Consider the following 57,671-nt stretch of genomic DNA (forward strand, 5'->3'; position numbering starts at 1 on the left):
TTTTGACGCAAGCGAATACCGAAATTAAAGTAACCAGAAATAAGATAATTTTATTGCTTAAAAGTTCACATAAAACAGTTTTTATATCCGTCAGGCCAAAGAATGATTTTTTATTAATAGTAGCCAGCCAGATAACCGCGGCTATCGCCAGGTTAAGCAAAATGAGGTTACCTATAGAAAGGGCGCCGGTTATCCCTAGCAGTAGCTCGGTAAATACAATCTGCGTAAAATAAAGAATGAATAATGATAAAAGTGAATCAACGAAATTAACGAATTTCAGAATTCTATAATTGAGCAGGAATGCCGATATGCCAACAAGAAGATTCATTAAAAATATAATTATCATTTATTTATGGCAGACTGCTATGAAATCTAATGCCTCCTCCGGTTTATTTTTAGTAATGATAAGATTATCACAATCTATAGAATCATAAAATATTTTTATGGGATTTATTGAAGGTGGGAGAAAATTGAATAGCCCTATCTTCTTGAGCCGACGGTAAAAATTAAGTTTCCTGCCTCTCTTTAAGCCAAACACCGTTACCTTGCTAAAATGCGCTTCTAATAATTGCTTAAACTCAGGATATAAATATTCTTTGAGGTGGAACCTGTTCAAGGGGGCATCGCTATGCGGAGAGGCATCTAATCTGTTCGGGGTAGAACATATAAATACAGCTTTATCCTTTAACAGATTCTTTATATTTTCTAAAAACAGGCCTGGGTTTTGGATATGTTCAATGACCTGAAAGGTACATACCGTGTCAAACTTCTGGCCGAAATTAGCCAATTCTTTTACATCTATAGCATAAAATATTAAATTATCTCTGCGGTATTTATTTTTTGCGTATTCTATTATTGCCTTATCATAATCTATGCCTACCGCCTTTAGGGCAAAGCCAGAGAGAAAAAAAATACCATAGCCTTCGCCGCATCCGATATCTAACAAATCCCTGTTAGTGGCGTAATCCCTGGCGAATCTATAGGCGCAAAAATGGCGCGCAATCATCAACGGGCTTTCTTTTTCCGGGAGGATCCTCTCGCCGCTATTAATTATTTCTGTCATTTATATCTATGAGCCTGGCATTTATTAATACGCCCCCGGCGAAAACATTAATCAGGATAGGGACGTTAGCTACCTCCTCCAATAAAACCATGGAAATATTAGACTTATGGTAGGGGTTTTTATCGCGCCTGCTGATATGTGCATCCAAAAACGCTGTCTTATAGATATCCTTCCCGACCGTAACGCTCTGGTTTCTAACCGTACCTTTTAAAATATAATTTTTCTGGTTGGTGTTTAGGCCTATTTCTATTTTATCCGTCTTTTTAAAATCTATAAGCCTGACATTAAACATCGCAGAAAGCGGGTCCTGCGTATTGGGGTATATCTGGCGCCTTACGCCCTCTAAAGACATAGTGCCATTTGCCTGGTCATAAAAAACTTCCCTGTAGAATTGGCGCTTACCTTTAATAACCAACTTCTGCCGGAATAGCATGGGGCTGAGTTCCTGAATATCGACGTAAGAATCCAGGTATGCCCGGGCCTGAAAAAAATTAGTAAACAAACTGGAGCTGTGGGCGCTCCCTGTTAAATGATAAACTTTCGCTCCCTTATAGTCCTCTACCTTGGCAACGCCTAAGCTTGCTTCACCTACGGGTATAACCTTCATTAAATAAATTTTATACCTCAACTGGCCTGCCCGGATATCTTTATTTTTTACGACACGGGAAATAATTACTTCGGGCCTGGAGTTATACCAGTTGATAAATATTAAAAATAAAATAAAAATAAAAAATATAGACAATACTTTCTTCATTTCGCTTCTCCTTTTTTTAAAATAAAGTGTAGATAAAAGGCGCGACTGCCGAAGACTGGGTAAAAAAGATCAAAAGCCCAAGCACCAGAAGCACGATAATAATCGGCGCCAGCCACCATTTCTTACGCATCCGTAAAAAATCCCAAAATTCCCTGATTATAGAAAACTTACCCATATTCCCTCCTGCCTAAAATTGCCTTTCGTAATTTAACGGGCTAAATAATTTTTTTTCTCTTTCTCTCCAGTAAGATTGCCTCTTTTTATCGGTTTTTAGATACAGTAAATCGACCTTGAATAATTTCATAATCAAACCGATAGGCGTAAGAATTAAATAAAACATAATCAATAGGATCAAGCGAGTGTTTATCCAGCTTAAAACATAAGCTAACTTCATCCAGAAAATATATACGGATTTTAACAGAACCTGCAATGTAAAAGCAAAGATAAAAAATATAGCGGATATTAAGAATACAGGCAATGAATTATGTTTATGCCGGATAACTAAAAGCAAAGCTATGATAAAAAAGGCTATGCCCATCGTAATACCGAATTTCTTAAGATTATTTTTGTCTAACTTGAGTTTTTCCATTTTAATCCAGCTCAAAAACTCCCTGCCACTTTATATCTTGCGTAAACGGCTTTTGTTGGCTTTTATCTAATAAGAAATAACCCATAATTAAATAGTCCATCTCTGTCCGCATAAAACACCTGAACGCATCTTCGGGGCTGCATACCAGCGGCTCTCCCCTGACGTTAAAAGAGGTATTTATGATTGCCGGGCAACCTGTTTTCTTATAGAATTCGTTTATTGTATCATAATATAAAGGGTTATCTTCTCTTTTTATAGTCTGAACCCGGGCTGAATAGTCAACATGCGTAACCGCGGGGATCTCTGAACGCCTGAATTTCAACTTATCAAAGCCCCTTGACGTATCCTCTGATTTTATTCTTTTGCTTTCTTTTAAAGGGGCCACTAAAAGCATATAGGGGCTTTCTTTATTCAAATCAAACCATTCCGAAACTTTTTCTTTTAAAACCGTTGGGGCAAAAGGCCGGAAGGACTCCCGGTATTTGATTTTTAAGTTCATCTTTGACTGCATTTGAGGATTCCTGGCATCGCCGATTATGCTTCTGGCACCCAATGCCCTTGGCCCAAACTCTAGCCTTCCTTGAAACCAACCGATGACTTTGCCCTGAATAATTAAATCCGAAACTACCTGCGGCACTTCCAAATAAGACAATTTTTTATAAGGGATGCCTTCTTTTATAAGAAAATCCTCAATATGCCCATCGCTATAATAAGGGCCTAATAGCGAGGCCTTTTGCCTGTCATTACGGCCGTCAACTTGCCGCTTATTGCCTAAATATTTATGCCAGATTAATAAAGCGGCTCCTAATGCTCCGCCCGCATCTCCGCTGGCCGGCTGAATCCATATCTCTTTAAAAGGCCCTTCACGCAGGATACGGCCATTACCTACGCAGTTTAAGGCAACCCCTCCGGCAAGGCAAAGTTTATCTTCACCCGTAACTTTATGCACATGCCTGGCTATACGCAACATAATCTCCTCGGTTACCTGCTGGATGGAAGATGCGATATCCATATCCTTCTGAGTTATCTTACTCTCCGGTTTTCTTGCAGGGCCACCGAATAATTTTTCAAAACGCCGGTTAGCCATCTTCAGGCTATTACAATATCCAAAATAACGCATATTTAACTTAAAGGAACCGTCTTCTTTTAAATCTATCAGCTTATCTAAAATTAAATCCGCGTACTTGGGTTCTCCGTAAGGGGCAAGGCCCATCAATTTATACTCTCCGGAATTGACCTTAAATCCGGCGTAATAGGTAAATGCCGAATACAATAAACCTAATGAATGCGGAAATTTTAAAGCAGATAAAATATCAATATCATTGCCTTGCCCTACCCCAAAACTGGCCGTATCCCATTCCCCTACGCCATCCATAGTCAAAAATGCCGCTTTATCGAACGGCGAAGGATAGAAGGCGCTGGCAGCATGAGACTCGTGATGCTCGGTAAATAAAATCTTTCCCTTATAACCTAATTCTTTCCTGATTAGCTCCGGAATCCATAGTTTCTGCTTTAACCATAAAGGCATAGCTTGAATAAATTGCCGCGCACCCGAAGGAGCATAAGTAAGCGCGGTTTCCAAGATCCTTTCAAATTTAATAAAAGGTTTGTCATAAAATACTACATAATCCAAATCCTTTACAACAATATTACCTTCCTTAAGGCACCAGTTTATAGAATTTACGGGGAAACCAGAATCGTGCTTCTTACGGGTAAAGCGTTCTTCTTGAACCGCGACGACAATCTCTCCATCGCGCACTAAACACGCAGCGCTATCATGATAAAAACAGGATATGCCTAAGATATGCATAATTTACTCCTCAACTTCCGGCTTAATCGGTTGAGCAATTACTTCGTATACGTCAATAGGGCCCGCTTCTTGAATGCATCTTATGCCCTTCTGAGGGCACTCTTCTGCCGTGAAACTCTTAATGAATTTAAGCCCGGGAATTTTAGCAACTTTATCTAGCTCTTCTGTCCATTCGATTAATTCTGTATTTTGATAACCATCCCTGTGCACCAAAACATATTTTACCTTCATCCATCTTAAAGCTCCGGGCGTATTCGGATCGGATAATTTAATTATACTCTTGGCGACCTTATTGGGATAAGTTCCGGGGATAGTGGCATTAATAATTTTCTTCTCATGCCTGGTTTGGTAAAATTTATATATCTCGTTTGCCCCTTCTACATCCAGAGGATACTCCGCTATGATAAAATCTCCGGGTTGGGCCTTAAGCCAATAGTAAACCGCAGGGATCCCGGAAACATTGATAACCTTAAAAGGCGGCCAATTCCAGGATTCAAATAAGAATAAACCGCAGGATAAGGCAGTTATAACAACCTTAGTCTTTTGTGAATTGAATTTCTCTAAAATAAATTTTAATCCCACCCCTGCGAGGACAGCTACTGCCAACATAACTACAACGCCAAACCGGCAATATGCGCGGAACATGGGAAAAATCTTATACATAAAAAATGACGGCATGTAAATTTTAAATGCCCCGATTTCCCACCACGGAGGTTGAGAAAAAAACCAGGCTACAATTGCCAGCCATATAAAAAACCCGATATAAAAATCTTCATTATTCGTGACTCGTAATTCGTGACTCGTAATTCGTAATTTTTTATTTCTTCTCCATTTTCTAAAAGCGATAAATGCAAAGATAAGCGATGTCCATCCCAAATACAGGGCATGTTCGGTAAAACTCATCCCATATATAGATAAACCGATAAATTGTTCGCTGAATTTACCAAATATAGGGTGTACCGCATCCGGCAAAAAGTAACTTAAGGGCCTTGCTGATTGTTCAAACAAATCATTAAATGTCCGGAAATATCCTCCAGCTATTAAATCCTGCGTTCTCTGCGTAAAATATGCCGCTTTAAAGATAGGCAGGATTATCGGAAGAAGAATTAAAAACGCCAGGGACATGCTAATGAGGGTATCTCTAGCTATTCTTAAATAGCCTTTTTTATCATATACAAAAATAAATATAATAAATGCAAGCGTAATTATTAAAGAGAAGTAGGCATAATAATAATTAAAGAAAGCTATGAAGCAAAAACTTATAGCAGTAAAAATCATATTTTTCAGTGTGCTTTTCTCCCTTAAATTAAAGAGCGCCCATAGATACAAGGGCAACCATTGAATTTGAGCTAAGCTGGGATGCTGCCATGACCTTACGGTATGATAAGAAGAAAAACTGTAAATAATTCCGGAAAATATGGATGTTAACCTATCATGGGTAATACCATAAACTAAATAATACATAAAAATAGCAGACAAAATAAAACTGATTACTACCTGGAGATTATAAGCGATTATCTCTCCAAAAATTAAGGTTAAAAATTTATTAATAAAATCTCCTATGGGGTATGCCGGAGATTGAGCCAGATTTAAGCCAAAGGGGCTGGCAATAAAAGGAGAAAAATTATCCTTAAGATGTTGTAGATGGCTGTATTTAAGCCACCAAAAATTCCATAGCACTCCGTAAGGCTCATCGGTGCTATGAAAGCCGGGTATAGCTGTATTAAAATTAAGAATAAGCGGAAAGGTAAAAATAGCGGTCAAAAAAATAAACAATAGTAAGATTATGCTTGTAAGTCTCATCTAATTTTTATTAAAGTAGACTACTAACCTATAACCGCGCACGCCTACGTCAACCCAGGAATTCCCGTCCCAATCAATCAGCTCCCTTTTCCCTAATTCTGCATACACAGGCGAGAAAAAAACTTCCTTATTCTTAAAGTGCTCCTCTGCCAATAGGCTAAATATATCTGTTCCGTAACCGACATCCTCTCCATAACCGACATAGTAAACCTCGTCATTATTATATAATAATAAATTTCTAAAATTCTGTAATATATTATCATGCGAGATAACCTGCATTTTCTTTTGCATGGTTTCTTTTTCCAGGTAATATTTTATTAAAGTATCGTGCACTCCATTTGTAATAACCATTGCACCATCTTTCGCGTTATCGTAAATATACCTTGCCGCCCCCCTCCAATCCGTCAACCGTGCCGGCATCTGATAGTATAGTTTTAAGGGTAGATAAGACAGGCTGGCAAAAATAATGAGGATTACCGCGGTTAAGGCGTTCTTGCGAGGAAGGATATACTTAGAGTTCAGGAAATTAGTGATGCCTTTAGAAACAATGATTATATATGCCGGATAGGTAAAAATTACATAACGGATATGGAAGAAATGTTTGAGTTCCATAAAGGAAAGGAGAAAAAAGGGAAAAACCAGCCAAAAGATTAACAGGCCTGTTTCTTTTCGTTTATCCCCTCTAAATAAAGAAATAAGTCCGCTGATAAAGAAAAAATTATAAATAAATAGCTGCAGACCGTTTCCCGCCCCATATCGGCAGAGTAAATTCTTATAATAAATCGGGTTTAGGACCACCCTGCCTGGGGTAAGCTCGGATTCTGCGGCAGAAATAAATTGTATTGAAACAGGCAGGCTTAAAACAATAATCCCTATTATGCCAAGGCCGAATTTAAGCATGCTATTAATAACCGACTTATAATTTCCTTTCTTTCTAATGGCCCTTTGAAAAATAAACACTAACCAAATAATTATTTCACTCGTTAAAACAAAAATAGCAAAAAGTTGCGTGTATAAATTAAAAACATTGAAAATGATAAAACCTGCCCAATATTTATTTCGGTTGGTATTGAGTATCTGGCATAGACAGTATAAAGAAATTAAAGAGAAAAAAATAAATGCCGTATAAGGCCTGGCCGCTTCCTGGGAATATATGATATGGTAAAGGGAAATTGAGATGATAAAGGCGGTAAGGAACGCCTCTTTTTTTCCTAATAAGGCTTTGGCCAACTTATATGCGGCATATACGGATAGTACACCAAAGATTGCGGCAGGAAATCGCACCATAGAGTCACTTGTGCCTAATTTCTGCCAGAGGTGATTAACTAAATAAATAAATGGCGGGGTAGTATCACCGGCAAAAATAATTTTAAATATACTTTTACCAGCCATAAGAACGGCGTTTATCTCATCAATCCAGAGGCTCTGGTATCCTAACCTAAACAGGCGCAAAAAAACAGCTAATAGCAGGACTGATAGTAAGGCAAGGGATTCTGTCTTTTGTACCAGGCCAGTTGTTTTTATATCTTTGCTTCGCGCTTGGCTATTTGCCATAAGCATACCTCAATAAGCCTTTGCCCCCCAGAAATAACTTTGAAATATTCCTAAAATCACGCGAAATATATAAAAGATACTGGAAAATTATCCGAGGCCGGAAATAAAATTTCCTGAATGCTAATTTATGAAAGTATATTAATTGTTCTTTAGTCAAATCCCTGGGAATAAAAACGGGATGCCAACCCCCGAAACGCCTCCAGTCATTATCCACGGTGCCATATTCGCTGATAGACCGGGATATCTCTGTCCCCGGGTGCGGCGTGAACATACTCATATGGAAATCATCCAGCTTTAGTTCCAGCAAAAAATCTATAGTCTTACGGATAGTCCGGACGGTTTCCGTAGGGACTCCGATCATAAAATAACCGCGGTTCATAATGCCGGCTTCTTTAGTCCAACGCAAGGCATCTTTTATCTGCTTAAGCGTAATCCCTTTCTTTAAAAAATCCAATATCTCCTGATCCCCGCTCTCAATACCATAGGCAATCTGCCAACAGCCGGAGCGTTTCATCATCTTTAAAAGTTCCGGGGTAACCATATCTACGCGCGCGGTACAAGACCAGGTCAACTTAAGATTTTCTTTTATTAACATTTCACATAATTCGTATAATCTTTTTCTAAAGGCGATAAAATTATCGTCGTGGAAAATGATATCCCTGACTCCATAGTTAGAATAAAGGTGTTTTACCGTCTTTAGAAGATACAATGCGCTGTACATTCTCAACCTGTCTCCGGAGACAGTGCGGTCACAAAAGATACACTTACCGGGACAGCCTCGCGAAGTAACCACACCAGTTGAAGGAAGCTGGTAGAAAGAGTTAGCCGCAGGCCGATAGTATCGCGTTAAATCGGGTAATAAATCCCACGCCGGTAAGGGTAGTTTATCAAGATCGACAATTAACTCGCGCCCTGGGGTCCGCTCTATGCTGCCGTTAGCCCTTATAATTAACCCCTGCACCCGTTTTAAATCTTTATTTTCTTGCAGGGCATTCAACATCTCTATAACTGTGACATCACCTTCTCCGATGACCCCGGCATCAAATTGCGGGAATCTACTCATGGTATCCTCAGGAATGCTGGAAACGTGGGGCCCGCCGATAATGATAAAGATATCTTGGCGTTTTTTCTTTAACTCCCGGGCTAACTTTGCGGCATTATATATGGCAATGGTAGTGGCAGTTATACCCACATATTTAGGCGCGCGTTGTATAATCTGATCTACCGTATCCTCATACGATAACCCAAGTGCTGCTGAATCGATTATTTCAGCCTTAAACCCTTTATCCCGGGTAATAGCGGCTAAGGTTGCCAGTCCCAACGGCGCCAAAAGGCTCCCCCCGCTAGAGAGCTTGCCATAACGCTCTTCTAAGGTTAAGGGCGGATTAATGAAAACAATATCTGTCATATTTAAGAAGTCGTTTTCCTGGTGGCGTTAATCTGGCGTTTTGTCTTTAAGCCAAATAAAAATGCCGTCAGCCAGCTAACATTATGCCGGCGTTTATAAGTAGTGAAATAACTAACTGTAAAAATAAAATCAAAGAACCTGTTAGGAGTAAACTTAATCAAATACTTTATCAACGGCAGAAAAAAAGGGAATTTTACTGCCACAATAAAGAACTTCTGCAGGTTCCAGAGCTGGCGGATATTCTCCTGTTTAATCGGATTTTTTATAAAGAACGACGGATAGAAGCTTTTATCATAATCGCTGTTTAATAGGCCTTTGGCGATAGCGAAATCAGCTATCTCAGTCTTGGGGAATGGCTGTAAAATTGAGCACCAGGGAACATCTGTGCCTATACGGCTGTTTAATCTTATGGTTTCACATGCCTGTTCGATAGTTTCAGTGGGTATCCCCATCATATTGTTCGTAAGAAAAGGTATCTTATAGCGTTTTAACAGCCTTGCGGCTTCAGTAATCTGTTTATCGGTAACCCTCTTCTTAAGCACTAATTGCCTGAGTTCTTCGTTACCTGTCTCCAATCCAAAAGATACCTGAAAACATCCGCCTTCTTTCAATAGTTTAACAATTTCTTCCGTAACCACGTCCACGCGTATGGAACAGGCAAAGGGGACTCCTACCCGTTTAAGATAAGCAGGGATAAACTCTGATAGCCATTGCGGGTTTATCGCAAATATATCATCGTCAAATATGGCCACCTTAAGGCCGTATTTCATCTTTATCTCTTCAATCTCAGAAACAAAATATCCGGGGCTCTTACGCCTGACATATTTACCCTTACCCCGATAGATCTTTGATAACTGGTGATTATAACAATAGCTGCAGTCAAAAGGACAGCCCCGCGCGCTCATAAAATGTTTAGCCGGATAGCTTTTTAAAAACTTATATCGCTCATAATAAATAGAGCGGTCCGGGAAGGGCAGGTTGTCTAAATCTTCCATCAGCGGGCGGACTTCGTTTCTATATAACACACCGTTATATTTAAGGGTTAGATTATTAATCCGGGTGATATCGCCTTGCCGAGCTAATGTATCCATTAATTCTAACAACGGATACTCGCCCTCCCCGCAGCAAATCATATCTATCGTTGGCTCAGAGATGATCTCGGGGTTAAAAGTAGAATGGCAACCCCCGAAGATAATTGGTAAGGAATAATTTTTTTTAATAATTTTTGCCTGCTCTAAAGCCCAGGGATAAGAAGGGGTCATACAGGAAAAAGCGACTATATCCGCACAAGACTGGCGTAATTCTCCTAAAATTATCCTGCTCTCAAGGGCAATGGATACTCTAGCATCATGCCCATGCCTCTTGATTAAAGATGACATAGACATAATCCCCGCGTATTCGCTGCTATCTGGCTGGATAAAAAAGATTCTGCTCATCTTACTTGCATCAAAAAACCTACTCGTGCCTGATCCTCGAAAATAAGAATTTTAAGACAAGAACCATTAAAAACCCCTCTAAGATAATCCGGAAATTAAGCTTAGAGTGTTCATATTTTCTCTCCACGAAAATAATCGGTATTTCTTTTATCCTGAAACCGTAAAGTATGCTTTTATATAAAAACTCATGTACTACCGCAGGCCCTAAAGAAATAGTATTATCTAAATTGATGGTCTCTAAGACCTTACGGCGAAAACAACGGTAGCCAGAGCTGCAATCGTGTATTTTTATACCCAGGATTCTACGTACATAAACATTGCCTAGCCAAGAAATTATCCGTCTAATAAAAGTCCTACCCATGTCCCTGCCTCCCCTGATAAAACGGGAACCCAGCACCACATCGTTATCTTTAATTGCCTCCAAAAAATCAGGGATATATTTAGGGTCATGCGAAAAATCAGCATCCATTTCAATAATGTAATCTGCCCCCCAATCCAAGGCATACCTAAAACCATCCTTACCCGCCGCTCCGCGCCCCTTAAGTTTCTTTCTTAATAAAAGATGCACGCCGGGGTTTATTTTATTAATATCTTCAACGATCTTTGCCGTTCTATCCGGAGAATCATCGTCTACTACCAGGATATCCATATCTTTTATTTCCAGCGCGAGTATGGACTTTAACAACTCTGCGATATTTTCTTTCTCGTTATAGGTAGGAATCACGACCATTATCTTCATCTGCGGCATCCTAAGATTTTAAAGTACCTTTTATTAAAGAAAGTCCTTCTAAAATATTTATTTTAAATTCTTGCCAGGATTTAACCGAGAACAGACGCTTGAATAGATATACGGGCCTTAGATAAAATTCCTTCACTGCCTGCCTGCGCCAGAAGAAAACTTCTTCCTTAGACATATGGCCGGTCCCCATTACGGCATAAGTTCCGGATTGATCCATATCGTCATGCTCAGAAAGCCATAGATTATCTCTTATCGCTTCCCGCCGCAATTCTGTATTTGCCCGGGGTATGGCAATATTGAAAGAGATGTAGTCAAAATCACACTCCTTAAAAAAAGTAATCGTATCCCTAATGCTCTCTTCTGTTTCTCCCGGTAAACCGATAATAAAAGTCCCCACTACCCTTATCTTATATTTTTTGCATAGACGAATAGCCTGCCTCATCCGTTCTTTTCCGATACCCTTAAATCGCTTCAATATATCTTTGTTTCCGCTTTCAATGCCGTAAATAATGGTGTGACAGCCGGCCTCTTTCATTGCCTTAAGCATTTCTTCATCGGTTATGTCCACGCGCGAGAAACACACCCAGCCTAATTTAGGGTATTGCCTGGCCATCGCGTTTAATAAACCCAGGGTACGTATTCTATTCGCCCCGAAGGTCTGATCCGCGAAGTATATTTCTTTTACGCCTAAACGGTCCAAATAAGAAATCTCGCTTAAGACATTATCTACTGGCCTATATTTATACCCGATGCTTGCCATAACGCAAAAAGGGCACTTAAAAGGGCAACCGTAGTCGGTAAGAACCGTAGCGAAGGGGTATTTACGGATAAAAGGATAGGTATATCTCTTATTGAGAAACAGCTCGTGGCGCGGGATAGGGATAGAGAATTCGCCATTCTGCCTGACTCTGTCCGAATCCATAATATTCCCGTCAGCTCTCTGGATTATAGTAGATAATTGCTGCAACGGATTATTAAGGTAGCTTACGATATCGCTACTGGTAAAATCAAGAAGGATGGCATCTAAGGCTTTTTCTTTTCTTAAAAGAACACTCCCCTTTTCAAGCAGGTAATCGCCGCTAGCAACCGCTAAAACACTACTATGTTGCTTTATCTTCTTTATAAACTCCAGGTCCTCTCCTTTTGATACCGCCCCGGTCAGAAAGATAATTGCATCCGGAGAAAAATCTTTAATTTCCTCTAGGCATTTTTTAACCGGCGTCTTCCGGACTATTGCGTCGATAACCCGGACATCAAATTGTTCGTATAAAATACCGCTGAGTATCAATAAATCTACCGGAGGATAGATATACCATGCCTTGGAAACTTTACTGCAATAGTAGTCCCGGATGTATCTTTTTTCCCCGGGAGGATTTAATAAGAGGACTTTCTTCCTCATGTTTTTATTTCTTTAACGAGCGTTTGATTGCCGCAAATACCTCTTCAGGCTCAATCGATGGCATACACTTGATATTATCGCAATCCTGCCTATAGCAAGGCGCGCAATTTACTTTGCTTACGATTTTCTCTCCGCGTCCATATAGGTCTATCTCCTGATGACAGGTAGGGCCGAATAAAGCCACCACCCTCTTCTTTAAGGCAATGGCAATCTGCATAGCCAACGTATCCGCAGAAACAACCAGAGAACAACAGTTTATGATACCTATAAAATCTTTTAAGGGATTACGGCAACCGGTATCAATAACAACGTTTTTTAACCTAGATTTTATTTCCTGATTACGCTGGATTTCGCTGGGCCCTCCCAGCAATAAAACCCTAGCTTTTAATTTACTCTTCAATATCCCGGCCAGTTTAATAAAACCTTGCATCGTCCATTTCTTAGTAGCAAAGACTTCTCCGCTACCCGTATTTAACCCAATAACCAAGTCTCCTTTATTTAATTTATTTTTTTTAGCGAAGCCTTCGCCGTATTTACGGCTCTCTGAAGAAAGGGTTAAAATATACTCATCGTTTTTATAATCGAGGCCGGACATTTCATAAATCAGCTCCTGGTAAGTTTTTTTGTTTTGTTTGAATTTAAGTTTATCGTCTATCCCCAGGCGAAAGGCATATTCTGATCCCGGATTCAATGGATAAAGGTAGCCGTCCTTATGGGTTCCAAAACCTTTTTTTTCTTCTGCCTTTACTAACATCGCAAGGCTCGCGCCGCCGAATGCCTTATCAAGGCTTAAGACTAAGTCAAAATGTTCAGCGCATAGGCATAATATTGAATCTAATCCATAAGTTAACAGGCGGTCAATCTTAGGATTATCCTCTAAGAGAACATGGGACTCTTTATTCACCAGCCAGGTAATATGATTCTGCGGGTATTTTCTTTCCAAGCCGGCTAAAATCGAGGTGGTGCGTAATACATCCCCCATAGCGGCTAACTTAATAATCAGGATTTTCTTCCCCTGTCTTTTATAGTCGGGGCAAGCAATACACAGCCTGTGGAAGCGGCACGGTTTATCGCCTTTAAAATATCTACAGCTAAATTTTATATTCATACTGTTTATTGGTTGAAAATCGGGCTTAAGCTACGCGAATAAATCTTCTGCCAATCTAAATCCTGCATAAAATTAATGGCGTTATTTCGATATTGTAAATAAACATCCTCTTCTTCCAATAATTTTAACATTGCTTCATAAAGAGAATTTTTATCATCGCCTACGGCAATTATGGCGTTACTCGTCTGGGCCTCTCTTATCGCGCCTAAGGCGCCAGAGATTATTACCGGACAGCCGCAACCCAAATACTCTTTAGTCTTAAAAGAATCCGAAAAATTGGTCCAACTACACAAAGAGGTGTATATAGCTAATCCTATGCCGCAACGGGAAATAAAGGGTATCAGCTTATCGTGCGGCATCCACCCCAACATCAACACGTGGCCGTCTATGCGATTAAGCCTTATATAATCGGATATTTCTTTCTCTAATTCTCCGGTGCCTATAATTATCAGCTTTGCCTGCGGCACCTTTACGGCCACGTCTTTGAATGCATCGATGATAAGCCTGTAGTTAAAGGCCCGGGATAAGTTAGCCGCAACCACAAAACTATACCTATCTACTTTCTCCAGGGGCTGATGGGTTATATGTCTTTTATCTATTCCGTGGGGGACATAGATATTCTTATTGCCGGGCAAACCCTGATTCTTACGTATCTCCATTTGCGCCTGAGATATATTCCAGACAAAATCCGCTTGTTTTATGCAAAATCTATCGAACCAATGATAGATGCTATTCATGCGCTTATCCGCAAAGCGCTGTGGGACATAATCCGCCGTATAAAAGATCACCCGCTTAACTTTACCTAATCGTTTAAGTAATAAACCGCTAAAAGCATTAAGGCTGTTTACGCCGATAAATATGTCCCATTTACCTCTTTGTGTAAAAACAACCGCAACCGTAGAAAGAATATCTATTGCGTAACGTAAGGCGCCTTGCGTTCTGGTTGCGATGATTTTTAGCTTACGGGTCCCGGCATGCGTAAAAAGTTCAGCGCGGGAATAATTCCTACCCTCTAAGGGGTGCCTGATAAAGATAAGTTCACGGGCGTTTTCTTTTAAAAAATCCGCTATGGCATGGCACTGACCATAGACTTCGGAGCCAGACGGCATAGATATAGTGGCATGGGTAACCACAATGGCTTTTACTTCTGAAAGGTTACTCATAGAAAATCCGCATGCGGTTTATTCCGGCTTAACATATATTCAAGGATTTCATTATAGCGGTTATAACGGCAGGGCGGGCATCTTCTAATATTTAGAGACTGCATAACCGCTCTCCTTCTTTTTCCCCTCCAGATCTGCGCAAACGACTGCCTGTATAGATTGCCGAAACTGAATTTGTTATCCCCCCTGAACAGGCTGCACATATAGACATTGCCGTCTGCCCCCACAACTGCAAGCAGCTTATGCGTATTGCAACTCTGATAGTTTCTTCCTTTATTAATCATTTCATGGTAACGGTAGTCTATAGGAAAAACATGGAATTTCTTATCGCTTGAACTTAAGGCTTTCTGAATATATTTAAATGCCCTCGTCCAAATCTGTGTCAGGGAATTATCCTGCGGCATAACTATCGGCCTTATCTGTAGATAATCTACGCCGATCTTTTTCAGCCTCTCGGCAAGAATGGGAAGTTTTTTATAATTTCCTTTATTTATCAGGAACCCCACCCCTATGGTGATATCTTTTTTCGACTTCCGGCGTAAAATTACCAATCTGTGTAAATTCAGCAATATATCTTCAAAGTTATCTATTTTGGGATTAGCGGGACGGTGTAAGCGGGCGTGTGAGTATGCGTCCGGCGCATCCAGGCTGATACGCACAAAATCGCAGCAGGAAACGATAACCTCATTCTTCTTTCTATCCAAAAGGCCGCCGTTAGTGACCAGGCCTACGCGAATACCCTTTTTACGGGCGCGCACGATTGCCTCTATTGTAGCGGGATTAACTAGCGGTTCTCCGCCTCCGGTAAAGGTAATAGATCTTGTCTTACCCGCCGCAAGCTCATCGATTAGCTTAAAAAGCACGCCTTTATCTAAATTGGCCTTCTTAACCTTACGGCTATCGCCAAAATAGCACCAATGGCAAGCATGATTGCATAGATTACTGGGATCAATTTCACAGGAAACGGGAAAAGGATTCTTATTCTCTAGCAACGCCCTGATTATTTTAGAATGATTCAGGATCTTATAGGTATTAAACTGCCTTAGGTCCATAGTTTGTTTTTTGTTTATACCATTGGATATATCTTCCTATCCCCTCTTCTAAGCTGATCCGTGGCTCATAATGAATCTTCGCCTTTAAAGATGATACGTCGGGACACAAATCCACGTCGCTTTTTAAGGGCCCTTTAAAACTAACCTTAAATTTATGGGATTCTAATTTTTTAGCTAATATTTTTATCAACTCATTTAAGTTTACTACCCTTCCGGAGGCGATATTAAAGGTATTCTGCCAGAGGTCTTTATCCAGCAGATTCAGGCAGGTACGCACAAAATCATCGACATAGAGAAAATCCCTTTTTAACTTTCCATCCCCATAGATAACCACGTCTTCGCCGTTACATATATTTTTTACAAAGATACTGATTACCCCTACCAGCGAACCCGGCTTGGGAATTTGGCGCGGCCCATAAATACCAAATAAACGCAAGATAAGATAATCGAAACGGAAAATTTTGTGATAAAGCGCGATGTATTTCTCGCAAACATATTTACCCAGGCTATATGGGTCCGGCGGGTCAATGGGGTGTTTTTCATCAACAGGAGAATACTGCGGGGTTCCGTAGACCTTGCCCGTAGAAGCAAAAACAATCTTATTTACGTTATTTTCTCTCATCGCATCTAATAGTAAAAGTGTGCCCCTGACATTAACCTGGAAGTCTTTTAAGGGGTCAGAAAAAGTCTCTCCTGTTTTGGTAAAAGAAGCAAAGTGCATAACTAAATCCGCGCCTTTTGCTGCTTTTTTCAAAGAAGCGGCGTCAGTCATATCGCCTGCGATCAAATCCAAACGCGGGTTTGCCTGTAAGTGCTCGACGTTCCTTAATGCCTTACCGGTAGAGAAAACTATTACCCTGGCATCCTCCTCCAGGCACCGCTGGACTATATGGCTGCCTAAAAATCCCGTACCGCCCGTAACTAATATCTTTGAACCTTTAAGTTTCATTCTTATAAGAAATTTTTATGCGGCCTCTCTTTATTGGCTAGATAATCAAGGAGTTCATTATATTTATTATAACGGCAAGGCGGGCAATAATTTAAATTGATTTTTCTGATAACTGCCTTGCGCTTCTTGCCTTTCCAAATCTGTGAAAATGATTGTTTACGTAAATCTCCGATACAGAATCCATCTATACCGCGCAGCTGGCAACAGATATACATTTTAGCGTTGGCAGCTACAACTCCGACTAAGGCATGCCCAAGGCAACGGTCATACGCACGGTCCAGATTGATAACCTCGTCAAAACGGTGCAGGATGGGAAAAACATGAAAACTATGGTTAGATAATTTAATTGCTTCCTGAATCAACTTCTCAGTTTCAGCGCGTACTTCCTTAGGCAGTTGTTTTCCCGGCATAAAGGCCGGGCGGATCTGGATATAATCAACCCCCAGGTTGTTTACCAAACGCGCTGCTTTGGCTATCTCCTTGTAATTATATAAACTCACCAGATACCCTATACCGATAGTCACATCCTTCTTCATCCTATCGCGTATCTTAACCAATGCCTCAATATTCCTCACTATCCTTCTAAATACATCCTCTCTCTGGTTAGATGGGGCGTGAATAACGCGGTGCGTTGGAGTCGTCGCCGCATCCAGACTGATACGTACATAACTACAATTATTTATAATAATTTGGCATTTCTCCGGATCAAGCAACTCGCCGTTAGTGACTAAACCTGCGTCCATCTTATGCTTATGGGTTAATTGAATAGCGCCTAGGGTAGCGGGATTCATAAATGGCTCTCCGCCTCCGGTAAAGGCAACGGACTTTACCTTGCACCTGGCCATCTCCCTGATAATCCTGAACATTAAAGCCGGAGGAATAAAAACTCTATTGAATTTTCTGAACTTGTCGTTTATGCACCAAACGCAATTATGATTGCAGAGATTGCTTGGGTCGATTTCGCAAGATATGGGATACGGGTTTTCCCCGGAGATAATATCGTTTAATGTCTGCCAATGATTAAGGACTTTAAGCGGATTAAACTGTTTTAGATCCATGGCCCACCTTTAATATTTTAAATACCGAACTCTAAACCTTAAGTTATAGAGCGCGTAATCTTATCGTATTGCTTCAATTGCTGAGAAAGAAACCCAATCTGGCCCTCTATTTTAATCGCTTTTTGAGGACAAACTAAAAAACAATATAAACAGCCAATACAGCGATTATCGGCGCTATTTAACTGTTGAGGTAACGCTAACCCCATAGGACAGTAATCTGCGCATTTTTTGCAATTGTCGCATCGGGTATAATCTATATCTATCTTATGAAAATTTGACTCGGCTCTTGCGAAAACATCCTGACGTAATCCGCTGATATTTAATAGTTTACCGACTAATTTCGTAGAGAATAGGCGGTTTAGGCCCGGCGCAAGCCTGACTTTAATAAAATAGTGCTGCCGTTTGGGATTATTAATGAATCTTACTATCGCGTTAACCTTAGGCTTACGCAGCCTTCTTAGCATAGATTCCGAAACAAAGGCATCTATAAAATCAGTATAAGATTTATTAATAATGCCTCTCTCCTTTGCTACCCTTAGATAAGGGATCTCCCGGTAATCAAAACCCGCTATCCGCGCGCAGAATAAATCTAACAAATAAGGATCGGTACCCAACACGATGATTCCTAAATTCAGGGGCGTGCCGGAAGATGGGCCATTGCCCTCCATGGCAATCAGGCCGTCAATAATATGCAGGTGCGGCTTCGCATATTTATTTATATTCAGTATATTTTCAGCAAGGCTCCTGTGGGCCTTCTGTTTATTCGATAAACCCACCAGAACCCCCATCATATTCTTAAGGCATACCGATATGCCTGTCTCAAAATGCGTCTTTATCTTAGGCAGGTTAATAAAAAAATCTGCCTCGCGCGTGATTCTGGCTATCTCTGCCTCGGCCCCATATTCAAATCCTATCGTCTCTGACGCGGCATAATTCAGATCAACTATCTTCAGGCCATAGAATTCCGCTACCTTATCTATATATAAACGGGAAAAATTATTGATCTTTTCACGGTAAAAACCGCTGCTTGTCCCTTCTGCGATGATAATATTATGATAACCTCTATTCTTTAAGAATTCAATGACTGTTACTAAAATCCTCAAATCCGTGGTGTTTCCCGTGAGCGCGTTCATATAGCTATTCAGATTGGGCTTTAAGATAATTTTCGCTTCTTTAGAAACCGGAAATAAATGAGAATATTTCGCTAATTCCAGATTCAGCTTCTCTCTGACCTCTTTGGTTGACTGGCATTTTAAGAGAGAGAGCCTAAAATTTTTATCTACCGTTTTATCAGGCATAGGTTTGCTTCTTCTAAGACAACGTTTGTGGCAGTCAAATTCAACTCGCCTAAACTAACATAATTCTTATCTATCAACAAATAATTGATCTTATGCTTATTCAGTATCTCCTCTAAGGGCCGCCTTAAAACCGGGTAGTAATCCAGGTAATCGGGATTATTCCCTAATACATAGGCAGAATCTGACGATAAGATATCGCTCTTGGTAAAATATGCTACGCAGTCAGACAGGGAAAACGGTATCGTAGCCAGTTTTACCTGCGTTGACTGTTCATCCAAAAAATCCATCATCTTTCTTAAGGCGGGGGTAACCGAACGGGTAATATCCTTAATCACTGCCTTATTTTGCAGCAAAATAATCTGGGCTAAGCTTAAAGGTAACAGGCAGATAATAAAAATTAATAAAAACGCGTTACCTTTATGTGTGAATAAATCAAAAACGGTTATAGATATAATAAAAGATGCTGGCAGCACGGCATAAACTAAATATTTTATCCCTTCCCCCAGGAACTGAAACGGCCCTAGCTGCGCGGTAATTATGCCCAGGCCATAAAGGACTACTATCCACAGGACAAACTTATGAGTAATTAATGACAACCCGGGATAGTGCATTAAAAAAGTATTTCGGGGAAATATTAATAACCATAAGGATATTAAAAATCCCATGGTTGTCAACGGACAACTGGCCGCTAAGGCAAAAAGCGGATATTTCCGGATGGTATTCTTAAGCCCGTCGATAAAATCTCTATTTTTTGCGGCAGGAATTACGCCCCTTACCTGGTGGGCATATCTGTTTTTTATAATCATACGGAAATACTTTAATACGGATAACTGCCCGGTTAATATTCTTATATAAAACCCGCGCGAAAATATAATTGCTAGCATTACGCTGATACCCAAAATCACCAGATAAACCGGGTTACGCTCTATAAGGCCAAGGAAGAGCGAGAGTAAAAATAATGTCTGCGCAGCCATCTTTTGCGAAAAAAGTAAAAGGGTGGTAAAAATCACGGCCCAAACGAAGAACTGCGGCGCATGGTTAATAGAATAAAAAACGGCGGATAAGAAGGCCAGGGTAAAAAGCAAGCTGCCGAGGCTGCGCGCATTGAGGCTGGTATTTTCAATCGCTATTAGCGGGCTTGCCATATAAACTAATTGGGCGAAGACGGCAACCGCTAAATCCCGGGTTAAAATATAAGTAACTGTAAATACCAGGATATTATTTAGAGCGTCAAAAACAGGGGAAATAAAACCCTGATAATTTTCTATAAATTTCTTTGGTAATAAGGCTAAGATAATATTTAAAAACGGGGGATAATCAAACGGCCCCTTTAACATATATTTGGGTAACTGATCGGGCAGCCTTTTATATGTCCTGATATAATCGGCGATAGCAAGGTTCCTCCAGGTATCCACGCCGAAATAACGATTATAAAAACGCGGCCTTACCTGGATCAGGTATCCTAATAAAGCAACCGCGATGCCCAATAAAATAACTTTTAGTTCCATTTTTACGCTATTAGTTGGTTAAACTGCCTACCCCCGGTTTCCAATTTATCAAGTGAGTATAATAGTCAAATAACTCGGTAAATAACCGCAGGATCTCCCGGGAACTGAGTTTCGACGTAGCTACGTAACAATGGTATTCCCCCTGCCTGCCCTTTACCCAGCTATGCTCTTCAGGGATATCGTAAATTACTAAATCATAATTTTGCGGATTCCTGCATACCGGCGTTCCGGCGTAAGGCATAAAAATATTAAATCCGAATTTATCCGGGCGCAATTCTTCCATCCACTGTTTGGTTTCTTCTGCCGTTTCATGAGTTTCGCCGGGCAGGCCAATCATAATAAAGGCATTAACCGCTATCCCCGCCTCTTGGCAATCCCTAACAAAACTGGTATTCTTCTTGACGGAGCTACCTTTACCGACGATATCGAGTATTTTCTGTGAACCGCTCTCTATACCCACGCCTATCTCTACGCAGCCGGCCTCTTTCATGGCATCAATAACCTCTCTGGCGTTAAGTTCTGCGCGGGCATAGCAGCGCCATTTTATACCTAAAGGTTTGATTTTCGCGCATAACGCGAGGATCCTGTCTCTTTTTAAGTTGATGGCGTCATCTAAAAATAAAAAGTACCTTATGCCGTACTCTGAAATTATCTTCTTCAGCTCTTCCGTTACATAATCCACGCTGTGAAAACGCATACTCCTCTGCCAGACATCCTTAGAGCAAAAAACGCAACTGAAGGCACAACCGCGGCTGGTGATGATGGTAGTAGCGCTTCCTTCGCCTATGTCATAACCGTAAGACTTAATAGGCAAAAGGTGCCTGGCAGGGTGCGGAATCGAATCCAAATCCGGTATATAAGGTAGCTGTATTAAAGAAGATAAATCCTTCTTTTTTTCTATTGCCTTAACGATACTTAAAATAGCGTCCTCCCCCTCGCCTACCACAACATTATCAAACCCGTCTTTTAAGCATTTATCAGCAAGGGAAGACGGATGCGCGCCGCCGATAATAATCCTAGCATTTTTATTTTTTTTCCTGATAATATCTTTAATTTTTATTGCGTAAGGATACTGGGGAGTGCTGGAAGTAATTCCATATAGAAACCCCTCCTCCAGATAATTTTCCAAGGCCAGCTCAAGGTCATCTTCGCAATCAGCCAAATCAACCGCTTTTACGGGTATACCGTTTTTCTCTAACGCCGCGGCTAGATACAGAATGCCCAGAGGCGAAAAACACTTCTGATTAATCAAGAAGGGGCTGGGCGGATTGATTAAAATTATTCCCTTATCCATTTCTCTTTTCTGTAAGGCCTATCGGTAATTTTACTTATGCATTTAAGGCCATATATTGAGCCCTTCACCTTTGCGGGATTGCCATAAACAATGGCCCCTGCCGGTATATCTTTCGTCACTACGCTGCCGGCTCCGATAAGCGCCCTTTCTCCTATAACAATAAAAGGAAGAATAGTTGAATTTACCCCTATCTGAACCCCCTTTTTAATCAGCGGACCACGCATACACTGCTTGTGAAATTTACATCCCGGGTGGATATCGTTTGCTATTATAACGCCGGGGGCAAAAAAACAATCGTCTTCGATAGTAGTAAATTGCGCAATATAGCAATTACAGTGTATTTTAACATTGTGCCCTATCTTGCAACCATAATCTACGGTAGAATTATTCCAAATAGAAAAATTGTCACCAATGCGATTTTGTTCTCTAATCACGGCGTTATGCCCGGTTTCCAGATTATTACCGATCACGCTGCCCAAATAAATAACGGTTCCGCTGCGGACCGTCGCCCTCTTTCCGATTACCAGCCTGTCATCCTCCGGAATCCTTCTGTTTAGCCTATATCCTAGAATAGCTCCTCTATCGATCTTATGGCCCGATCCCAATATAACCTTAGAAGATATGTGTATTTTAGACATTAACGCACCTCAGTTATTTTACCGCCGTTTTTTAACGAATCCTGGATGGCTTTTAGCACCCTCACTACATTCAAGCCATCTCTTGCGCCGCTACGCGGTTCTTTTTTTTGCATAATGCATTCTATAAAATGCCGGCATGCTATCCCAAGAGGCTCTCTTCTCTCAACCTTGGGAGTAGTAATGCTGCCTTCGCGGATAATTAGTTTAAATTCACGGAAGGTATCATAATAAGGCAAGGGGTAGGGTTTACGTATTACTCCTTTGTTATAGAGAAAAACGGGATTGGTTCCGTTTAGGTCGTCAAAGACCAGCATCCTTTTGCTGCCTACCAGGGTTATCTCCCTTACCTTGCGCGGATTAAGCCAGCTTACATGGATACCCGCAATTATATTTTGCGGGTAGTAAAGAGTGATGAAAACTATATCCTCCACCCCTTTTTGTAAAAAACCCGCTCCCTGCGCAGATACCCTTAGGGGCTGGGCATTAAGCAGATAAGAAAAAATAGATACGTCATGAGGCGCTAAATCCCAAAGGGCATTTACATCGCTTCTTAACGGCCCGAGGTTAGTCCTTGTCGAATAAAGATAGTAAACCTTGCCTAATTTATCCTTTTCGATGCATTCTTTTATCTTATTGATACCCGGGTTATATTCAAAGGTATGCCCGACCATCAATATCTTTCGTTTTTCTCTGGATAGTTCTAACAAATTTTGCGCGTCCTTCACACTGGTAGCTAAGGGCTTCTCAACAAGGACATGCTTATTCTTAAGCAGGCACTCCCTGGCTATCTTATAGTGGGTAACCGTAGGGGTAGCCACTACCACCGCATCGACAGTGTAGTCAGAGATTATTTTTTTATAATCCTTCGTTGTTTTAATCTTAGGATACAACCGCCCGATGTGTTCCAGTCTTTGCGGGTTAAGGTCGCTTACCCAGGCAATATTTACCTGCGCGATGGAACTAAAATTCCTTAAATAATTCGGGCCCCAGTGGCCGCAACCGATAATCCCTATATTGATTTTTTTCATGCTCTTTTTCTCCTGTACTTATAATATAGGTATAGCAAGATAACTAAGCTTGACAGCGTTATACCGTTGGCGATAATTATGATTTTATTTCTTAGATATATTCCGTAAACTATCCATAATAGAACACCTAAAGAAAGCTGAAGCAAAGTTACGAGGCTAACGTCCTTAGCAGATTTATGCTGCCATACTTTGATAATCTGCGGCAGGAAAGAAAACATAGTCAACGTGGCAGCGCTTAAGCCGATTATTGTCCAGAACATTCTCTCTCCTGTTTAAAATCAAAAATGTGGCCGAAGACTTTTTTTCCGGCACGCAGGTAATATTTAAGGTCATCGAAGTCTTTTAGAGAAAAAACCTTTCTGAGTATGAATTGGGGCTGAAAAGTTACTTTATACATACCCTGGACTAACCGCATAATTTTCTCCTCAGGTATATCGGTGCGCATTACCGGTTGCTTCATATCATAATCATCCCAATCCGTAGTTTTAAGCCATCCCTGCTGCCTGCATTCATCAAATAATGAAGTACCCGGATAGGGAATAACCATAGTCGCCTGCATAGTATAGGCATAACCTTTATTTAAGAGCCACTTGCCTAATTTTAAGGTCTTAAGGGCCTCTGCATAAGTCTCCCAGGGATAACCAAACATAATGGTGATATGCGGATATAAGCCCGCCTTTCTGGCTAAGCGGCAATCTTCAACGACCCTTTCTATTTTGAGGTTCTTATTTAACTTATCCAGGGTCTTCTGGTTGGCCGACTCCAGACCAAAAAGCAGCAAACGGAAATTTGCTCTTTTCATCAAAGAGAAATCTTCCTTGGTTAATGCGCCAAAACGCATATTGCAATCAAAGAATATCTTTTTATTATATCCGCGCTGAACCATACCCTGGCAAAAATCCCTCAGCCAATCGCCCGCAGGAAAGGTCCCGGTGTCATCCATAATCTCGCGAATCCCATAGTTTTTAATAAGCCCGCCAATCTCATCTAAAACATTATCCGGAGTCCGGGAGCGAAACTTTGGATACAAAGTAGGCCAAGAGCAGTTTTTTACCGCCACATTATTGACCGCATAGGAATGATCTTTATCTATCTCCAGATTATAAACCATGCCTTTATAATCACTCTTTAATGCTTTTTTTATAGGGATCATTACATAATTATTTAATACAAATCCATGCCTATATTCCATCCTTACTTTTGGCAGGATAACATCCGGGAAAATATGGCCTATATCATACCTAGATAAAGAAATATCGTACACTTGGGAATATTTTTTATTACTTGGAATAATCATCCGAGATCTCGGTATTGCTTTGTTTCGAAGAAGAATAGCAACGACTTGATTGGCTAATGAGGTAGAAACGGTTTGCAAAATATATTCCGAGCCGCCTTTGCCTCCCTCCCTTATTCTTAAGTGACCATCACCCCTGAATAACCCCTTTAACAATTCCTTCTGTTTATTAAAAGGCAAATACATAAACTCTTCCGGGATTTTCTTATTATATGAATTATCCCCAAACAGTGTTTTAAACAGAACAGCAAGTGCAGAGCTATTAATACCTATCTGGATTGTATCACTCCTCTTATTTAGGTGCTGCCGAACATCAATTTTACAAAATAACTTATTTATTATTTGCTGAACGTCCTCAATAAAAATCTTTTCTTTGGATGAAAAAGTAAGGACTAAATAATAAGAATTAGGCCTGTTCTTAATTTTACTTACATGCCCTTCAGCCAGATAATAACCTACAAATCTGAGGAATTCAGCAGTCAAAGGAATTTTCTGCGGTAAAAGCTTTTTTCCGTATTCGTATTTAAGGCAACCATTTTCTTCAATTATCAGTTTTTTCCCGAACATCAATTCATTTTGTGCATATAACTTTATATATCTTCTTACAGTTAGCCGATCCACGCCTAATACTCTCGCAATTTCCCTTTGGGATGCACCTAAAATATGTTTATTTATAATCTTTTCAATTAACTCGTGGGGTATCTTTTTAGTTGTTTGCACTAATAAGGGCGGCTGTTCCAGAATCCTTTTAACGTCTATATACTTTTTGTCCATAACCTTTCTAATCATCGGGATAGCGACAAAATCACCGGTTTCTAATTCACCCGATTCAGTAAAATCCAAACGATAATCTTGATAATATTGCTTTTCGCAATTATCACAATTTAACCTATTTGAAATTCTTCCCGGAACACAAGAATAATCCCAATTTCCATGCTTGGAACACCTTTTAATTGAAGAGCGTTTCAAAGCAAGGATTTTGTGGTTAGGGGTTGATTCTAAGTTTTGCTTTAGACAGTATAATTCCAAGTTAACAATGGGCCCCTTATAAAATCGCTTGAAAGTTTTAGTTATTGACCTAAACACACCTCTATGAGTTAACACTGATATTCCATTAGCGGCGCCATTGTTTCCTTCAACTATGTCTTTGATAGAAATAACTCCCTTATTCGTTAGGATACCTGTTGAAGGAATAAAACAAAAAGTGCATTTTCCCCACCAGCAATCCCTGCCGCTCATGATATACGTACCCGGCGTTCTCTTGTAATTACCGTTTTTATAGGCATATAACTGCCAACGGGTGAGGTCGCGGTCAATGAAGGGGAGTGAATTCAAATCGTGGTTGAGTTGAAACTTACCGGTATTTCGGATTTGGCCATCCTGGCGGTAATAAATACCCGGCTCTAATAGCTGTAAGCTGCAGGCGGTAAGCGGTAAGCTTTTAAGATTATTGCATAGATTCAGTAATAAAAAGTCGTAATCGCCGCCGGTTAGGACAAAATCTACCTGGGAATTTTGGAATGATTCTTCGGGCAGGGCCGTAACGTGGTCGCCGAATAATACTATTTTAGGGACAGTCCCCTTGGTTACCCCGGGATTAGCTATCTGCGGGGACAGTCCCTTAATTTCATTAATTATCTTCCAGTGTTGTTTGATAACCGGTGTCTTGGTTTCAAAGGCAATTAAATCAGGCTCTTCCTTTTGAATAAAATCCAGGAATTGCTTGTAAGTCCAACCTTCAGCAATACCATCCAACCAGATGACTTCATGCCCGGCCTGTTTTAAAAGCGTAGCTGCCGTGGCAGGGACAACCGGATAGATATAAGTAGGTTCTTTAAAGAACTGGAACTGGCGGTTTTGCCCCAGGGTCGGGTAACCCTTATGGCTATCTAACGGCGGATAAGCAATTATTACTTTCATTCTTCCCTAAGCCTTATGGATAACAAACCTTTTAGGAAATTAAAACCGTAAGTCAGGTGCGTCAAGATTATGCCTGAGAATACCAAAGGAAGCATACGTAATTCATTACTAATACTAAAGACAAAAGCTAATGATAAATACAGGATTAAAATAAAAATATAGGTTGTCCTTAATGGGGCTAAAAAACAGGCTAAGATACCTCCTGATAAAACATACAATAAAAACAGGCTGGGAACAAAATAAGCCAATTTAAACGAAGTCTGCGGATACTTTTTGACAAAATACCCCCGATGCAGGGCGTAACTGGCTACTTGCTTAAGGTGCGCTAAAAATAAAGGCCGGCGATGGTGGTAAACTAAAACATCAGGGTCATAAATTATTTTTCTGCCTAACTTTTGGATTATGTCCAGGCAGAATTTTGTATCTTCTCCCGGCCAAAAATTTGTCTTAAAGCCGCCTAATTCCTGCATTACGGATTTACGCACCAAAAAATTACAACTGGGATAATCATTAACTTCCCTTCTCTTTTTAGGCAAATACCTATAGGTAAAGTTAGCGCTGACTAAAAAGGAAGAATAGACCATGCCGCTGGCCCTCTGTCTCAGAGTATCTTCCTGCGGGGTTATCGCCGGCCCTCCCACTGCTCCTACCTGCGGATCCTCAAAGTTTATTACGGCATTCTTTAACCAGTCTTTTCGCGGATAGGCGTCATCATCAATAAAAGCGAAGATTTCGCCCTCAGCATGGCCTATTGCCATATCCCTCTTTTGCGCAGGCGTAGCCCTGCCAGAAGGGACAATCCTGACAGGGACAGCCCCTTTAGTGTTCAATATATTAGATGAGGCAAGGACAGCTCCTGCCTCATCCGGAAAAACCAGGATCTCAAAATTACTATAATCCAATTCCCGGCATCTTTGGATGCACTCTTCTAAATTACTTTGCCAGGTTTTTACGGGGATAATAATCGATACGGTCATAGTATTTTAATATGTACATCCGGTAAAATATGGCCAAGGTGTCCCATCCGGTAGTATAAAGAGCCCGGTAACCGATCCTGCCGTATGGCCTTTGCGGCTTAAGGATGATGGGCGCCTCGGCAATCTTATAGCCCAGGCGATGGGCATTCACCAAAACCTCTAAATCAAAGGCAAATTCTTTTACTAACACCCGGGGCAATACATCCCTTAAGACTTCAGTCTTGAATAATTTCAGGCCGGTCTGCGTGTCATGGCAAGGCAGGTTAAAGAGTAACCTTACTAATATATAATAAACAAAACTGATTATCTTACGCTGGATGGGATAATCTACTATAGAATTCGGGTGCAATTTAGAACCTATCACTATGTCTGCATTATCCAAACGCATAATATCAAAGAGGGTCTGAAACTGAAGGGGATGCAAATCCATATCCGCATCTATAAAAAGCGTATAATCTCCGGTTATGTAATGCAGCGCCTTCTTAATGGCCCTGCCCTTGCCCGTATTCGCAGGATTCCTCCTCACAACAAGCTGGGGGTATTTCTGTGTTAAAGCCGCTGCCCTCTCATATGTCTGGTCAGTTGAGCCGTCATCCATGATAATGAGCTCCCAGGGGTGGCCAAAACTATTAAAGGCCCGCGCCGTTTCTTCAATGCTGGAGGCAATACGCCCTGCCTCGTTATAAGCAGGCATGACTATGGAAATTTTCTCTTTTATATCTTGCATATATTATGCGTGAATGGCCCTTTTCTTATAACTCAAAGCTAAATGTATAAAAAACAGTAAAATTGAATTTATGCATAAGGTTAACTGAACCTGTAAAAGGTTTGTGTGAAATAAAATAATGGCAAAGAATTGCAATAAGGTAAATAAAATTAAATATTTTATAAAACGCATGTCTTTTAGAGAAAGGAAATAGGTAATTAAAATAAATGAAAACGAAAAGAAACTCATGGAGAGCCCGAATAACCTGCCTAATATAACAGATTCGCCGAACGTTTTTCCGGTAAGTATCTTTAAAACGGAAACAGGGAAAAAATTATAAACTATGTTAGCGATAATACAAAGCACAGCGGCATACAAGAGGGAACGCCTTAATGCCGGACGGGTATCCATATTCCTGGCATTTAACCCTGCGGAGCGCGGAAACATTACCAGGCTTATTGCCCCCGGTAAAAAAAGAAAAATCTTGCCTACCATCTGCGCCAAAGAATAGAAACCCGCTTCAGCCGGGTTAAAAAAGTATTTTACCAACACCATATCGTAATTTACTAAAGCGGTAAAGCAAAAGAGGCTCACTGCCACGGGAAATAAGTAAGAAAAAAATTCTTTAAAATTTATATCCTCCTGCACAGGCCCCCGAGAAAAGAAATTGCGCAGAGGAAAAATAAAAATAATAATTCCTATCAAATTAGCTGCCAGGAATGCGCCTAATGCCCCGCAGATATTAAACCCTAAACCAATAAATATAAAAGCAAGGCCCAGTTTTAATATTCCTGAGATAAGCGCGGAAGACACAAGCCAGTTAAATAACTCTAATCCCTGCAAGGCACCTGAAAAAACCGGCATAAACCAGGATAAAGCCAATAAGGCGGCTAAAATATAACCGCAATTAAGAGAGGGAATTTTTAATTTATCCGTTACATAAGAAGCGGCCAAGAGAAAAATAAGGAACGTAAACACCGCAGGAAATAATACCTTCCTGCCAAGCCCCCTTAGTAAGGCCCTGGCTTTATCAGCTCTATTCTGCGCGCTGAATTCCGCGCTATATTTAGCTACTCCTGTCTGAATAGTTGCCAGGGGCGCTGAGATTAGCAAGAAGATAGAAAGTAAGGAATTAAAAGCAGCGAAGTCCGCTCCGGACATACGATGGGCAAGCAGGAGCTGATAAAAAAGATTAAAGATATTAATCAAAGAGGTACCGAGGAATACAAGGATGATATTTTTATGAAAATTATCCAGCTTTTTTATCAGCCTCAACATTATTTTATTTTTCCAGTCTTAAGAAACGCTTCTTACCCACCTTTAGGATACCTTCCTGATCAAGGATAGAGTCTTCGCTGTCTAAACGTTTATCCGCAAAGGAAACGCCCCCCTGTTTTATCAGGCGCCGCGCTTCGTTTTTTGATTCCATTAAACCGCTATCCAAGAGCACGTCGATTAGACTAACTCCTCCTTCTTTTAATTTATAAACCGGGGCATCCTCAGGAAGCTCACCCTGGCTAAAAACGCGCTCAAAGCCTGCCCTGGCCTCCTTAGCCAAACGGCTGCCGTGATACTGAGAGGTTATCTTCTCTGCCAGGTTCAATTTGGCTTGCTTAGGATGCATCTTCTTTACTGTTTCCAAATCCTCGTCCGTAAGCAGGGTGTAATACTTAAACATCAATTCATCGGACACCGACATAGTCTTCCCAAACATCTCCTTCGGTGCCTCATTAATACCAATATAATTACCCAGCGATTTACTCATCTTATTCACTCCGTCGGTGCCTTCAAGCAACGGTAGAGTAACGATTACCTGCGGGGACTGGCCAAAATCCTTTTGGAGTTCCCTGCCTACAATCAAATTGAATTTCTGGTCATTACCCCCAATCTCAATATCTGCCTTCAGGACTACCGAATCATACCCCTGAAGGATAGGATAAATAAATTCTGACATATATAGCGGCTTTTGCTCTTTAATCCTCAAGGAAAAATCATCCCGCTCTAATAACCTAGTTGCTGTGTAGTGGGTAAGCAGCCTGCCGAATTCAAGCCCCTTCAACCTGTTGAGCCAGCTGCTGTTAAAAACAATTTTTGTCTTTCTGGAATCAAGAATCTTAAAAACCTGTTTTTTATACGTCGCGCTATTAGCTTTTATTTCTTTTGCGCTGGGGACTCTTCTGGCTTTATTCTGTCCGGAGGGGTCGCCGATACGCGCGGTAAAATCACCGATGAGAAAAATCACCTGATGGCCTAAGTCCTGAAACTGGCGCAGTTTCCTCAAGAGGACAGTATGGCCCAAATGGATATCGGCGCTAGTTGGGTCAAAACCTGCCTTTACCCTCAAAGACCGGCCTTCTTTCAAGCTCTTTTCTAGCTTCAGCTTTAATTCTTCCTCGGAGATTATCTCTACAGCCCCGCGCCTGATAATTTCCAGCTGTTTATTGATATCCATTTCCCACCTCTTTTATATTTTTGCGCTCAGGCCAACTTTCGCCTGCTCCACATCCACCTTAATTACCTTTACTTTCAGTTTATCCTGAGGCTTCAACTGTGCCAGTATATCTTTTTCTATCTCGCTGGCATAAACCAAGCCCTCCAATTCCTCATCAATCTTCACAAATACCCCAAAATCAGTCAGGCTGACGACCTCTGTTTCCAGAAGAGTATCTAAAGGATACTTAGCGGCAATATCCGGCCAGGGGTTGGGCTGCAATTGTTTTAAACCCAAAGCAATGCGCCTGTTTGTAGCATCTACGGAGAGAACCACTACTTCTACTTTTTGCCCCTTCTTTAACACATCCTGGGGATGGGTTATTCTTTTTGTCCAGGACATATCTGAGATGTGGATCATCCCCTCTAGGTTACTATCCAGCTCTACAAATACGCCGTAGGTGGTAAAACCCCTTACCTTACCCGAAACCTTAGTGCCCGCCGGGTATTTGAATTCAGCATCTAACCAGGGGTTCTGTTCCAGCTGCTTAAGGCTTAAAGAAATCTTGCGCGATTCTTTATCAATATTCAACACCTGGACCTCCACCATATCCTGGATAGCGAACATCTCGCCCGGATTATTAATCCTCTTGGTCCAGGACATCTCTGATACGTGGATCAAACCCTCTATCCCTTTTTCTAATTCTACAAATACGCCGTAAGGAAGGATATTTACGACTTTGCCCTTTATTTTGGAACCCACGCTATATTTTTTCTCGATATCCTGCCAGGGATCGGGAAACCTCTGCTTCAGGCCTAATGAGATCTTCCCTGCCTCTTTGTCCAAATTCAGGATTACGACATCAATTTTATCTCCCAATGCCACGACTTCAGAAGGATGGCTGACCTTAGACCAGGACATATCAGTGATGTATAATAGCCCGTCTACCCCGCCTAAATCCACAAAAGCGCCGAAATCGGTGATGGCCTTGACGGTCCCGGAATGAATCATGCCTGCTTTTAGGTTCTGCCAGATCTTTTCTTTCGCCTCTTCCTTTTCTTTCTGCATAGCCTCGCGGTGAGATAAGATAATACTGTGCCTTAAGTTATTTATTTTAATGATCTTGAACTTAAATGTCTTATATAAAATATTTTTGTCAGGGACACCCCTAAAGGCAGAAAGCGATGCCGGCAGGAATCCTTCTATCCCCGTAACATCGATCAGAAAACCGCCTTTTACCTTTTTTATGGGCTTACCCTCAATGAGGCCGCCGTCTTTGGCATGCTGGACAATCTTATCCCAACCCTGTACGCGTATGGCCTTCTCCCGCGAGAGCCCAATCATGCCCGAGTCATCCTCGATGCAATCGATAAAGAAATCAAGCTCTTTGCCCGCCTCCAGGTCCTCCCTGCTGAATTGGGTTATGGGCACAATACCTTCGGATTTAAAGCCCACGTCCACCAGCACCTCTTTCGTTTTTATGGAAACTATCTTGCCTTTTATAATCTGCCCTTCACGCAGTATTTTTATACTTTGGTTGTAAAGCTCCTCCATTATGGATTTTTCTTCTGTCATTTTTATTTCTCCTTTCGCGAACTTATTTTTTTAACGATATCCCCAACTAACCATTCCGGCGTGGAAGCGCCGCTGATCAAACCGACCCTATCGGCCTTTTTTAATATACCGGATAACGGCGTTCCTTTATTTTCCACCAGATACGTTCTTTTATTAATTTTGCGGCCTATGGAAAAGAGCCTCTTAGTGTTGGCGCTTAGGCGCGAACCAACAACCAAAAGGACATCTACGGACTTAGCCAGTTTTCCAGCTTCATCCTGCCTGCGGGCCGTATCCAAACATATGGTGTTATAAATATGCACCTCCTTTACCAAAGGATTTTTCTCTAGAATTTTATTGACTATCTTAAAAAACATGTCCTGCGCCTGCGTAGTCTGGGAAATAATCCCTATTTTCCTATATGAGAACCAGCCCTGTTTTATATCTTTTATCCTATCGATAGTATGCGCTCCTATAGCCAAATCCAATAACGCCTTTATCTCAGGATGCCTGCGTTCGCCGATAATGATAACTTCTAGCCCCTGTTCGTGGAGCATGGCGCAGGTCTTCTGCACCAAGGAGACATAAGGACAAGTTACGTCTATAAGCCTTAATTTTTTCTTTTTTGCGGTTTTTAATATATTGCGCGCAGTGCCGTGGGAGGGTAATATAAGGACGGATGATTCCTTTAGATTATCTAACGATTTTACTACGCACAGGCCCCTTCTTTCCAGGCGTTTTATTACCTCGGGGTTATGTATGACCGGCCCCAGCGAATAAATAATGCCTTTATTTCTATTAAGCGCCCCTTCAACAATATCTATTGCCCGCTTAACCCCTAAACAGAAACCAATATTCTTCGCTAATTTGATTCCTCGCATGAAAGATGCCTAATATTATCCATTATTTGTTTTGCGGTTTCTTGATAAGGCACCCTCCTTTCTATGGGAATTTGTTCTCCGAAACGTACTGAAATACTCGCTGCCTTCAGAAACTTAACGCCGCGAGGCAATGCCTTTTCTGTCCCTGATATAAAAGCCGGTATCACCGGCACGTCCAGTTTTGCGCTTAAAAAACCGATGCCCGCATAAGGTTCGCTCGATTTACCGTCGAATCTACGGCTGCCTTCGGGAAATAAAGCCAGGCCTTTACCGTTTTTTACGCGGCGCATAGCTTCTTTAATCGCGGATAAATCCGCAGAATCCCTCTTTACGGGAAAGGCGTAGACCGCATGCAGGAGCCGCGAAATCCAGGGACGGCAAAATAATTCTTCTTTAGCCATATAATTCAATTTACGCGAACAGGCAGCCCCTAAGACCCCAGGGTCTAAGTAACTGACGTGGTTACTGACCAAAATAAACCCGCCTTTCCTGGGGATATGCTTTACCCCACGTACCTCAAAATGGAAAAATATTTTTAAAATAATGATTATTAGAAACCTGAAGAAACTATAGAGCATCCTTTAAAATTAATTCCCTGCCGTAGGCTAATAATTTTTTGGCATCGCTTAAATTCTTTGACTCCGCATAGATACGCATCAGAGGCTCGGTCCCTGAGGCCCGAAACATCAGCCAGCTTTCGTCTGCACAAATCAATTTTATACCATCGTAATCCTTTACCTGCGTCACCTTTTTTCCTAAAAGTTGCCCCGGCAGCATTTCTTTCCTGGGTTCTACGCGTTTAGAAAGACGCAAATCCTGGCGTAAATAATAATAACGGCCAAATTGTTTTTCGGTTTCATTCAAAATCTTCAGGATATCCTTATTACGGTAGGCCATCATCTCCAGGAGCAAGAGCCCTGCCACTGTCCCGTCGCGTTCAGGTATATACCCTTTGACGCCCATGCCGCCTGCCTCTTCTCCGCCGGCTAAGATATCTTCTGTCTCCATAAGGTTAGAGATATATTTAAAACCTACCGGGGTCTCGTAAAGCTTGGCCTTTAAAAATCCGGCTATATGGTCAATCATAGTCGTGCCTGCGATCGTCTTGACAATACCGCCGCGCCAGGACCTATCCTGATGCAGGTGCAACGCCAAAAGGCCCAATATTTTCTGTGGATGGATAAATATGCCGCCTGGCGCAACTGCGGCAATCCTGTCTGCATCGCCATCTAAGGCTATCCCCAAATCAAACTTCTCTTTTTTAACCCTGGATTTTAAACCTCCCAGGTTCTCTTCAACCGGTTCGGGGTTTATGCCCATAAAAGAAGGGTTGATGCTGTTACGCATAAACTCTAATCTTATATCTGTCCCTTTAAGTACCTGGGCGATAAAACTGTCTCCTGAACCATACATGACATCGACTAAAACCTTGAATCTTTTTTTCTTAACTTTCTTTAAATCAAGGTAAGAACGGATGAATTTAACGTAGGCTCCGGTTAAGTCTTCTTTCTTTATTAAATCCGCGCTGCCGCTATCAGGCTTAACAGGAGTTTTCCCTAAGCGTTTTTCTATATCCTCTGTGACCTCCTCACCTGCTGCCCCTCCTGAAGGTATCTTAATCTTAAAACCGTTATATTGCGCGGGATTATGGGATGCGGTAATCATAATGCCTAAATCCAGTTTCCTTGACCTGACGGCAAAACTTAAAGCAGGAGTAGGGACAGCCCTGTCCGAAAGCAAAACCTTAATGCCGTTATTTTCCAGCACTCCCGCTGCTGCCTCGGCAAAATCTGCGGACATAAAACGCGTGTCATAACCTACTGCCGCATCCTTCCCGGAACCCAGATAATCTGCCACCGCCTGCGAAACAATCTTTAAGTTTTTAAAGGTGTAGTTCTTGGCAATGATACCTCTCCAGCCGTCTGTGCCGAATTTAATCTCATGGTTATCTTGCATTTCTTATCCTTTCAATTGCTAACCTGGTATTCTTTGCGCCGAATATATAAGAACCCGCGGCTAAAATATCAGCCCCTGATTTTATAATCCTGGCTGCTACCTTATCGTTTACTCCCCCGTCTACAGAAATATCCCCTTTAAAAATAGAGCGTAACTGCCTTATTTTTGGCAATACTGCAGGTATAAAAGATTGGCCGCTAAAGCCGGGGTTGACTGACATAACTAAAACAAAATCTACAAACCCCAGCGTTTCCTTAATTTTTGTTAAGGGTGTAGCAGGATTCAAGGATATACCGAGCTTTATTCCCTTTTTTTTAAGCTTTACGCTTTGCGCTTTAAGCTTTGCGCTTGATATGGCTTCAATATGCACGGTAATCATATCGCTTCCGGCACTTATAAATTCATCAATGAATTTCTGCGGGTTTTCAATCATTAAATGCACGTCTAAAGGGAGCTTTGTCACCCGGCGTATATATTTAACCACTACCGGCCCGATGGTAATATTAGGCACAAAGTGTCCGTCCATAACATCTATGTGCAGCATATCTGCACCCGCTGACTCCACCTTTTTTATTTCCCGGGCAAGGCAGCTAAAATCCGCAGATAATATGGATGGTGCGATTTTGATTTTCATTTGTAGAGCCTCTTTTTATTAATATACCTGGATACTGCCTCGGGGACCAGATAACGAAATGACCTCTCTTCTTTGATCGCCTGGCGTACTTCAAACCCGGAGACATCCACTGCCCTGATCGGTATGGTAGAAATGTGGGAAGGTATCTCCTCCAGCGGATAACCCGGCCGCGTCGCTACCACAAACTTGACCATTTTAATGATTTCATCTAAATCCTTCCACTCTTTTAGATACTTAAGCAGGTCTGAACCGATTATAAAATATAGCTCATCCTGCGGGTATATTTCCTTTAATGCCCTCAAGGTGTCTATCGTATAAGAACGGCCGTCTCTTTTGATTTCAATATCGGAAGCTAAAAAATGCCTGTTGCCTTTTATGGCCAGCTTCACCATAGTAAGGCGCGTAGCAGCGCAGGCAATATCAGAATTATCTTTATGCGGCGGCAGGTATGCCGGCACAAAAATAACCTTATCTAATTTTAACTTTTCCCTGACCTCCTCAGCTAAAATGAGGTGGCCGATATGTATAGGGTTAAAAGTACCGCCTAATATTCCTATTTTCATACTGATTATTGTTAAAATTAGTTCATTGAGTTTATTGAGTTCATAGAGTTATTGAGTTATACATGGTTTAACTCAAAAAACTCAACAAACTCAAGTAACTCAACAAACTATTTTCTAATTTGTCCCTTCCCGAATATCGTATATTTATATGTCGTTAATTCTTCTAATGCCATAGGCCCCCGCGCATGCAGTTTATCCGTAGAGATACCTATCTCAGCACCCATGCCGAATTGATAACCGTCAGTAAAACGCGTGGAGGCGTTCAGATAAACACAGGCAGAATCCACCTGCTTTAAAAAAACTTCTGCGTTCTCTTTATTATCGGTAACAATAGCATCGGAATGATGCGAACCATAATGATTAATGTGCCTGATTGCCTCTTCTAAACTATCTACGACCTTAACCGATAGGATCAAATCCAGATACTCCGTATGGTAATCTGCATCTTTTGCCTTTTTAATATTTTTCACGATTTTGCAGGTTATAGGGCAACCGCGGATTTCCACGCCGGCTTCTTTAAATTTCTTAATCATCCCGGGTAAAAATCTTATGGCAACATCTTTATGCACGAGCATGCTCTCCATGGCATTGCAGACTCCAGGCCGCTGAACTTTAGCGTTGTAACATAAATTTTGGGCCATATTCAGGTCTGCCCAATCGTCAACATATACATGGCAGATACCCTTGTAATGTTTTATTACCGGGATACGCGAAGTTTTGACTACGCGGTTAATCAGGCTTTCGCCGCCGCGGGGAATCACTAGGTCAATATAATCGTTTAATTTCAGTAATATATCCACGGCCTGCCTGTCGGCAGTAGTAACCATATTAACGATGCCCGGCGAGATACCTGATCTCTTTATTACCTCTTTGAGTATCTGGTATATGGCCAGGTTAGAATTCAGGGCCTCGCTGCCCCCTCTTAAGATAACTGCATTTGCGGATTTAAAACATAACCCGATACAATCCGCAGTCACATTAGGCCGCGACTCATAAATAATCGCGATTACGCCGATAGGCACGCGCACTTTATTTATCAGGAGGCCGCAAGGCCTGCGCCAAGCCCTCATTACTTCACCCACCGGGTCATCTAATCCGGCTATTTCTAATAAAGAGCCTGACATCTCTTCTATCCTCTTTTGGTTAAGAACGAGCCTGTCGATAAATGCAGCCGATGAGCCATTGGCAAGAGACTTCTGTATATCCTTCTTGTTTGCTTTGAGGATAATGTTTTTATTTTTCTTTAAGGCCATGGCCATGCCCTTGAGAACTTTATTCTTCAACGCAGAGGATACGTTAAGCATGCCTAATGATGCCTCACGGGCATTCCTGGCTATACGGATAAATTCTTCTTTCAGCTGCGCCATACTATTTCTCCTGCAGTATCACTATATTATCGCGGTGGATTACTTCTCTGTCGTGACGAGTGCCTTTAACCTTATCTAAATGCCTGCTGGAAAGATTAACTTTACCCCTGGCAAATTCGCAATTTTCTTTATCTGCCACGCTGACAATGTCCGCTGACTCAAAGACACCATGGGTAGCAAGAATCCCTACGGCAAGCAGGCTCTTTTTATTCATAAGCGCCTTTTTCGCCCCGTCGTCAACAGTAATACTCCCTTTGGCTTTTGTGCCAAAGGCGATCCAGCGTTCTCTTGCCGCTAAGCCCTTTTTAGGAGAAAACAGTGTTCCATACTTTTCTGGTTCCTTGATTACCGATAAAATTATATCCTTCGTGCGCCCGTTGGCTATAACGCAAGGTATCCCAGAATCCATGCATATCTTTGCCGCCTCAATCTTTGTAATCATCCCACCGACGCAAATCTTCTTATCTGTCGGACAGGCAAGTGCCTTTATTTGAGAATTAATCTCATCTACAACAGGAATGACTTTCTTATCCTTATCTAAAAGCCCGTCTACATCAGAAAGAATAATTAAAAGGTCAGCGGAAATCAAACTGGAAACTAAAGCAGAAAGCCTATCATTATCTCCAAATTTAATCTCATCAGTAGATATTGTATCGTTTTCATTAATTATAGGAACGATGTGCTGAAGGCAATGCTTTTGTTTTTTTAATAATGCCTGCAACGTATTTCGGGCATTTAAGTAACGTTTTCTATTTGCAAAATCTTCATTGGTTAAAAGGATCTGAGCGCTAAAATAACCCTTCCCGAAGAAACCCCGATAACCATCCATCAATTTATTTTGACCAATGGCTGCCGTTGCCTGTAAATCCTCCAACTTCCTGGGGCGTTCTTTTAAGCCAAGCGTACGCATGCCAAAAGCAATTGCCCCAGAAGAAACAACTATTACTTCGTTGCCTTCTTTAACTAAACTGGCAATTTGACGGTGAGCGATATCATAAACGAAAGAATCATCCCAGACTTTATTCGCCGAATATAAAAGGCTTGAGCCTATTTTTACGACAATCCTCTTATATTTTTTTTCCGATTGCTTCAATTAATTCCTCCAGGCCTTCTTTTTTTAATGCCGATATGGGATAAACCTTCTTCTTTTTTATTGCCTTTCTAAATTTCTCCAGATTAACGGTTGCCCCTTCTAAATCCATTTTGTTGGCTGCGATAATCTGAGGTTTTTTGTAAACTTCTTTGCTGTAATTTTTTAGTTCCCTGTTTATGACTTTATAATCTTCTAGGGGGTTGCGGCCTTCATATCCGGACATATCTATAAGATGGATAAGGATCCTCGTGCGCTCAACATGCCTGAGAAACTCATCGCCCAAACCCCTGCCCCTGGATGAACCCTCAATCAGCCCCGGGATGTCAGCGATAACAAAAGAGCCGCCTGCATAATTTACCGCCCCTAATACCGGGGCCTTGGTGGTAAAGGGATAAGGGGCAATTTTAGGATGGGCATGGGAAATACCGCTAATCAAAGTGGATTTCCCTACATTAGGAAAACCCACCACTCCCACATCGGCAATAAGCTTTAAATCCAGGATTAATTCTTTTTCTTCCCCTGGCTCGCCGTCTGTAGCAATCTGACGATGCTGGTTACCTAAACCTCCCCTGCCTGCGTGCGCTATAATAATTTCTTCCTGGTCTTTACCTAAGTCGCGCAGGATACAGCCTGTTTTGGCATCCTTGATAGCCGTGCCGCAAGGGACCCGGATAAGAACCGGGTGGGCGTCTTTACCTTTTTTGTTTTTACTGGACCCGTTTCCTCCGGCAGGGCCAAAGAAATGCCTATTGTAGCGAAAATCTAAAAGGGTGCGTAGATTCCTGTCTGCCCTTACGACGATATCCGCGCCCCTGCCCCCATTACCGCCATTGGGGATACCCCTACGGGTATATTTATCGCGATATAAACTGCTACAGCCTCCTCCGCCGTGGCCGGCCTTTACATAAATTTTTGCGCTGTCAATGAACATTTATACCGTTTTAGTCTGTTTTATCCGTTAAACGGACTTAACCAATAGATATCTCTTTTATCTTCAGGCGGGTCAGCTGCTGACGGTGCCCCTTTTTCCAGTGGGAGGACTTACGGCGGCGGTATTTAAAGGAAACGACTTTCTCGCCCTTTATTTGTCCTAAGACCGTTGCCTCTACTTTTGCGCCTTTCAGGTAAGGCTGGCCTATTTCGGCCTTTTTATCTTTGGAAACAAAGAGTACTCTATTCAGGGTAATCTCGCTTCCATCTTTACCGGACTGCTTTTCTACCTCAATAATATCGCCTTTTTTTACACTATACTGTTTTGCCCCAACTTCAACTATTGCATACATTTGTCGCTCTCCTTTAAGTTTATTTTTCTTATTTTATATAGAGTTATAATAATAACATATGGAACAAAGAGGGTCAAGGGAAAAAATGGGATGGATTAAGGCTGGCTTAAGATATTCTTATATCCTCTATATTGAGGCTGGGGTCAGCTACGGTATTAACTTTCACCCTGAATTTACGCTCAATAAAACGCAGGTGCTCTTTATCTCTTAGAACCTCATCAGCCACGGCAGGATTCAATATAATCTTAGCCTCTTTTATAGACTTACCTTTGAGGAATCTCCTTAGCTCTTTAAGCGCGTAAATGGACATGGTCACTGGGGATTTAATCCTGCCCTTTCCCTGGCAGTAATGGCAGGCCTGATAAGAAAGCATCTGGACAGTCCTGTGTATGCGTTCACGGGTCATCTCTATCAGCCCGAATTTGGAAATACCCTCAATATCGTATTTTGCCTTATCATTACTTAATTCTTTTTTGAGCACGTTTAAGACTTCCCGGCGGTGAGATTCCTTTAACATATCAATAAAATCTATGACGATTATCCCTCCGAGGTCGCGCAATCTTAATTGGTGGGCAACCTCAATGGCTGCTTCGCAGTTTACCTTAAACGCCGTCTCTTCCTGTTCGGTTTTCTTCCTGAAACCTCCGCTATTTACATCGATAACCACCAGGCCCTCGGTAGGCTCGATTATAATATATGCCTTTGATTTTAAATAGATCTTATTCTCAAAAATCCTGCTTACCTGTCTTTCAATATCCTTATCTTCAAAGAGGCTATCTCCCCGGTATAATTCTACCCTGTTAGAGAGGTATCTTAAGAACGTGCTGATAAAACGGTGTATCCGGCGGTATTCTTCTTTGGAATCTACAATTAATTTAGTAACGTCTTCGGTAAAAGAATCGCGTATCGCCCGCAGGGTCAAATCGTACTCCTCATAGACAAGGGAAGGCGCTTTCTTCGCGCGGATTATTTTCTCAATCCTCTTCCATAACTTAATCAGAAAATTAGCATCCCTGAGCAATTCTTTCTTAGATTTACCCTGCGCAGCTGTGCGCACAATAAAACCCATATCCGTAGGCAGTTTTAATTCATGGAATATTGTTTTAAGGCGCATCCTCTCAACATCATCCTCTATCTTACGCGATATCCCTACCTGATGGTCTTGGGGCATAAGCACCAGGTACCTTCCCGGAAGGCCGATATGGGTAGAAAGGCGCGGGCCTTTTGTGCCGAATGATTCTTTCACTACCTGCACCAGGACTTCCTGGCCCTTCTTGACTTCACGGGGGATATTCTCTTGTGGCGTTTCCACGAATTCAAAAGCAGATTCTATCTCGGTTAAGTATAAGAAACCTTTCTTGGGTAAGCCTATATCGACAAAGGCGGCGCCGATATTGGCAAGGGCTGCTTCGATTTTACCCTTATAGATATTACCGACTATAGTCTTATCCTGCGGCCGTTCGATATAAAATTCTTCCAGGCGGCCGTCATTAACTATGGCTACCCGCTTTTCCTGCGGTTCAATATTAATCAATATCTCTTTAGGCATATTCTCTGGTTTCTTTTATAAAAATTCCTTCTGGTAACTGTTTTTGCAGCCTTTCCTGAAAATCCCGGGGGTCAACTGGCTCCCTTAAAGTAAAGGTCGCTTCTTCGCAATCGCTTTCTATCCCTAATTTCAAAGCGCGTTTAATGCTGATTTTAGGATGCGGGCTGAAGCCTTCGGTAATTTTAATCGGCAGTTCTGCCCGGCGTAATGCCCGCATAAATAAACGCATCAGGTCCAGATGCGATATGTATTTCATCGGGCCTTTTTTGCTGAATACGATATTCGCCTTAGGTATAATCCTATTTTTCATATCTCTAAGCGCTATTGTAAGTTACTGTAACTTAATAGTCAAGGAAAAACAAAGCGGCTGCCTTGTCTTGCTTTCTCATAAGCACCGCTTTAGTTTTCACTTAATAAGAAGCAGCGGGTCCTGCCGTGGGGGCGCCTCTCGTCAAATTTTCCTCGAGGCATCCCCCGCGTCACCCGCTGGACATATTTAACCAGACAGTCTAAGTCCGTTCGTATCTTAAAGATGCTGTTCGAAAACACCCAAGCCACCCGCTAAATATGAATCTGACGAGTCACAATAAATGAATCTGGCGGTTTTCGAGCGAATGGAGGTTTTAGCCAATGGAGCTTGAGCATTGAGGGAATCCCCGTGGAGCGAAGCGACAAAACGGGGATGGCGAAGCTGTTTGAGCAGCATTTGTTAGAACAAATGCTGCGAGTTCTGCAGCCACCGAAAATGCGAAAGATCATTGGCGTTAAAAAACCGACTTGAGCGAGAAAACTGACAGATTCATTGAATTGTTGCTTATGTTTATGGATAATATAAAATAAAAAGGGCGAAGTGTTTTTTTTGCTTCGCCCTTTTATCAAAACCTTCTTAATTAACTAATCTAACCGCCGGCTGCGGTACATGTAGCGTCCGTAGAAAGCACTCCGCCCGTACTTACGGTAAAACTCTTGGTCCCGGAGGTAGTACAACTAACAGGCCTTGCGGTTATAGTATAACCGGCAGCCAAAGGAGTACCCACGCTATATGCATAGCCCTGGCAAGGCGAGGTAGCGGTACATTTTGTAAAGTAATTTTCATTTATATACGGCGGGGTGACATTTACCAGCTGCGCGGCAATATCCGTAGGGTATAAACCGTCATGAGATGCGGAATATGTCTCAAAGGCCGTAGAAATAGTCCTTAAGGTCGCCTGGGCCGCTGATTCATTAGCGGTAATTCTCTGCCTTAACAAATTAGGTATGGCTATGGCCGCCAATAAGGCAATAATCGCGACAACAATCATGATTTCGACTAACGTAAACCCTCTTTTCATTTAACACTGCCTCCTTTCTTAAATTACAGTTACCCTATGTTTAAACGCAAGTTATCTTGTATTTTACTTTTTATATCACTTCCTTAAATACTTGTCAACACATTTGTATACCATAATAACATTATCGCCGAATGCGCCAGGTTATTTATCCTGAAAACCAATCTATCGTGCTTTTAAGGCCTTCCCTAAGCTCTATCCGGGGCTGCCATTTAAGGGCCTGTTTTGCCCGCGAGATATCCGGCTGCCTCTGCTTGGGGTCATCTTCCGGTAAAGGCCTAAAAACAACCTTACTTTTAGTTTTGATCATTTTTAAGACCAGCTTTGCAAATTCTAAGATACTGAATTCATGAGGGTTGCCTAAATTTACCGGCTCATTTATACGGGACAACATAAGCTTGTATATACCTTCTATTAAATCGCTGATATAGCAAAATGAACGGCTCTGCCTTCCGCTGCCATATATGGTAATGGGCTTATTATTTATTGCCTGATAGATAAAATTAGGCACCACCCGGCCGTCATTTATGCGCATGCGCGGGCCGTAGGTATTGAAAATCCTGGCGATCCTTGTATCTATGTTATGTATCCTATGGTATGCCATAGTGAGGGCCTCGGCAAAACGTTTGGATTCATCATAACAACCCCTCACCCCTACCGGATTGACATTACCCCAATATTTTTCCGGCTGCGGATGCATTAACGGATCGCCGTAGACCTCCGAAGTAGAAGCTAATAAGAATACGGCGCGTTTCCTTTTAGCTAACCCCAGCGCATTATGCGTACCCAGGGACCCTACCTTCAGGGTCTGGATAGGGAATTTCAGATAATCTACCGGCGAGGCAAGAGAAGCCAAATGCAAGACATAATCTACTTTTCCTGCAATATCAATGTATCCGGTAACGTTGTATCTTATAAACCTGAAATTCCTATCTTTCGTAAGATGCCTTATATTTTCTGTCTTGCCCGTAATAAGGTTGTCCAAACAGATAACTTTATAATCTTCTTTAATGAGCTTGTCGCATAAATGCGAACCGATAAAACCTGCACCACCCGTAATCACTACGGTCTTTTTATGCATTTCTAAAATACTCCGCTGTTAATTCCAGGCCGCGAAGAAAATCTATCCTGGGCCTGTAAGATAAAAGTTTTTGTATCTTAGTAATATCCGCCTTTGTCTTAAATACATCTCCCGGCCGCGGCGTGAGGAAAACAGGTTTTATATCTTTGCGCATGATTTTATTCAAGGACTTCAGCAGCTCTAAAACAGTGTAATCCCTGCCAAAGGCTACATTAAAAACCTCTCCCCTGAATTTTTGTTTCTGGCTTGCCAGGATATTCGCTTCTACTACATTGGCCACATAAGTGAAATCCCGGGACTGCCTGCCTGTCCCGTATACGGGCGCGGGCTTGCCATTTAATATACAATGAATAAACTTAGGTATGACTACCGCATATTCATCATCCAGGCCCTGGCGGGGGCCAAAGACATTAAAATAACGTAGAGATACCGTCGGCAAGCCATAATACCGGCTGAATATCCGGCAATAATGCTCCCCGGCTAATTTAGTCAGGGCATAGGGCGAAATAGGCGCAGGCGAAAACCCCTCTTTCTGTGGGAAATCTTTTACATCGCCATAGACTGAACTTGAAGAAGCAAAGACAAAAGACTTAACTTTATTTTTTAATGCCGCCTCCAGTATATTCAAAGTGCCGTTTATATTTACTTCATTGTACTCTTTAGGATTGTTCATGGACTTAGGCACGCTCCTTAAGGCTGCCTGATGCAGGATAAAATCCATGCCTTTAGCTGCTTTTAAACACGTATCCTTCGAACGGATATCGCCCCTCACCAACTCTATCTTAGCCATTACCCCTTCGATATTTTTTTTCTTGCCGCTGGAGAAATTATCCAATACCCGTATAAAATGTTTTTTTTGTACGAGGGCCTCGACAAGGTGAGAACCGATAAAACCCGCGCCGCCGGTTACTAAGAATTTACTCATAGTTTAATCACCTTATTGCTTTTGATGCCTTCATAGACATTACGCGTATCGAATATAATACGGGAATTCTTCAACAAGGACTGATAGTCTATCGCTGAATGTTCGGTAGCAATAACTACGCAGTCAAACTTCTTCAAGTTAAGTACGGTTAAATCTACGGACTTAAGGTCGGTATGGTTAAATTTTAAATAAGGGATAAGCGGGTCATGATAGCATACGCAGGCATTTTCTTTCTCTAAAATTTCGATGATGTCTAAAGAAGGGGATTTCCTTAGGTCTTTGATGTCTTTTTTATAAGTAACGCCGATAAGCAGGACTTTAGCCTTACTCAACGCAATACCTTGTTTACCTAAAATCTGCCGCAGCCTTTCTACTACATATTTGGGCATATAAGTAATAATATCCGAAGCAAGTTTAATAAAACGCGGCTTAAAGCCTTGTAGCCCGGCCTTCCAATATAAGTATAAAGGGTCCTTTGGTATGCAGTGGCCGCCCACGCCCGGCCCCGGATAAAAAGGCATAAAACCGAACGGCTTGGTCTTAGCTGCTTCAATAACCTCCCAGATATCGATACCCATCTTATGCGCCATCATCGCCAACTCATCTATAAGCCCGATATTAATCAGGCGAAAAGTATTCTCCAGTAATTTTACCGCCTCCGCAACCCTGCTGGAAGAAACCGGGACGACTTTATGAATTATATTCTTGTAAAGCGCCACGGTTAAATCTGTAGCTTCTTTTGTTATTCCCCCGACGACCTTAGGAATTTTATTGACCGGGTATTTGGCATTGCCGGGGTCTATGCGTTCCGGAGAGAATGCCAGATAAAAATCCTCGCCGCATTTTAAGCCTTTTGATTCCAGAAGCGGCAGGATCACATCTTCGGTTGTGCCGGGATAAGTAGTGCTCTCCAAAATAATCAGGCTCCCTTTTTTTATATTTTTCGCTATGGAATTCACCGCCTGCTTAATATAGGAGATATCAGGATGGTATTTTCTCTTCAAGGGCGTGGGCACACATATAATCACTGCATCCGCTCCTTTTAAGGCCTGGAAATTAGCGCTAGCCCTGAATTTTCCGGAGGCTATAATTTTCCTTAATTCCGCTGTGGGGATATCGCTGATATAGGACTCCTTCTTACTGATATGCGCCAACCTATCTTTATCTATATCTATGCCTAAAACATAAAAGCCCTTTTTAGCAAACTCCAAAGCCAGAGGCAAACCTACATAACCTAAGCCCACAACGCAAATCCTGGCTTTCTTTTTATTGATTCTTTCTTTAAACCCCTGTATAGAATTTCCCATTTTTATCCGTTATTTTTTAGAGGCTCCTGCCCTGCCAATACCGATATAGTTAAAGCCTAATTTAGTCAACCCCTGGGGGTCGTAGATATTACGCCCGTCTATGATAAAAGGCCTCTTGAGTAACTTCTTAACCTTAACAAAATCTAACTCCTTGAATTCATCCCATTCCGTAAGGACCAATAAACAATCGCTGCCCCGGCAAACTTCGTAGGAATCCTTACAGAATGTTACCGCCTTCAATACCTCCTTCGCCTTCTGCGTTGCGCAAGGGTCATAGACCTTTACTCTTGCGCCTTCTGATTGCAGGGTCTTAATTATATCTATGGCCGGGGCGCTACGGATATCGTCGGTGTTTGGCTTAAAAGACAGGCCTAATATCCCGATAGTCTTATCTTTAATTATCCATAAGGCATCCTTAACCTTGTTTAAGAATAATTCTTTTTGCTGCTGGTTAATAACCCTGACTGCCTTAAGCAAATCAAAACTACAGCCTAATTTTTCCGAGATATTTACAAAGGCATCTACGTCCTTAGGAAAACATGACCCGCCGTATCCTATGCCGGCATTCAAAAATCCCGGTCCAATCCGTTTATCCAAACCCATGCCTTGCGCTACCTCTGCTACATCCGCCCCTACTTTATCGCAAACCTGGGAGACGGCATTGATAAAAGAAATCTTAGTGGCTAGAAAAGAGTTAGAAGCATGTTTTATCAATTCCGCGGACTTAATATCCGTTACCACCAGCGGTACATTCAGGGGTTTATATAAAGCGGCCAGTATATCCCTTGCCTTTTTTGATTCTACGCCGATAACAATCCTGTCCGGATGCATAAAATCATTGATGGCCTGGCCTTCCCTTAAGAATTCCGGGTTGGAGGCGATATCAAATTTTACTTTTCGTTTCACATAGGCCGAGATAGTCTGTTTTACCCATTTACCCGTTTCCACCGGCACGGTAGATTTCTCAACGATAAGACGGTAACCGGAAAGATTCAGCGCTATATTACGCGCTACATTCTCAACACCGGTAAGGTCGGCTTCGCCGTTATCCAAAGAAGGCGTGCCTACGGCAATAAATATTACCTCAGATTTAGAGAGCGCTTCCTTAATGCTAGTTGTAAAGAAAAGCCTCTTTTTTTTGACATTAATCTTCACCAGCTCCTCAAGGCCCGGCTCATATATGGGTATGCTGCCTTTTTTCAGGTTGGCAATCTTTTTACGGTCATTGTCCGCGCAGATAACCTTGTTTCCCAACTCAGCAAAGCAGGCACCCGTAACTAATCCTACATAACCTGTACCAATAATAGCAATATTCATACTTCTACCTTCTCCTTTTATCGCACTACAGAAGCTGATTGCGAGCCGGGCTTAGGCGCATGATAATCTTGATTAAAATTAAACTCCAGCTCAGGAAATGCCTTTAGCCTAAAAACAAACCAGATGCTTTCGCCGTAGCCTCTTTTAACATTGTAGGTAACATCCCAAGTCCAACAGTGTAAATCTCTGGATATGGTATATTCCTGTTCTCTTAAACCCCTGGCCCTATTCGTTTCGTGCCCCCTATAGTATCTCTGATAAGCCGAGAACTTCCATTTAGGAGTCAAGCGCCACTTTAGATCATAGGTTATTTCATTGCCGCCTTTTATCTCATAACGCTGCCCTACCCCGAATGAGCGTTCATTCCCAAAATCAAAATTAATATCATAATTACCGTTAGAGAAATGGTTGTATTTAGGGTCAGAGCGGGCCCCGGAATGCGTATAGGTGGCATCAGCATCTATATGCATCCATGAATATGGCAAGATTCGCAAATCAAAGAGGACATCAGAGAAGCCGCTGCCCCGCTTACTCCTTCCTTCCGAGATAGATTTAGGTTTATATACATAGGAGGTATTGATGCGTAAATCCGCAAAATCCACGCTTTTATTATTACGTTTTGTCTGCAGTTTATTGGATATTTCAAAAGCCGGAGAGTTGCTGCTGGTATCAATCGTATCTACATCATCTATCTGCCTAAGCTTAGCGCTTCCTATGGTAGGCTCGTGACGATAGGTATAACTTACGGTAGGCGTAATGATATGCCTTAAGCCGTTTATATCTAACCCTAAAAAGTTGCTCTTTATATCAAATATACGGTAAAATTTAGTGCTCATATCCGCCCCGCCATAAAAAATAGTGCGCGGGGCTTCGTCGGAAGCGCTAACCGCCTTTTTATCGTAAAAGGTCAGGCGGTCCATAACAAAAGGAGTGAAATTGATAAAAGCTACCTTCATAGGTATGGACAGCTTATTACTGGTATCCAGCCTGTCCACGTGGGCATCAGGATTAGTATCGTTTGCCGTAGGCGTCATGGTGCTGGTGTTCTTCTTATTATAACTGCCCGCAGAAGTAGTATCTTCAAAATAAAATGGGCTGTCTAAAATCTGGTAACTGGGCAGGCTATATTTTACTTCGGGGAGCTTTTCCAAATAACCCGGGTCATACCAACGGTTAGTACGTTTCTGCACAAGTATATCTAAGCTGGAATAATTGAAACTGTGGTGCAATAAGGCATAACTCAGCGGTTGGCTATCCTTTTCGTATTCACGATAGAAATAATCTTTCAGAAAATTATATGTAGGGCCCTTGATCGCCATCTTAGAATCCGTAATTTTATAATATTCTGAGGTAAAATCTGTTCTTTCGTCTATAGTCCACTTGTGCCGCCAACGGATAAGGTATCTTTGGAATATTCTGGGATTGCTATTGTCTTTGGGAAGGGTATGGTCTCTTTCCTGGGTATAATAATATTTGAAATCGCCTCTTCCGAAATTTTCACTTTTATAATTAGCCCCAAAACCTTCTGCTACGCCGAGTTTAGTGCGATAATCCAGGTAAATCCTGCCGTTGATATTATCGGTAAAGCTGTATCTCCAGGCGCTGAGCATATAAGGGCCCCATTCTTTTTTCTTACCGGGCGTTAACTGCACGTGCGCCATCGGGTCCTTCAGGTTATGGTTGTATCGGGGAAGATACAATATGGGCACCTTACCTATGTAGAAAGCATTATCCTTAGCCTGGATCTTGTCATTCGGAAAAACATCTATCTTTCCGGATTTAATACGGTAATGGGGATTATCATAACTACAAGTGGTAAAATATCCCCGGTTAGCTATAAATTCGCTATCGCTCACCTTCTCTACGTTCTCTGCCCTGCCGAAATAGGGATTAGCCCGAAAACCTGAATCAATAATAATGCCTTTCTTGGTCTGGAAATTATATTTTATTTTTTTTCCCTCTACTATCCCTTCCTTATCTTCCAGCCTGACATCGCCTTCGGCCTGTGCATCCTTAGTCTGGGTGTTTACGCTCAACTTATGGCAGGTCAGCTTGCTGCCTTTATAGATTACCGATACGTTTCCCGTAGCAGTCACTTCTTTGGCATCGGTAGAATATTCAACCGTATCGCCGTTCACAATAATAGCTTCGTCTTTTTTCTCTTGGGCGTATAAGCTGTAAGCTGTAAGCTGTAAGCTGTAAGCGAAAATAAAAAAGGACAGTGAAATCATCCTAAGAAATTTCAACTTTTGAACTGTGATTTCTAATTTATGACTTATCACTTATAGCTTATAGCTTATAACTTATAGCTTATAACTTATAACTTCACTTGGGGATTTTCTTATAATCCTCCAGGAACCTCTGGACGCCTATGTCCGTCAAGGGGTGTTTTATCAGCTGTTCGATGACGGCAAAAGGTATGGTGGCGATATCTGAGCCGATCTTTGCCGCCTCTACTACATGCAAAGGATTACGGATAGAAGCTACGATTATCTGGGTCTTAAAATTATAATTGGAGTAGACCTGTTTTATATCGCGGATCAAATCCATTCCTACCTGGCTTATATCATCCAGCCGGCCGATAAAGGGCGATATATAGTCTGCCCCGGCCTTGGCCGCGAGTATTGCCTGTGAAGGAGAAAAACAAAGCGTAACATTTGTTTTTATTCCTTTTTCGGAAAGAATTTTTACTGCCTTAAGTCCCTCCTTAACCAGGGGAACCTTAATCACGATATTCTTGGCAATCTTAGAAAGCTCTAAGGCCTCAGCGACCATGCCGTTAGCTTCCAAAGATATAACCTCTGCGCTTACCGGGCCATTTACCAATGAACATATCTCTTTTAATAATTCGCCTGCCTTACGGTTTTCTTTTGCGATTAGGCTGGGATTGGTGGTAACCCCGTCTATGACACCTAAAGCTACTGCCTCTTTTATATCTTTTACATTCGCGGTATCAATGAATATTTTCACCCCGCTCTTCCTTTCTTATTTATACCCCTGCCCTTATTAGGAAGGGCGGGGTTCATTGCCTTATCCCCTCTTTTACTAATATAGCGGCCCCGATTAAACCTGCATCAGCGCCTAATTTTGCCTTAAATATATTTACGCGCCTTGCCTGCACGCTCATTGCGCGTTTTAAGGTAATCTTTTTTAAATTATCGAACAAGACTCTACCGGCATTTGCTACTCCCCCTCCGATAACGATACAATCCGGATTAAGTATATTTATTATACCCGTAAGCGCAACTGATAACCTTTCAGCGAATTGCCTCCAGATTGCTTTGGCCTTGGGATTTCCTTTTCTTGCCAAAGAACTCAATTCCTCCAGGGTTATGCTGCTGCTAAAGATCTTCCTTGCTTCTTCCAAAACCCTGTTATTACCGATATAACTTTCAAGGCAGGCCCTGCCGCCGCAATTACACCGCGGCCCATTTTCATTAATCGGCAAATGCCCTATTTCGCCTGCGGCGTTACTTAATCCGCGGTAGAGCTTCCCGTTAATAATGATGCTTCCGCCGATGCCGGTTCCTAAAGTAAGGCATACGGCATTAGTTGCACCTCTGGCTGCGCCGAGTTTATATTCTGCAAGGCACATGGCCTTGGCATCATTATCCACGAATACCGGTAACCTTAATTTATTTTGGAGAATAATTTTTAGTTTTACTTCTTTCCAGCCGGGAATATTAGGGAAGAAATGGACTATTCCTTTTTCAAAATCTATAGGGCCGGGCAAACCTAAACCGACACCTAAGAGGTTCGCCCTGTTTAACTTATTATCCTTTAAGATTTTATCTACGGAATGGACGATTGCCGAAATCAAGGCTTCTTTTTTACTAAACCTTTGTGTATCTAAGACTTCCTTGTGCCTAATCCTGAACTTTAAATCTAATAATGCAATCTTTAAATTCGTCCCCCCTAAATCAATAGCCGCTATAAATCTCTTCGCCATAGTTATTTATTCTATATGAAAGTTACGATAATTTCAATAGATAATATTTTAGCGGGTCCTGCCGCGTGAGCGCCTCTCGCCAAATTTGGCTCGAGGCATCTCCCGCGTCACCCGCTAAAGATAAATATGTCAACTTGCAACAAATGAATCTGGCGGTTTTCGAGCGAATGGAGGTTTTAGCCAAAGCAGCTTGAGTGAACGAGGGAATCCGAACGCGGAAGCATTCGGACAGCGAGGATGTTTGAGCCCGTCCTGGCGAAGCCGACGGGCGAGTTCCGCAGCTGCCGAGTTCACGAAAGACCTTTGGCGTGCCCGATAGGGCAAAACCGACTTGAGCGAGAAAATCGACAGATTCATTTGTACGGTAGGCTTGCTAATAAAGGCAAACCTTGTTCCTGCCTCCTTCTTTGGCGCGGTATAAAGCCGTATCAGCTTTATCAATAAGCGTCTTCATATCCTTGCCGTCACCGGGAAAAACAGAGATACCTATACTGACCGTAACTTTTAATTCTTCATCATAGGCCTTTATACGCTTCTCTTCTATGGCCTGGCGGATACGCTCTGCCGCAAACCCCGCTGCTTCTTTATCCGTCTGGCTCAGAATAACGGAGAATTCTTCTCCGCCGTAGCGGCCCATTAAATCTATCTGCCTGATATTCTGCTGGATTATCTTAGAAAGCTCCCTGAGTATGGTATCTCCCACAATATGGCCGTAACGGTCATTATATTCTTTAAAATAGTCTATATCTATCATTAAACAACAAAACCGATAGTTGAATTTTTGTGAACGCTCCAATTCTTCTTTAAACCTCTCCAGATAATACCGGCGGTTAAAAACCTTAGTAAGGCTGTCTATGATAGCCAGCTCCTGGACGTCCTGATACAAGATGGCTCTTTTAATCCCCAGAAGAAACTGCTGGGATAAGATATAAAATTTATCCCTCTCCTCCTCCTTTAATCCTTCTACCACCAGATGGCCGATAAGCTCCCCGCTTATGCTTAAGGGAAAGGTTAAGCAGTCTTTATAAACCGACAGATCTTGATTACCTTTCAAAAATTTACAATCATTTACCGTAACATATTCCCTGACCTTTTCCTTAAAACAAGCGAACACCTTATCCGCATCCAGTGTTTTAGAGATCTGTTTGGTTATATCGTAAAGGGCCATTGTACTATCGAGTTTATCCTGCAATCTATGGTTGGCTTCTTTAATCATCTTGTTTTCTGCCGATAGGTTATCATATTCATTTTTCAGGCTTTTATGCATATGGGCCTCAATGGGGCTCTTAGACAATTTCTTCCTAAGCCAAAGGAATAAAAAGAAAGTAGCCAGGACTAAAATTATTATGTAATACATACCCTGTTCCGTCCTTTTTGTTTCGCTTCGTACATCGCCTTATCTACTTTCAAGATCAGCTCATCGGCGTTATTTCCGTCCAGAGGAAAAGAAACTACGCCGATAGATACCGTAATATGAGTTTCCTGTTTACGCAAGGTTACTTTTGCTTTTTCTATCTTTACCCTTAGCTCCTCCGCGACTTGATGGGCCTTGGCCTTACCCAGAGAAGGCAGGATTACGCAGAATTCTTCTCCCCCGAAACGGCTGATCACCGCATCGAGGCCTTTTAAAAAATCAGTTATATTGTGGCTTAGGTTCTTTAATACGATATCGCCTGAGATATGGCCGAATTTATCGTTATAATTCTTAAAATAATCTATATCAAGCATCAGTAATGAAAAAGATGTACCCTGCCTGAGCCCCTTAAGGCATTCATTCTTTAAACCGTCTAAAAAATAATGCCTGGTAAAAAGCGAGGTCAGCTCGTCATGTATGGCTAAATCCCTCATCCTCTGGAAGAGCTCTCCGTTTTCTAAAGCTAGTGCCCCTAAATTGCATATGGCGTCAAGGTAGCGCAGGTCATCCTGGGAATAAAAGCTGCTTAAAGGGCTATCCAGCCTAAACACACCTAAAAACTTATGCTCGCTGATGAGGGGTGAGCTGATTAAAGAAGAGACAGGCCTGGTATATGCCTGGGCCCCTATTTTTTCCAGATCAAAGCGGAAATCCTTCCTGATATCTTCTACTAATAAAGGGCTTGAATGCCTTAATACCCAAAAATCGAATATATCGCCTTCCTTGGCCTTGACGATCAATCCCTCTTCTTCTTTTTTTGTCTTAAAAAGATTCAGTTTCTGCGTCTGGCTATCCAATAAATACAAAATACACGTACCCTTACCGCGGGCAATGACGGAAAAGGCAGATGAGGTGAGGCTATCGCCTATAGTTTCTAAATCCAGGCTCTGGTCTATCTCTTCGGTAATCTCTTTTAATTTATTGTAACGTTTTATTTTATCTTCCAGGGCAATTTTGTTTTCGGCCTCCTTGGCGTTTTCGGCGTTCAGGATATTTATTTTTTCTTCAAGGCCCTGGCTCTGGATAGTAAGGCAGTTCTTTCTGACGAAATACCTGCGGATAAGATAAAATATGGCGAGGATATTAACAAAGAGGAGCACGGCTAATAAACGAAAGAGCAAAATATCCATATGAAGCGCCGGTGGCTTTAAGGAAGGATAAAGCATGGGTTAACTATTCCCTGCTTGAGAAGAGTCTTTGCGAGAGGGTATGGAAATTAAGTTTATACGATTGTTTCCTCGGTCTTCTTATCGAAAAAATGCGCCTTACTCATGTCGAAAACTACGTCCATATTCTGGTTGACCGCAGGCCTATCGTGTGCCCCTGCGCGTGCGATAAAAGTGTGTTTTCCTGTGTTCAGATAAAGGTAGACCTCTGAACCCATCGGTTCAACCACCTCGCAGTTAACCCTGACGATATTTTCCGGCGGGGCTTCAGAAACGAATAATTTATCGTATATATCTTCGGAGCGGATGCCAAAAATGACTTCCTGGCCTATGTGGGGGTAGAGTTTCGCATACATCTCCTCTACTATCTTTACTGCGGCCCTGCCCTCATCAAAATACATGCGCCCGTTTTTTTTGATAAGCTCACCCTGCATAAAATTCATCGGCGGAGAACCGATAAATCCGGCTACGAATTTATTCCGCGGATGGTCATAAACCGTCATCGGGTCTGCCACCTGCTGCAGGAGGCCGTCTTTCATGACCGCAATCCTGTCGCCCATAGTCATAGCCTCTACCTGGTCATGGGTAACGTATATTATCGTTGACTGCAGCCTGATATGGAGCTTGTGTATTTCTGTACGCATCTGAACCCTTAGTTTTGCATCCAGGTTGCTGAGGGGTTCGTCAAATAGAAACACTAAAGGCTTCCTCACGATTGTCCTGCCTACGGCAACGCGCTGCCTTTCGCCGCCGGAGAGCTCCCGGGGCTTACGGTTCAGCAGGTGTTTTATGCCTAAAATATCCGCTGCCTCATTAACCCGCCGGACAATCTCATTTTTAGGATAACCCCTTAGTTTCAAACCAAAGGCCATATTCTCAAATACGCTAAAATGCGGATAAATGGCATAGTTCTGGAAGACCATGGCGATATCGCGGTCTTTTGCCGGAATATCATTTACCAGTTTATCGCCTATATATACCTCGCCTTCACTTATTTCCTCTAAACCGGCAATCATCCTCAAGGTCGTAGATTTCCCGCAGCCGGATGGCCCTACCAATATCATAAATTCCTTATTCTCCACCCCTAAATCTATGCTGTCCACTACCTTTACGCCGTTACTAAAGACCTTAGAAACTCTTTTCAGGCTCACTTGCGCCATTTGTCCTCGCTTCGCTCAGTATGTCAACTTAAATAATCCAGTAATTGGCCGAGCGTCGCCTTTAAACTCTTACGTTGCACTATCATATCAATTAAACCGTGCTGCAGGAGGAACTCCGAACGCTGGAACCCCGCAGGCAATTTCTGCCTGATAGTCTGTTCAATGACCCGGGGGCCGGTAAAACCTATCAGGGCTTTTGGCTCGGCAATAATTATATCCCCTAATCCCGCAAATGACGCCATAACCCCGGCCATAGTAGGGTCAGTGAGGACGGAAATATAAGGTAATTTCTCCTGATGGTGATAATAGAGCGCGGCTGAGGTCTTGGCCATCTGCATCAGGCTAAACATCCCTTCATACATCCGAGCTCCGCCGCCTGAACCGGAAACAATAATCAAGGGGAGCCTGTTTTTTGTTGCCGCTTCAATGGCGCGGGTTATCTTTTCTCCCACAACCGTGCCCATCGAACCCATAATAAAACGGGAATCCGTGACGGCAAGGATTGCTTTTTTATTTTCCAAGAGGCCCTCGCCGGTTATTACCGCCTCTTTTAATCCTGTCGCGGCTTTATCCTGCTCTAATTTCTCCGGGTAAGTCTTTGGCCCTTTAAAATCCAGCGGGTCAGAAGATAGCATATCTTTATCATACTCCTGGAACGTATCTTTATCTAAAAGCATGTTTATTCTCTCATAAGCGCCCAGCACAAAATGATAATTACATTTCGGGCAGACTTTCAGGTTCTCGTCCAGGGTCTTATTATATAAAGCCTCTGAGCAGGCCTCGCATTTTGTCCAGAGCCCGTCAGGGATCTCTTTCTTCTTAAGCCTTACGATTGTGTATTTGGGTTTACCAAAGAGTGCCATTTTCCCGTATTGTGTATCGCGTTATGCGTATTGCGCAATACGCCATACGCAATACTCGCTCCTAATCACCATGTTTATTAATTACCAGCCCCGATAATACCTTCGGATAGAAATAAGTAGATTTAGGCGGCATCTTCTGGCCGGTTAAGGCCACGGAAATTATCTGCTGGATTTTCACCGGGTTCAAAAAGAAGGCAATATATGTATTATCACTATCTACTCTATCAATCAATTCCTGTGCATGGGGACTATAGGCGATATTCTCCTGATCACCCGCGCCCATCCCCATGGCCTTTTTAAAAATCAGGTGGTTTAATATAGAAACGTCCAATGACCTCACCGAGTGGGGTTTATCGCTGATTATCTTATCCAGGATCTTGATATTCTTTAAACGCAGGAGCCAGTATTTCTTATCATAATACATACCCAAGGCATGTTCGCTCTGCCCGCCTTTTGCCAGAAGGAAGAAGAAACGCGTTCTATCCTTAATCTCCTCCATCTCAAAGAAGTCTTTGATATTCTCTCTAAAATTTTCCATATCCAGCCTATGGTCTAATTTTATCAGGCGGTGGATAGGTAATATAGTAAGGCCGCCGGGGTTTGTATTGGTAAAATAAGCCAGGGTATAATCGAAATCCGCTTCCTGCGCGCTGCCACCTAACTTTTTCCTCATCTCGTCCCTGTAAATACAGGATACTTCATAACGGTGGTGGCCATCCGCGATAAAGATGCTTTCGTTTTGCATCTTGGATTTTATGCTATCCAAAATATCAGGAGAATCCAGCCTCCATAGCCTATGGTTGACTTTTTCTTTATCTACTATATCAATAAAAGGCTTCTCATCCTGAATATGTTGATTGATACCAGAGATAATACGTTTTTTATCGGAGAAAATCACAAATATGGGGCTTAGATTCGCCTTAACGCTTTTAAGCAATTTCAGCCTATCTTCCTTGGGTTCAAGGCGGGTATGTTCATGCCCGTATATAGCTGTTTTTTTATCCTCCAGGTACAAACGCGCGATAAACCCCAGGCGGGTCTTTTTCTCTCCCTTAATATTATACTGCTGGCTATAAAAATATATTGCCGGCGACCTGTCTGGGTTGAGTATCTTATTCTTTTGCCACTCCTTAAAAAGATACGCCGCGCGCCGATACTTATCTTCACCGGGGATATCTTTACCTAAAAGTATATGAATGAAGTTATGGGGATTAAGATCGTGATAGTATTGCTGTTGCGCAGGCGAGATGACATCATAGGGCGGGCAGACAACAGAAGAAAGGTCATTGGTCTCTCCCGGAT

The 57,671-nt window shown here is 41.9% G+C and carries 53 protein-coding genes (2 of these 53 cut by a window edge); all 53 read right to left on the reverse strand.

Translation table 11 applies throughout. The features are described 5' to 3' along the window. Positions 1–346: the 5' end (the start) of a hypothetical protein gene (locus PHV44_01485; protein ID MDD5591956.1), read on the reverse strand. The gene continues 1,700 nt to the left of window position 1, outside the view; 346 of the gene's 2,046 nt are visible here — the first part of the coding sequence; it begins with the start codon at positions 344–346; the stop codon falls past the left edge of the window. Beyond that, positions 347–1,063, reverse strand: a complete 717-nt coding sequence (locus PHV44_01490; GenBank protein ID MDD5591957.1) for a class I SAM-dependent methyltransferase — start codon at positions 1,061–1,063, stop codon at positions 347–349. It lies immediately after the preceding gene. After that, positions 1,047–1,817, reverse strand: a complete 771-nt coding sequence (locus tag PHV44_01495) for a DUF3108 domain-containing protein (GenBank protein MDD5591958.1) — start codon at positions 1,815–1,817, stop codon at positions 1,047–1,049. Before PHV44_01495 ends, PHV44_01490 begins: the two co-directional genes overlap by 17 nt. Before the next feature lie 16 nt (positions 1,818–1,833). After that, complete coding sequence (locus PHV44_01500; protein ID MDD5591959.1) at positions 1,834–1,992, reverse strand: DUF5989 family protein; 159 nt, start codon at positions 1,990–1,992, stop codon at positions 1,834–1,836. 12 nt (positions 1,993–2,004) lie between these two features. Then, positions 2,005–2,406 carry an SxtJ family membrane protein gene (locus PHV44_01505; GenBank protein MDD5591960.1) on the reverse strand — a complete coding sequence of 134 codons (402 nt, stop codon included), beginning with the start codon at positions 2,404–2,406 and terminating at the stop codon, positions 2,005–2,007. Between the two features lies 1 nt (position 2,407). Then, positions 2,408–4,216 carry a carbamoyltransferase gene (locus PHV44_01510; GenBank protein MDD5591961.1) on the reverse strand — a complete coding sequence of 603 codons (1,809 nt, stop codon included), beginning with the start codon at positions 4,214–4,216 and terminating at the stop codon, positions 2,408–2,410. Positions 4,217–4,219: 3 nt separating this feature from the next. Further along, a complete protein-coding gene (locus PHV44_01515) occupies positions 4,220–6,019 on the reverse strand; it encodes a hypothetical protein (protein ID MDD5591962.1) in 1,800 nt (599 codons plus the stop codon). Continuing rightward, positions 6,020–7,573 (reverse strand): glycosyltransferase family 39 protein, encoded by a 1,554-nt coding sequence (locus PHV44_01520; GenBank protein ID MDD5591963.1) that lies wholly within the window; start codon positions 7,571–7,573, stop codon positions 6,020–6,022. Beyond that, complete coding sequence (locus PHV44_01525) at positions 7,563–8,981, reverse strand: radical SAM protein (GenBank protein ID MDD5591964.1); 1,419 nt, start codon at positions 8,979–8,981, stop codon at positions 7,563–7,565. Before PHV44_01525 ends, PHV44_01520 begins: the two co-directional genes overlap by 11 nt. Positions 8,982–8,983: 2 nt before the next feature. After that, entirely contained in the window at positions 8,984–10,417 is a 1,434-nt protein-coding gene (locus tag PHV44_01530) for a radical SAM protein (GenBank protein MDD5591965.1), read from the reverse strand. A gap of 19 nt (positions 10,418–10,436) precedes the next feature. Further along, complete coding sequence (locus tag PHV44_01535; GenBank protein ID MDD5591966.1) at positions 10,437–11,156, reverse strand: polyprenol monophosphomannose synthase; 720 nt, start codon at positions 11,154–11,156, stop codon at positions 10,437–10,439. Between the two features lie 10 nt (positions 11,157–11,166). Continuing rightward, complete coding sequence (locus PHV44_01540) at positions 11,167–12,555, reverse strand: radical SAM protein (protein MDD5591967.1); 1,389 nt, start codon at positions 12,553–12,555, stop codon at positions 11,167–11,169. Positions 12,556–12,559: 4 nt separating this feature from the next. Further along, positions 12,560–13,663, reverse strand: a complete 1,104-nt coding sequence (locus tag PHV44_01545) for a glycosyltransferase family 9 protein (GenBank protein ID MDD5591968.1) — start codon at positions 13,661–13,663, stop codon at positions 12,560–12,562. Positions 13,664–13,668: 5 nt separating this feature from the next. Further along, on the reverse strand, positions 13,669–14,826 hold the full coding sequence (locus PHV44_01550) for a glycosyltransferase family 4 protein (protein ID MDD5591969.1): 1,158 nt from the start codon (positions 14,824–14,826) through the stop codon (positions 13,669–13,671). Further along, complete coding sequence (locus tag PHV44_01555; protein ID MDD5591970.1) at positions 14,823–15,878, reverse strand: radical SAM protein; 1,056 nt, start codon at positions 15,876–15,878, stop codon at positions 14,823–14,825. Before PHV44_01555 ends, PHV44_01550 begins: the two co-directional genes overlap by 4 nt. Further along, positions 15,859–16,827 (reverse strand): SDR family NAD(P)-dependent oxidoreductase, encoded by a 969-nt coding sequence (locus PHV44_01560; protein MDD5591971.1) that lies wholly within the window; start codon positions 16,825–16,827, stop codon positions 15,859–15,861. The genes PHV44_01555 and PHV44_01560 overlap by 20 nt, the downstream gene beginning before the upstream one ends. 2 nt (positions 16,828–16,829) lie before the next feature. Further along, the gene (locus PHV44_01565) at positions 16,830–17,885 is read right to left on the reverse strand and encodes a radical SAM protein (protein ID MDD5591972.1); all 1,056 of its coding nucleotides are present in this window, start codon (positions 17,883–17,885) and stop codon (positions 16,830–16,832) included. A gap of 38 nt (positions 17,886–17,923) precedes the next feature. Then, positions 17,924–19,183, reverse strand: a complete 1,260-nt coding sequence (locus PHV44_01570; protein MDD5591973.1) for a DUF362 domain-containing protein — start codon at positions 19,181–19,183, stop codon at positions 17,924–17,926. Beyond that, entirely contained in the window at positions 19,165–20,691 is a 1,527-nt protein-coding gene (locus PHV44_01575) for a hypothetical protein (GenBank protein ID MDD5591974.1), read from the reverse strand. The genes PHV44_01570 and PHV44_01575 overlap by 19 nt, the downstream gene beginning before the upstream one ends. Before the next feature lie 10 nt (positions 20,692–20,701). Next, a complete protein-coding gene (locus PHV44_01580) occupies positions 20,702–21,985 on the reverse strand; it encodes a radical SAM protein (protein ID MDD5591975.1) in 1,284 nt (427 codons plus the stop codon). After that, positions 21,970–22,623, reverse strand: coding sequence for an acyltransferase (locus PHV44_01585; GenBank protein ID MDD5591976.1), 654 nt, complete (start codon positions 22,621–22,623; stop codon positions 21,970–21,972). Before PHV44_01585 ends, PHV44_01580 begins: the two co-directional genes overlap by 16 nt. Further along, positions 22,623–23,651 (reverse strand): Gfo/Idh/MocA family oxidoreductase, encoded by a 1,029-nt coding sequence (locus PHV44_01590; protein MDD5591977.1) that lies wholly within the window; start codon positions 23,649–23,651, stop codon positions 22,623–22,625. Before PHV44_01590 ends, PHV44_01585 begins: the two co-directional genes overlap by 1 nt. Then, entirely contained in the window at positions 23,648–23,911 is a 264-nt protein-coding gene (locus tag PHV44_01595; protein MDD5591978.1) for a SemiSWEET transporter, read from the reverse strand. The genes PHV44_01590 and PHV44_01595 overlap by 4 nt, the downstream gene beginning before the upstream one ends. Beyond that, positions 23,896–26,865, reverse strand: a complete 2,970-nt coding sequence (locus PHV44_01600; GenBank protein MDD5591979.1) for a radical SAM protein — start codon at positions 26,863–26,865, stop codon at positions 23,896–23,898. Before PHV44_01600 ends, PHV44_01595 begins: the two co-directional genes overlap by 16 nt. Continuing rightward, positions 26,862–27,842, reverse strand: a complete 981-nt coding sequence (locus tag PHV44_01605) for a glycosyltransferase (GenBank protein MDD5591980.1) — start codon at positions 27,840–27,842, stop codon at positions 26,862–26,864. The genes PHV44_01600 and PHV44_01605 overlap by 4 nt, the downstream gene beginning before the upstream one ends. After that, complete coding sequence (locus PHV44_01610) at positions 27,799–28,569, reverse strand: glycosyltransferase (protein MDD5591981.1); 771 nt, start codon at positions 28,567–28,569, stop codon at positions 27,799–27,801. Before PHV44_01610 ends, PHV44_01605 begins: the two co-directional genes overlap by 44 nt. 3 nt (positions 28,570–28,572) lie before the next feature. Further along, a complete protein-coding gene (locus PHV44_01615) occupies positions 28,573–29,826 on the reverse strand; it encodes an oligosaccharide flippase family protein (GenBank protein ID MDD5591982.1) in 1,254 nt (417 codons plus the stop codon). A 4-nt stretch (positions 29,827–29,830) separates the two neighbouring features. After that, a complete protein-coding gene (tyrS, locus tag PHV44_01620) occupies positions 29,831–31,000 on the reverse strand; it encodes a tyrosine--tRNA ligase (GenBank protein MDD5591983.1) in 1,170 nt (389 codons plus the stop codon). 12 nt (positions 31,001–31,012) lie between these two features. After that, entirely contained in the window at positions 31,013–32,554 is a 1,542-nt protein-coding gene (locus tag PHV44_01625) for a 30S ribosomal protein S1 (protein ID MDD5591984.1), read from the reverse strand. Positions 32,555–32,556: 2 nt separating this feature from the next. After that, on the reverse strand, positions 32,557–33,414 hold the full coding sequence (ispH, locus tag PHV44_01630; GenBank protein MDD5591985.1) for a 4-hydroxy-3-methylbut-2-enyl diphosphate reductase: 858 nt from the start codon (positions 33,412–33,414) through the stop codon (positions 32,557–32,559). Next, entirely contained in the window at positions 33,396–33,992 is a 597-nt protein-coding gene (locus PHV44_01635) for a lysophospholipid acyltransferase family protein (protein MDD5591986.1), read from the reverse strand. Before PHV44_01635 ends, ispH begins: the two co-directional genes overlap by 19 nt. Beyond that, positions 33,982–35,370: a phosphoglucomutase/phosphomannomutase family protein gene (locus tag PHV44_01640; protein MDD5591987.1), complete on the reverse strand. Its 1,389-nt coding sequence runs from the start codon at positions 35,368–35,370 to the stop codon at positions 33,982–33,984. The genes PHV44_01635 and PHV44_01640 overlap by 11 nt, the downstream gene beginning before the upstream one ends. After that, on the reverse strand, positions 35,360–36,004 hold the full coding sequence (gene rpe / locus PHV44_01645) for a ribulose-phosphate 3-epimerase (protein ID MDD5591988.1): 645 nt from the start codon (positions 36,002–36,004) through the stop codon (positions 35,360–35,362). Before rpe ends, PHV44_01640 begins: the two co-directional genes overlap by 11 nt. Further along, the gene (locus tag PHV44_01650; GenBank protein MDD5591989.1) at positions 36,001–36,567 is read right to left on the reverse strand and encodes a nicotinate-nucleotide adenylyltransferase; all 567 of its coding nucleotides are present in this window, start codon (positions 36,565–36,567) and stop codon (positions 36,001–36,003) included. The genes rpe and PHV44_01650 overlap by 4 nt, the downstream gene beginning before the upstream one ends. A 107-nt stretch (positions 36,568–36,674) precedes the next feature. Beyond that, positions 36,675–37,934, reverse strand: coding sequence for a glutamate-5-semialdehyde dehydrogenase (locus PHV44_01655; GenBank protein ID MDD5591990.1), 1,260 nt, complete (start codon positions 37,932–37,934; stop codon positions 36,675–36,677). 1 nt (position 37,935) lies between these two features. Beyond that, positions 37,936–39,027, reverse strand: a complete 1,092-nt coding sequence (gene proB / locus PHV44_01660) for a glutamate 5-kinase (GenBank protein MDD5591991.1) — start codon at positions 39,025–39,027, stop codon at positions 37,936–37,938. Next, a complete protein-coding gene (gene obgE / locus PHV44_01665; GenBank protein MDD5591992.1) occupies positions 39,002–39,958 on the reverse strand; it encodes a GTPase ObgE in 957 nt (318 codons plus the stop codon). Before obgE ends, proB begins: the two co-directional genes overlap by 26 nt. Before the next feature lie 37 nt (positions 39,959–39,995). Further along, positions 39,996–40,310 carry a 50S ribosomal protein L21 gene (rplU, locus tag PHV44_01670; GenBank protein MDD5591993.1) on the reverse strand — a complete coding sequence of 105 codons (315 nt, stop codon included), beginning with the start codon at positions 40,308–40,310 and terminating at the stop codon, positions 39,996–39,998. A gap of 106 nt (positions 40,311–40,416) precedes the next feature. Then, positions 40,417–41,859: a ribonuclease E/G gene (locus tag PHV44_01675; protein MDD5591994.1), complete on the reverse strand. Its 1,443-nt coding sequence runs from the start codon at positions 41,857–41,859 to the stop codon at positions 40,417–40,419. Then, positions 41,852–42,169, reverse strand: a complete 318-nt coding sequence (locus tag PHV44_01680) for a TIGR03936 family radical SAM-associated protein (GenBank protein MDD5591995.1) — start codon at positions 42,167–42,169, stop codon at positions 41,852–41,854. The genes PHV44_01675 and PHV44_01680 overlap by 8 nt, the downstream gene beginning before the upstream one ends. 589 nt (positions 42,170–42,758) lie before the next feature. After that, positions 42,759–43,190 carry a type II secretion system protein gene (locus PHV44_01685; protein ID MDD5591996.1) on the reverse strand — a complete coding sequence of 144 codons (432 nt, stop codon included), beginning with the start codon at positions 43,188–43,190 and terminating at the stop codon, positions 42,759–42,761. Between the two features lie 145 nt (positions 43,191–43,335). Beyond that, positions 43,336–44,268: an SDR family oxidoreductase gene (locus PHV44_01690; GenBank protein ID MDD5591997.1), complete on the reverse strand. Its 933-nt coding sequence runs from the start codon at positions 44,266–44,268 to the stop codon at positions 43,336–43,338. Beyond that, entirely contained in the window at positions 44,261–45,193 is a 933-nt protein-coding gene (locus PHV44_01695) for an NAD-dependent epimerase/dehydratase family protein (protein ID MDD5591998.1), read from the reverse strand. Before PHV44_01695 ends, PHV44_01690 begins: the two co-directional genes overlap by 8 nt. Beyond that, positions 45,190–46,500, reverse strand: a complete 1,311-nt coding sequence (locus PHV44_01700) for a nucleotide sugar dehydrogenase (protein ID MDD5591999.1) — start codon at positions 46,498–46,500, stop codon at positions 45,190–45,192. Before PHV44_01700 ends, PHV44_01695 begins: the two co-directional genes overlap by 4 nt. 9 nt (positions 46,501–46,509) lie before the next feature. Next, positions 46,510–47,817 (reverse strand): UDP-glucose/GDP-mannose dehydrogenase family protein, encoded by a 1,308-nt coding sequence (locus PHV44_01705; protein MDD5592000.1) that lies wholly within the window; start codon positions 47,815–47,817, stop codon positions 46,510–46,512. 17 nt (positions 47,818–47,834) lie between these two features. Next, positions 47,835–50,048, reverse strand: coding sequence for an LPS export ABC transporter periplasmic protein LptC (gene lptC / locus PHV44_01710; protein ID MDD5592001.1), 2,214 nt, complete (start codon positions 50,046–50,048; stop codon positions 47,835–47,837). Positions 50,049–50,142: 94 nt separating this feature from the next. Continuing rightward, the gene (gene fsa / locus PHV44_01715) at positions 50,143–50,787 is read right to left on the reverse strand and encodes a fructose-6-phosphate aldolase (protein ID MDD5592002.1); all 645 of its coding nucleotides are present in this window, start codon (positions 50,785–50,787) and stop codon (positions 50,143–50,145) included. Positions 50,788–50,839: 52 nt separating this feature from the next. Continuing rightward, positions 50,840–51,766 (reverse strand): ROK family protein, encoded by a 927-nt coding sequence (locus tag PHV44_01720; GenBank protein MDD5592003.1) that lies wholly within the window; start codon positions 51,764–51,766, stop codon positions 50,840–50,842. A 373-nt stretch (positions 51,767–52,139) separates the two neighbouring features. Further along, complete coding sequence (locus PHV44_01725) at positions 52,140–53,123, reverse strand: GGDEF domain-containing protein (protein ID MDD5592004.1); 984 nt, start codon at positions 53,121–53,123, stop codon at positions 52,140–52,142. Beyond that, entirely contained in the window at positions 53,111–54,310 is a 1,200-nt protein-coding gene (locus tag PHV44_01730; protein MDD5592005.1) for a sensor domain-containing diguanylate cyclase, read from the reverse strand. Before PHV44_01730 ends, PHV44_01725 begins: the two co-directional genes overlap by 13 nt. A 92-nt stretch (positions 54,311–54,402) precedes the next feature. After that, positions 54,403–55,506 (reverse strand): sn-glycerol-3-phosphate ABC transporter ATP-binding protein UgpC, encoded by a 1,104-nt coding sequence (gene ugpC, locus PHV44_01735; GenBank protein ID MDD5592006.1) that lies wholly within the window; start codon positions 55,504–55,506, stop codon positions 54,403–54,405. Positions 55,507–55,529: 23 nt separating this feature from the next. Continuing rightward, positions 55,530–56,369, reverse strand: a complete 840-nt coding sequence (gene accD / locus PHV44_01740; GenBank protein MDD5592007.1) for an acetyl-CoA carboxylase, carboxyltransferase subunit beta — start codon at positions 56,367–56,369, stop codon at positions 55,530–55,532. 61 nt (positions 56,370–56,430) lie between these two features. Next, a protein-coding gene (locus PHV44_01745) for a DUF1015 domain-containing protein (GenBank protein ID MDD5592008.1) crosses the window boundary here: on the reverse strand, positions 56,431–57,671 show its 3' portion. 37 nt of this gene lie beyond the right edge of the window; the window shows 1,241 of its 1,278 coding nt (coding positions 38–1,278); its start codon lies off the right edge, out of view; its stop codon occupies positions 56,431–56,433.

Source organism: Candidatus Omnitrophota bacterium (assembly GCA_028717245.1).
In the GTDB taxonomy this organism is placed as follows: domain Bacteria; phylum Omnitrophota; class Gorgyraeia; order Gygaellales; family Profunditerraquicolaceae; genus JAGUYA01.

Bases quoted from the DNA above. Each gene is read 5' to 3' on its own strand.
- PHV44_01490 (MDD5591957.1), bottom strand. From the start codon at position 1,063: ATGACAGAAATAATTAATAGCGGCGAGAGGATCCTCCCGGAAAAAGAA.
- PHV44_01495 (MDD5591958.1), bottom strand. From the start codon at position 1,817: ATGAAGAAAGTATTGTCTATATTTTTTATTTTTATTTTATTTTTAATA.
- PHV44_01500 (MDD5591959.1), bottom strand. From the start codon at position 1,992: ATGGGTAAGTTTTCTATAATCAGGGAATTTTGGGATTTTTTACGGATG.
- PHV44_01505 (MDD5591960.1), bottom strand. From the start codon at position 2,406: ATGGAAAAACTCAAGTTAGACAAAAATAATCTTAAGAAATTCGGTATT.
- PHV44_01510 (MDD5591961.1), bottom strand. From the start codon at position 4,216: ATGCATATCTTAGGCATATCCTGTTTTTATCATGATAGCGCTGCGTGT.
- PHV44_01515 (MDD5591962.1), bottom strand. From the start codon at position 6,019: ATGAGACTTACAAGCATAATCTTACTATTGTTTATTTTTTTGACCGCT.
- PHV44_01520 (MDD5591963.1), bottom strand. From the start codon at position 7,573: ATGGCAAATAGCCAAGCGCGAAGCAAAGATATAAAAACAACTGGCCTG.
- PHV44_01525 (MDD5591964.1), bottom strand. From the start codon at position 8,981: ATGACAGATATTGTTTTCATTAATCCGCCCTTAACCTTAGAAGAGCGT.
- PHV44_01530 (MDD5591965.1), bottom strand. From the start codon at position 10,417: ATGAGCAGAATCTTTTTTATCCAGCCAGATAGCAGCGAATACGCGGGG.
- PHV44_01535 (MDD5591966.1), bottom strand. From the start codon at position 11,156: ATGAAGATAATGGTCGTGATTCCTACCTATAACGAGAAAGAAAATATC.
- PHV44_01540 (MDD5591967.1), bottom strand. From the start codon at position 12,555: ATGAGGAAGAAAGTCCTCTTATTAAATCCTCCCGGGGAAAAAAGATAC.
- PHV44_01545 (MDD5591968.1), bottom strand. From the start codon at position 13,663: ATGAATATAAAATTTAGCTGTAGATATTTTAAAGGCGATAAACCGTGC.
- PHV44_01550 (MDD5591969.1), bottom strand. From the start codon at position 14,826: ATGAGTAACCTTTCAGAAGTAAAAGCCATTGTGGTTACCCATGCCACT.
- PHV44_01555 (MDD5591970.1), bottom strand. From the start codon at position 15,878: ATGGACCTAAGGCAGTTTAATACCTATAAGATCCTGAATCATTCTAAA.
- PHV44_01560 (MDD5591971.1), bottom strand. From the start codon at position 16,827: ATGAAACTTAAAGGTTCAAAGATATTAGTTACGGGCGGTACGGGATTT.
- PHV44_01565 (MDD5591972.1), bottom strand. From the start codon at position 17,885: ATGGATCTAAAACAGTTTAATCCGCTTAAAGTCCTTAATCATTGGCAG.
- PHV44_01570 (MDD5591973.1), bottom strand. From the start codon at position 19,183: ATGCCTGATAAAACGGTAGATAAAAATTTTAGGCTCTCTCTCTTAAAA.
- PHV44_01575 (MDD5591974.1), bottom strand. From the start codon at position 20,691: ATGGAACTAAAAGTTATTTTATTGGGCATCGCGGTTGCTTTATTAGGA.
- PHV44_01580 (MDD5591975.1), bottom strand. From the start codon at position 21,985: ATGGATAAGGGAATAATTTTAATCAATCCGCCCAGCCCCTTCTTGATT.
- PHV44_01585 (MDD5591976.1), bottom strand. From the start codon at position 22,623: ATGTCTAAAATACACATATCTTCTAAGGTTATATTGGGATCGGGCCAT.
- PHV44_01590 (MDD5591977.1), bottom strand. From the start codon at position 23,651: ATGAAAAAAATCAATATAGGGATTATCGGTTGCGGCCACTGGGGCCCG.
- PHV44_01595 (MDD5591978.1), bottom strand. From the start codon at position 23,911: ATGTTCTGGACAATAATCGGCTTAAGCGCTGCCACGTTGACTATGTTT.
- PHV44_01600 (MDD5591979.1), bottom strand. From the start codon at position 26,865: ATGAAAGTAATAATTGCTTATCCGCCGTTAGATAGCCATAAGGGTTAC.
- PHV44_01605 (MDD5591980.1), bottom strand. From the start codon at position 27,842: ATGACCGTATCGATTATTATCCCCGTAAAAACCTGGCAAAGTAATTTA.
- PHV44_01610 (MDD5591981.1), bottom strand. From the start codon at position 28,569: ATGCAAGATATAAAAGAGAAAATTTCCATAGTCATGCCTGCTTATAAC.
- PHV44_01615 (MDD5591982.1), bottom strand. From the start codon at position 29,826: ATGTTGAGGCTGATAAAAAAGCTGGATAATTTTCATAAAAATATCATC.
- tyrS (MDD5591983.1), bottom strand. From the start codon at position 31,000: ATGGATATCAATAAACAGCTGGAAATTATCAGGCGCGGGGCTGTAGAG.
- PHV44_01625 (MDD5591984.1), bottom strand. From the start codon at position 32,554: ATGACAGAAGAAAAATCCATAATGGAGGAGCTTTACAACCAAAGTATA.
- ispH (MDD5591985.1), bottom strand. From the start codon at position 33,414: ATGCGAGGAATCAAATTAGCGAAGAATATTGGTTTCTGTTTAGGGGTT.
- PHV44_01635 (MDD5591986.1), bottom strand. From the start codon at position 33,992: ATGCTCTATAGTTTCTTCAGGTTTCTAATAATCATTATTTTAAAAATA.
- PHV44_01640 (MDD5591987.1), bottom strand. From the start codon at position 35,370: ATGCAAGATAACCATGAGATTAAATTCGGCACAGACGGCTGGAGAGGT.
- rpe (MDD5591988.1), bottom strand. From the start codon at position 36,004: ATGAAAATCAAAATCGCACCATCCATATTATCTGCGGATTTTAGCTGC.
- PHV44_01650 (MDD5591989.1), bottom strand. From the start codon at position 36,567: ATGAAAATAGGAATATTAGGCGGTACTTTTAACCCTATACATATCGGC.
- PHV44_01655 (MDD5591990.1), bottom strand. From the start codon at position 37,934: ATGGCGCAGCTGAAAGAAGAATTTATCCGTATAGCCAGGAATGCCCGT.
- obgE (MDD5591992.1), bottom strand. From the start codon at position 39,958: ATGTTCATTGACAGCGCAAAAATTTATGTAAAGGCCGGCCACGGCGGA.
- rplU (MDD5591993.1), bottom strand. From the start codon at position 40,310: ATGTATGCAATAGTTGAAGTTGGGGCAAAACAGTATAGTGTAAAAAAA.
- PHV44_01675 (MDD5591994.1), bottom strand. From the start codon at position 41,859: ATGCCTAAAGAGATATTGATTAATATTGAACCGCAGGAAAAGCGGGTA.
- PHV44_01680 (MDD5591995.1), bottom strand. From the start codon at position 42,169: ATGAAAAATAGGATTATACCTAAGGCGAATATCGTATTCAGCAAAAAA.
- PHV44_01685 (MDD5591996.1), bottom strand. From the start codon at position 43,190: ATGAAAAGAGGGTTTACGTTAGTCGAAATCATGATTGTTGTCGCGATT.
- PHV44_01690 (MDD5591997.1), bottom strand. From the start codon at position 44,268: ATGCATAAAAAGACCGTAGTGATTACGGGTGGTGCAGGTTTTATCGGT.
- PHV44_01695 (MDD5591998.1), bottom strand. From the start codon at position 45,193: ATGAGTAAATTCTTAGTAACCGGCGGCGCGGGTTTTATCGGTTCTCAC.
- PHV44_01700 (MDD5591999.1), bottom strand. From the start codon at position 46,500: ATGGGAAATTCTATACAGGGGTTTAAAGAAAGAATCAATAAAAAGAAA.
- PHV44_01705 (MDD5592000.1), bottom strand. From the start codon at position 47,817: ATGAATATTGCTATTATTGGTACAGGTTATGTAGGATTAGTTACGGGT.
- lptC (MDD5592001.1), bottom strand. From the start codon at position 50,048: ATGATTTCACTGTCCTTTTTTATTTTCGCTTACAGCTTACAGCTTACA.
- PHV44_01720 (MDD5592003.1), bottom strand. From the start codon at position 51,766: ATGGCGAAGAGATTTATAGCGGCTATTGATTTAGGGGGGACGAATTTA.
- PHV44_01725 (MDD5592004.1), bottom strand. From the start codon at position 53,123: ATGTATTACATAATAATTTTAGTCCTGGCTACTTTCTTTTTATTCCTT.
- PHV44_01730 (MDD5592005.1), bottom strand. From the start codon at position 54,310: ATGGATATTTTGCTCTTTCGTTTATTAGCCGTGCTCCTCTTTGTTAAT.
- ugpC (MDD5592006.1), bottom strand. From the start codon at position 55,506: ATGGCGCAAGTGAGCCTGAAAAGAGTTTCTAAGGTCTTTAGTAACGGC.
- accD (MDD5592007.1), bottom strand. From the start codon at position 56,369: ATGGCACTCTTTGGTAAACCCAAATACACAATCGTAAGGCTTAAGAAG.